General features: G+C 65.0%; 37 protein-coding genes, 1 pseudogene and 1 other annotated feature (1 of these 39 running past the window's edge). Of the genes and pseudogenes, 7 read left to right on the top strand and 31 right to left on the bottom strand.

Features of this window, described 5'->3' with window-relative positions; genetic code table 11:
- Window positions 1-112, top strand: a pseudogene (locus DSD28_RS03480) (electron transfer flavoprotein subunit alpha/FixB family protein); the annotation flags it as partial.
- A 43-nt stretch (window positions 113-155) separates the two neighbouring features.
- Here DSD28_RS03480 and DSD28_RS03475 read toward each other — a convergent pair.
- From DSD28_RS03475 to lsrF, 16 genes are all read right to left on the bottom strand, one after another.
- Window positions 156-1,058: a LysR substrate-binding domain-containing protein gene (locus DSD28_RS03475; protein WP_119254936.1), complete on the bottom strand. Its 903-nt coding sequence runs from the start codon at window positions 1,056-1,058 to the stop codon at window positions 156-158.
- A gap of 65 nt (window positions 1,059-1,123) precedes the next feature.
- Entirely contained in the window at window positions 1,124-2,329 is a 1,206-nt protein-coding gene (locus DSD28_RS03470; RefSeq protein WP_119254935.1) for an NAD(P)/FAD-dependent oxidoreductase, read from the bottom strand.
- Window positions 2,326-3,144, bottom strand: coding sequence for an NAD-dependent epimerase/dehydratase family protein (locus DSD28_RS03465; RefSeq protein WP_119254934.1), 819 nt, complete (start codon window positions 3,142-3,144; stop codon window positions 2,326-2,328). Before DSD28_RS03465 ends, DSD28_RS03470 begins: the two co-directional genes overlap by 4 nt.
- 12 nt (window positions 3,145-3,156) lie before the next feature.
- The gene (locus DSD28_RS03460; protein WP_119254933.1) at window positions 3,157-4,362 is read right to left on the bottom strand and encodes a pyridoxal phosphate-dependent aminotransferase; all 1,206 of its coding nucleotides are present in this window, start codon (window positions 4,360-4,362) and stop codon (window positions 3,157-3,159) included.
- Window positions 4,359-5,978, bottom strand: coding sequence for a hydantoinase B/oxoprolinase family protein (locus DSD28_RS03455; protein WP_119254932.1), 1,620 nt, complete (start codon window positions 5,976-5,978; stop codon window positions 4,359-4,361). The genes DSD28_RS03460 and DSD28_RS03455 overlap by 4 nt, the downstream gene beginning before the upstream one ends.
- Window positions 5,979-5,980: 2 nt before the next feature.
- Window positions 5,981-8,059 carry a hydantoinase/oxoprolinase family protein gene (locus DSD28_RS03450; RefSeq protein ID WP_119254931.1) on the bottom strand — a complete coding sequence of 693 codons (2,079 nt, stop codon included), beginning with the start codon at window positions 8,057-8,059 and terminating at the stop codon, window positions 5,981-5,983.
- The gene (locus tag DSD28_RS03445) at window positions 8,056-9,732 is read right to left on the bottom strand and encodes a thiamine pyrophosphate-dependent enzyme (protein ID WP_119254930.1); all 1,677 of its coding nucleotides are present in this window, start codon (window positions 9,730-9,732) and stop codon (window positions 8,056-8,058) included. Before DSD28_RS03445 ends, DSD28_RS03450 begins: the two co-directional genes overlap by 4 nt.
- A complete protein-coding gene (locus tag DSD28_RS03440) occupies window positions 9,722-10,333 on the bottom strand; it encodes an SDR family oxidoreductase (RefSeq protein WP_119254929.1) in 612 nt (203 codons plus the stop codon). Before DSD28_RS03440 ends, DSD28_RS03445 begins: the two co-directional genes overlap by 11 nt.
- A 170-nt stretch (window positions 10,334-10,503) precedes the next feature.
- Window positions 10,504-10,899, bottom strand: coding sequence for a PAS domain S-box protein (locus DSD28_RS03435; RefSeq protein ID WP_119254928.1), 396 nt, complete (start codon window positions 10,897-10,899; stop codon window positions 10,504-10,506).
- A 31-nt stretch (window positions 10,900-10,930) separates the two neighbouring features.
- Window positions 10,931-12,664, bottom strand: coding sequence for a glycerol-3-phosphate dehydrogenase/oxidase (locus tag DSD28_RS03430; protein WP_119254927.1), 1,734 nt, complete (start codon window positions 12,662-12,664; stop codon window positions 10,931-10,933).
- A complete protein-coding gene (locus DSD28_RS03425) occupies window positions 12,661-14,163 on the bottom strand; it encodes an FGGY-family carbohydrate kinase (protein ID WP_119254926.1) in 1,503 nt (500 codons plus the stop codon). Before DSD28_RS03425 ends, DSD28_RS03430 begins: the two co-directional genes overlap by 4 nt.
- Window position 14,164: 1 nt before the next feature.
- Window positions 14,165-15,130, bottom strand: a complete 966-nt coding sequence (locus tag DSD28_RS03420; protein WP_162911221.1) for an ABC transporter permease — start codon at window positions 15,128-15,130, stop codon at window positions 14,165-14,167.
- A gap of 5 nt (window positions 15,131-15,135) precedes the next feature.
- The gene (locus DSD28_RS03415) at window positions 15,136-16,674 is read right to left on the bottom strand and encodes a sugar ABC transporter ATP-binding protein (protein WP_119254924.1); all 1,539 of its coding nucleotides are present in this window, start codon (window positions 16,672-16,674) and stop codon (window positions 15,136-15,138) included.
- A gap of 58 nt (window positions 16,675-16,732) precedes the next feature.
- Window positions 16,733-17,848 (bottom strand): sugar ABC transporter substrate-binding protein, encoded by a 1,116-nt coding sequence (locus tag DSD28_RS03410; protein ID WP_162911220.1) that lies wholly within the window; start codon window positions 17,846-17,848, stop codon window positions 16,733-16,735.
- A gap of 116 nt (window positions 17,849-17,964) precedes the next feature.
- On the bottom strand, window positions 17,965-19,920 hold the full coding sequence (locus DSD28_RS03405) for an SDR family oxidoreductase (protein ID WP_119254922.1): 1,956 nt from the start codon (window positions 19,918-19,920) through the stop codon (window positions 17,965-17,967).
- A 64-nt stretch (window positions 19,921-19,984) separates the two neighbouring features.
- Window positions 19,985-20,872, bottom strand: coding sequence for a 3-hydroxy-5-phosphonooxypentane-2,4-dione thiolase (gene lsrF, locus DSD28_RS03400; RefSeq protein ID WP_119254921.1), 888 nt, complete (start codon window positions 20,870-20,872; stop codon window positions 19,985-19,987).
- Between the two features lie 369 nt (window positions 20,873-21,241).
- On the opposite strand from lsrF, the gene DSD28_RS25750 reads away from it, so the two are divergent.
- Window positions 21,242-22,039, top strand: coding sequence for a DeoR/GlpR family DNA-binding transcription regulator (locus DSD28_RS25750; protein ID WP_162911219.1), 798 nt, complete (start codon window positions 21,242-21,244; stop codon window positions 22,037-22,039).
- A 99-nt stretch (window positions 22,040-22,138) separates the two neighbouring features.
- Here the strand turns inward: DSD28_RS25750 and DSD28_RS03385 are convergent, their stop codons facing one another.
- The 5 genes from DSD28_RS03385 to DSD28_RS03365 all read right to left on the bottom strand — a co-directional run bounded on the left by DSD28_RS03385 (window position 22,139) and on the right by DSD28_RS03365 (window position 29,047).
- Window positions 22,139-24,568 carry a glucose/quinate/shikimate family membrane-bound PQQ-dependent dehydrogenase gene (locus DSD28_RS03385; RefSeq protein WP_162911218.1) on the bottom strand — a complete coding sequence of 810 codons (2,430 nt, stop codon included), beginning with the start codon at window positions 24,566-24,568 and terminating at the stop codon, window positions 22,139-22,141.
- A gap of 298 nt (window positions 24,569-24,866) precedes the next feature.
- Window positions 24,867-25,937 carry an ABC transporter ATP-binding protein gene (locus tag DSD28_RS03380; protein ID WP_119254919.1) on the bottom strand — a complete coding sequence of 357 codons (1,071 nt, stop codon included), beginning with the start codon at window positions 25,935-25,937 and terminating at the stop codon, window positions 24,867-24,869.
- Between the two features lie 30 nt (window positions 25,938-25,967).
- Window positions 25,968-26,795: a carbohydrate ABC transporter permease gene (locus DSD28_RS03375; RefSeq protein WP_119254918.1), complete on the bottom strand. Its 828-nt coding sequence runs from the start codon at window positions 26,793-26,795 to the stop codon at window positions 25,968-25,970.
- Window positions 26,792-27,655: a carbohydrate ABC transporter permease gene (locus DSD28_RS03370; protein ID WP_119254917.1), complete on the bottom strand. Its 864-nt coding sequence runs from the start codon at window positions 27,653-27,655 to the stop codon at window positions 26,792-26,794. Before DSD28_RS03370 ends, DSD28_RS03375 begins: the two co-directional genes overlap by 4 nt.
- Window positions 27,656-27,715: 60 nt before the next feature.
- Entirely contained in the window at window positions 27,716-29,047 is a 1,332-nt protein-coding gene (locus DSD28_RS03365; RefSeq protein WP_119254916.1) for an ABC transporter substrate-binding protein, read from the bottom strand.
- A gap of 186 nt (window positions 29,048-29,233) precedes the next feature.
- Between DSD28_RS03365 and DSD28_RS03360 the strand changes: the two genes are divergently transcribed.
- The 4 genes from DSD28_RS03360 to DSD28_RS03345 all read left to right on the top strand — a co-directional run bounded on the left by DSD28_RS03360 (window position 29,234) and on the right by DSD28_RS03345 (window position 33,735).
- Window positions 29,234-30,832, top strand: coding sequence for a GMC family oxidoreductase (locus tag DSD28_RS03360; RefSeq protein ID WP_119254915.1), 1,599 nt, complete (start codon window positions 29,234-29,236; stop codon window positions 30,830-30,832).
- 96 nt (window positions 30,833-30,928) lie between these two features.
- Window positions 30,929-31,687 (top strand): GntR family transcriptional regulator, encoded by a 759-nt coding sequence (locus tag DSD28_RS03355; protein WP_119254914.1) that lies wholly within the window; start codon window positions 30,929-30,931, stop codon window positions 31,685-31,687.
- Window positions 31,688-31,697: 10 nt separating this feature from the next.
- On the top strand, window positions 31,698-32,666 hold the full coding sequence (locus tag DSD28_RS03350; RefSeq protein ID WP_119254913.1) for an ROK family protein: 969 nt from the start codon (window positions 31,698-31,700) through the stop codon (window positions 32,664-32,666).
- A 10-nt stretch (window positions 32,667-32,676) separates the two neighbouring features.
- Window positions 32,677-33,735, top strand: coding sequence for an SIS domain-containing protein (locus tag DSD28_RS03345; protein ID WP_162911217.1), 1,059 nt, complete (start codon window positions 32,677-32,679; stop codon window positions 33,733-33,735).
- Window positions 33,736-33,833: 98 nt separating this feature from the next.
- Here the strand turns inward: DSD28_RS03345 and DSD28_RS03340 are convergent, their stop codons facing one another.
- The 8 genes from DSD28_RS03340 to DSD28_RS25745 all read right to left on the bottom strand — a co-directional run bounded on the left by DSD28_RS03340 (window position 33,834) and on the right by DSD28_RS25745 (window position 40,241).
- The gene (locus DSD28_RS03340; protein WP_162911216.1) at window positions 33,834-34,898 is read right to left on the bottom strand and encodes a LacI family DNA-binding transcriptional regulator; all 1,065 of its coding nucleotides are present in this window, start codon (window positions 34,896-34,898) and stop codon (window positions 33,834-33,836) included.
- Between the two features lie 85 nt (window positions 34,899-34,983).
- Window positions 34,984-35,916, bottom strand: a complete 933-nt coding sequence (locus DSD28_RS03335) for a PfkB family carbohydrate kinase (RefSeq protein ID WP_162911215.1) — start codon at window positions 35,914-35,916, stop codon at window positions 34,984-34,986.
- Window positions 35,873-36,379: an SIS domain-containing protein gene (locus DSD28_RS03330; RefSeq protein ID WP_162911214.1), complete on the bottom strand. Its 507-nt coding sequence runs from the start codon at window positions 36,377-36,379 to the stop codon at window positions 35,873-35,875. Before DSD28_RS03330 ends, DSD28_RS03335 begins: the two co-directional genes overlap by 44 nt.
- Window positions 36,364-37,023 (bottom strand): orotidine 5'-phosphate decarboxylase / HUMPS family protein, encoded by a 660-nt coding sequence (locus DSD28_RS03325; protein ID WP_119254908.1) that lies wholly within the window; start codon window positions 37,021-37,023, stop codon window positions 36,364-36,366. The genes DSD28_RS03330 and DSD28_RS03325 overlap by 16 nt, the downstream gene beginning before the upstream one ends.
- A 4-nt stretch (window positions 37,024-37,027) precedes the next feature.
- Window positions 37,028-37,795, bottom strand: coding sequence for an ATP-binding cassette domain-containing protein (locus DSD28_RS03320; RefSeq protein ID WP_119254907.1), 768 nt, complete (start codon window positions 37,793-37,795; stop codon window positions 37,028-37,030).
- The gene (locus DSD28_RS03315) at window positions 37,795-38,778 is read right to left on the bottom strand and encodes an ABC transporter permease (protein ID WP_162911213.1); all 984 of its coding nucleotides are present in this window, start codon (window positions 38,776-38,778) and stop codon (window positions 37,795-37,797) included. The genes DSD28_RS03320 and DSD28_RS03315 overlap by 1 nt, the downstream gene beginning before the upstream one ends.
- 46 nt (window positions 38,779-38,824) lie before the next feature.
- A complete protein-coding gene (locus DSD28_RS03310) occupies window positions 38,825-39,784 on the bottom strand; it encodes an ABC transporter substrate-binding protein (RefSeq protein WP_162911212.1) in 960 nt (319 codons plus the stop codon).
- 154 nt (window positions 39,785-39,938) lie between these two features.
- Window positions 39,939-40,241 carry a hypothetical protein gene (locus tag DSD28_RS25745; protein ID WP_162911211.1) on the bottom strand — a complete coding sequence of 101 codons (303 nt, stop codon included), beginning with the start codon at window positions 40,239-40,241 and terminating at the stop codon, window positions 39,939-39,941.
- Window positions 40,164-40,219 (top strand) — a sequence feature (sul1 is cis-regulatory element that is thought to sense ions involved in sulfur or methionine metabolism; They are found in Alphaproteobacteria). It overlaps the preceding gene by 56 nt.
- A 48-nt stretch (window positions 40,242-40,289) precedes the next feature.
- On the opposite strand from DSD28_RS25745, the gene DSD28_RS03305 reads away from it, so the two are divergent.
- Window positions 40,290-41,777 carry a SulP family inorganic anion transporter gene (locus DSD28_RS03305; RefSeq protein ID WP_119254904.1) on the top strand — a complete coding sequence of 496 codons (1,488 nt, stop codon included), beginning with the start codon at window positions 40,290-40,292 and terminating at the stop codon, window positions 41,775-41,777.
- 129 nt (window positions 41,778-41,906) lie between these two features.
- Here the strand turns inward: DSD28_RS03305 and DSD28_RS03300 are convergent, their stop codons facing one another.
- Both DSD28_RS03300 and DSD28_RS03295 read right to left on the bottom strand, forming a co-directional pair.
- On the bottom strand, window positions 41,907-42,512 hold the full coding sequence (locus DSD28_RS03300) for a histidine phosphatase family protein (protein ID WP_119254903.1): 606 nt from the start codon (window positions 42,510-42,512) through the stop codon (window positions 41,907-41,909).
- On the bottom strand, window positions 42,509-43,174 hold the 3' portion of the coding sequence (locus tag DSD28_RS03295; RefSeq protein WP_119254902.1) for an ABC transporter ATP-binding protein. It continues 435 nt past the right edge of the window; 666 of the gene's 1,101 nt are visible here — the last part of the coding sequence; its start codon lies off the right edge, out of view — the gene reads right to left on this strand; it ends in the stop codon at window positions 42,509-42,511. The genes DSD28_RS03300 and DSD28_RS03295 overlap by 4 nt, the downstream gene beginning before the upstream one ends.

Raw genomic sequence — 43,174 nt, 5'->3', positions numbered from 1 at the left:
GGTCATCGTCGCCATCAACAAGGACGAGGAGGCGCCGATCTTCCAGGTCGCAGACTACGGCCTCGTCGGTGACCTCTTCGAAATCCTCCCGGAGCTTGAGAAGGCCCTCTGAGCCGGTTGCACGAAGGGGTTCTCTCGCGCCCCTTTATGAAGCTTCACCATTGTTCGGCAGAAATCCAGTCGCAAAAGACAGAGATGATCTTTACGCGCTTATGGGCTTTCGGAACGACGAGGTAGAAGCCGGGGACGTCCTTCTTGTCCATCGTCTCGAGGATATCGATGCCGAGCGGCGCGACCAGCGTACCCGCCTCGATATCGGCGAGCGCATCGAGCTTTGAAACGAGGCCGACGCCGATGCCGGAAATGCTGCCCCTGCGCATCGTCGCGGCGTCCTGGAACTCGATCTCGCCGGCCATCTCCATCGACGGCAGGCCGAGATGCGCCAGCACCTTGCGCCAGAGGTCCCGCGCCATGACGGGATGGAGCAGCGTCATGCGGCCGAGATCGGCAGGCGAAGAGATCTGCCTCGCCAGTTCCGGCGAGCAGCAGATGATCTTCGGATCGTGCATCAGCAACCGGACATCATATTCCTTCCAGTTGCCGAAGCCCCACTGGATGGAGACGTCCACCTCGTCCGCCGCGAAGTCGCGGACATTCACCATCGTCGTCAGGCGGATATCGGCGCCGGGCATGAGCTGGCGAAAGCGCTCGAGCCGCTCCATCAGGTAGCGCGTGGCGAAATACGGGCTGACATTGATGTTGATGCGGTTGCGGTAAGTCGAATTGGTGACCCGGCGGATGCCTTCGGTAAATTCGTCGAATCCCGCCTGAATGAAATGCGAGAGGATGATCGCATGCTCGGTCGGCTCGATGACCCGCGCCTTCCGCTCGAACAACGGAACGTGCAGGGTATCCTCAAGCAACTTGATCTGCTGGCTGATGGCCTGCGGCGTGACGAGAAGCTCGTCCGCCGCGCTGCGAAACGTCCCCTGGCGCATGACGGCCCAGAAGGCGCGCAATGCATTGAGAGGGGGAAGCCGCGTATGTTGTCCAGCCAAGTCACCCTCCGGCAGGCGATTTTCAATGACGACCGGCCCCGCCGCGCGGGCGGAGCCGGCGGTCGTTATATCACAGCTTTTTCGAGGAAGGGGCGGTTCTCCACGATCCGCTCATAGCCGACTTCCGTCAGGTTCAATGTGCGATACTCGCCATAGACGATCAGCTCGGAAACGCCCCGCCCCGTTGCCGGTCCCTGCTGCAGGCCGTGGCCGGAAAACCCGTTGGCGAAGACGAAATTGCGCACCGTGGGATGGCGGCCGACGACCAGATTATGGTCCAGCGTGTTGAAGTCGTAATGACCCGCCCACTGGTTCACCACCTTGATCGCCTCGAAGGCGGGCGAGCGTTCGGCGAGCGCCGGCCAGATGATTTCCTCGAACTCTTCGTAGCGCGGCTCGAAGTCGTCCCAGTCGGCCGCCGGGTCCTCGACGGGCGCGCAGCCCGTCAGGAAGAAACGGCCTTCCGGCCGGCAGAAGACGCCGGAGGGATCGATCATCAGCGGCAGCCGCCCCTGGTTGACGCGCGCGGTCCCCTCGGGCGTGCTGGCGCAATCGAAGACGAACAGGGTGCGCTTGCGCGGCTCGACCGGAATATCGAGGCCGGCCATGCGGGCGGTGAGCGCCGCGCGGGGACCGGAGGCGTTGACGACCGTACCGGCCTTGACGACCGCGCCCGATTTCAACGTCACCGACGTCACCCGGTCGCCGTCACGGCCGATGGCCACGGCTTCGTCCGTGACATAATCGACGCCGAGCGAGCGGGCCTTGTTCTTGAAGCCGTACATCAGGCCGGTATTGTTGAACCAGCCCTCGCCGGAGCGGCCATAGGAGGCCAGTTCGATATCCGCGACATTGAGATGCGGGAAGGCGTTCGCGAGCTCGTCGCGATTCCAGAGCACGACATCTGCGCCACAGGAAACCTGCGCCTCGTGGTTCTCCCTGAGAACCTGCGCCTGCTCCGGGGTATTGGCCAGGAAAAGATAGCCGCCCGAATGGAAGCCGAGATCCGGCCTGTCGCCCTCGACCTGCATCATCTCGCCGAAATTGCGGATGACCTGCGAGCCGTACTGGCTGATCTTCACGTTGATCGGGTTGGAGAACTGCGTGCGGATCGAGGAGGACGACAGCGAGGTCGCCGCCTGCAGATAGGTCGGATCGCGCTCGATGACGAGCACCGACCCGTCGAAATCGGGATTGGCCGCAAGATAATAGGCGACGGCGGAGCCGATTACCGCGCCGCCGACGATGACGACGTCATACTGGTCTTTCATTTCGATGCCTCATCATTGGGGTGGCCGATATCGACGAACCAACCACCGAGATAAAGGGTGGACGGCGCCTTGGGATCGACCGGCGGCTTTTCCGCCTCGACACTGGCGCGGAAGCGCTCGGTATTGTCCTGCGGCACGTAGCCGAGATGGCCGGCCCTCGAATTGTCGACCGGCTTTACGGCATTGTCGGAGAGGCCGAAGCTGATCGTGTGGCCGACGCGCGGCGCCGTCAGGCTGGCGGTGACGAGGCGGATGCAATCCTCGAAGGACAGCCAGGACCAGAGCATGCGGCGATCCGCCGGCTCCGGAAAGGAGGAGAAGATGCGCAGGCACACGCTCTCCAGCCCGAACTTGTCCCAGTAGAAGCGGCTGAGCGCCTCGACGAAGCATTTGGAAACGCCGTAGAGGCTATCGGGCCGCACCGGCGCATCCGTATCGATATGGCCTTCAAGCGTGTGATAGCCGATCGCATGGACCGAAGAAGCGTAGACGACGCGCTTGACGCCGTACTTCCGCGCGGCTTCATAAATGTGGTAGCTGCCACGGATATTGGCGTCGAGGATATCTTCCCAAGGGCGTTCCAGCGGCACGCCGCCGAAATGCACGATGGCGTCGACGCCCTCGACCGCCTTCATCACGGCGGCCTCGTCGGCGAGATCGAAGACCATCGCCTCTTCGTTCGGCTGAATATCCTTGATTTCCGCGACATCCGCGAGCCGCAGCCGGTCGGCCAGCGGCGCGAGGCCGCGGCGCAGTTCCGTGCCGAGACGGCCGGCCGCCCCCGTGATCAGGATGGTCTTGTAGGGTTTGGACATTCTTCCTTCCAATCAGAATTCGAGTTTGGAAACGGCTTCACCGATACGCTTCACCGCCTCGGCCAGAACCCCGTCGGAGGTCGCGGTGGAGATGCGGAAGAACGGCGACAGGCCATAGGCCGTGCCGGGAACGGCCGCCACATGGCCCTCGTCGAGAAGATACTTCGCGACCGCGACATCGTCTTCCAGCGTCTTCCCGGCCGGCGTCTTCGCGCCGATCAGCGCGGCGCAGCCGATATAGGCGTAGAAGGCGCCCTCCGGCGGGTCGAGGCTCAGCGCGTTGATCTTCGCGATGCCCTCGACAACGAGGTTGCGGCGGCGCTCGAAGGCGGTGCGAAACTCGGCGACACAGTCCTGCGGCCCCTCCAGCGCCGCCCTCGCCGCGATCTGCGCCGGAGCCGAGACGGAGGTGCAGGACTGGCTCTGGATCGTCGCCATCGCCTTGATCAGGTCCCTCGGACCTGCGGCATAGCCGACGCGCCAGCCGGTCATGGCATAGGCCTTGGACATGCCGTTGACGATCAGCGAACGGTCGCGCAATTCCGGGCAGGCCGCACCGAAGGAGACGAAGCTGCGCCCGTCGAAGAGGATGTGCTCGTAGATCTCGTCCGAGAGGATCATGACCTTGGGGTACTTCGCCAGCACCGCGCCAAGCGCCTTCAACTGCGCCTCGGTATAGACCGCACCGGAGGGATTGCCCGGCATGTTGAGGAACAGCCAGCGGGTCTTGTCCGTGAGCGCCGCCTCCAGCACTTCCGGCGTCAGGCGAAAGCCGTTTTCCGCCGGGCAGGCCGGCGTGACCGGCACGCCGCCGAAAAGCTTCACCATTTCCGGATAGGAGACGAAGTATGGCGCGGGCAGGATCGCCTCGTCGCCCTCCTCCACCGTCGCCATCAGCGCATTGAAGATGATCTGCTTGGCGCCGTTGGCGACCGCGATCTCGTCGATGGCATAGTCGAGGCCGTTCTCGCGTTTGAACTTGGCGACGATCGCCTTGCGAAGCTCCACCGTGCCGAGCGAGGCGGTGTAGAGCATGCGCTCCTTGCGCGCCGCCGCGAAGGCGGCCTCGGTAATGTGGGCGGGGGCCGGAAAATCCGGCTCACCGAGGCCGAGGTCGATCACGTCGACACCGGTGGCCGCCAGATCCTTGGCGGCCTGCGAAACGGCCATGGAGGCGGACGGTTTGACGGCGGAAAGCCGGCTGGCGATATGGCTCATTGCTTCTTCTCCGTCACATAGCCCTTGGAAAGATCTTCGACCGTTGCCTCGGCCGAGCGCTCGGCGGGGTTTCCAAAGCCGCCGCCGCCGGGCAGTTCCAGCACCAGCTTGCGGCCTGCCGGCACGTGCTGCCAGCCCTTCGGCCGCAGCTTCGTGCCGTCATCGAGCCTGGCCGAACCGGGTGCTCCGTCTTCGCCGCCGTCGCGCCCGCGCGGCGGGGTCGCGATGCGGTCGAACATGGCCGAGAAATCGAACTCATGGCCTTCGGCCGGCGCGATCTCGATGATCTGGCCGAGGCCACCGCGATATTTGCCGGCACCGCCGGAATCGGGGCGCAACTCCTTGCGCCAGACGACGATGGGGCCGGTATGCTCGGTCGCCTCGATCGGCATCGTATGGACGCCCGAGGGGAAGGCGGTCGAAGACAGGCCGTCGATGCCCGGGCGCGCGCCCATGCCGCCCGAGTTGAACATCAGCACCTCGGCACGGCGGCCGGCGGAGCCTGCAACCGGCCGGGCCGAAATATGGATGTTCCACAGGGCGGCCGCGCCTTCGGCGAGAATCTGGCCGGGCAGCGCCTTGGCGAGCGCGCCGAGAACGAGATCCGGCACCATATGGCCGATGACGTGGCGCACCGAAACCGGGGCCGGCCGCTCGGCATTCAGGATATTGGTCGGCGACGACACGTTGAAGGCGGCAAGGGACGCCGCATTGTTCGGGATATCGGGCGCGACCACGCATTTCAGTGCGTAGCAGGCATAGGCCTTGGTATAGATCAGCGGCACGTTGATGCCCCAACGACTCATCGCGTCCGTGCCGGAGAAATCGACATTGACGCCCGTGTCGGTGATCGAGACTTCGGCCGCGAGCCTGATCGGCACGTCATAGCCGTCCGTCAGCATGTCATTCGTCCACGCGCCCTTCGGCAGGCCGGCGATACGCTCCATCGTCGCCGCATGCGTACGCGACAGGATGAAGTCGCCGAGCGTGTCGAGATTGTCGTAGCCGACCTCGACCAGCATCTCGATCAGCCGCTTGTGGCCGACGTCGTTGCAGGCGGCGAGCGAATAGAAGTCGCCGATCACCTGGTTCGGCTCGCGCACATTGAGGCGCAGGATCTTCAGGAGATCCTTGTTCACCACGCCGCGCTCGGCGAATTTCATGATCGGAATCTGGATGCCTTCCTCATAGACCGACTTGCCGTCCGCCCCGAAGCCGCGACCGCCGACATCGACCACATGCGCCGTGCAGGCGAAGAAGCCGATCAGCTCCTCGCCCTTGAAGGAGGGCGAGACCATGGTGATGTCGTGCAGGTGGCCGGTGCCCTTCCATGGGTCGTTGGTCACATAGGTATCGCCCGGATACATTTCCTCGCGCGGAATTTCGGCGATGAAATGCAGCACCGCTTCGGCCATGGTGTTGACGTGGCCGGGCGTGCCGGTGACGGCCTGGGCAAGCATCTCGCCCCTGGCGTTGTAGACGCCGGCCGAAAGGTCGCCCGCCTCGCGGACGGAAGTGGAAAACGCGGTGCGCAGCAGCGTCAGCGCCTGCTCCTCGACCACCGAGATCAGGCGGTTCCACATGACCTGCATGCGAATTTCATTGATATCGCTCATGATCAGTGACCCTTGCGCACGAGAAGAATGGTGCCGTCGATCTGGATGACGGCATCGAACGGCGACGTGACGATGGTGGAGGTTTCCCGCTCGACGATGACGGCGGGGCCGGTTACCCGCGCGCCCGGCGACAGCGTATCGCGCGGCACGATCGCCGTCTCCAGCGCCTTGCCCGACGCGGGATCGAAGACCGCTCTCGTCACGGGCACGGATGCGACGACACCGTCCGTTTCAAGGGTGAAGCGCTCGCCTTCGGGGCGAACGTCCTGCGCCTTTACCGACCAGGTGACGAATTCGATTTCCGGGCCTTCGACCGCACGGCCGAAGAACTGGGCATAGCGCTCCTTGAAGGCAGCCTCGATCATTGCGGTATCCGCCGCCGTGAAGGCACGATCGGGCAGCGCCACGGGAATCTCCCAGCCTTGGCCGGCATAACGCATGAAGGCGGTGATCTCGCGCACGATCGCGCCATCCGTTCCGGCGCGCACGAAGCCTTCGGCGGTCGCCTTCAGGTCGTCGAGCATGGTGTTCACCGCGCCGGCATCGAATTTCGACAGGCGCATGATCTTGGAGGCCAGCGCTTCATAGCCGAACGGCGCCTTGAGGAAGCCGATGGCCGAGCCCACGCCCGCGCCCTGCGGGATGAGGCACTGGTCGACGCCGAGCTTCTCGCAGAGCCGGGCGGCATGCAGGGGAGCTGCGCCGCCGAAGGCGATCATGATGTTTTCCGAGATGGTCTTGCCGTTCTCGACGGCATGGACACGCGCCGCATTGGCCATGTTCTCGTCCACCACCTCGACGATGCCGAAGGCGGCGGCTTCGGTCGCCAGCTTCAGCCTGTCGCCGACATCGCGCGCGATTGCCGCGCTGGCATTGTCGACCGAAAGCCTGATCTTGCCGCCGGCGAAATTGTCGGGGTCGAGCTTGCCGAGCACGAGGTCCGCATCGGTGATCGCCGGGCGTTCGCCGCCGCGCTGGTAGCAGGCCGGGCCCGGTTCCGAAGCTGCGGATTCAGGGCCGGCCTGGATGCGGCCCATGGCATCGACCCAGGCGATGGAACCGCCGCCGGCGCCGATCTCGATCATCTCGATCACCGGAATGGAGATCGGCATGCCCGACCCCTTGCAGAAGCGATAGGTGCGCGCAACCTCGAAAGTGCGCGCGGTATGCGGCTGATAGTCCTCGATGAGGCAGATCTTCGCCGTCGTGCCGCCCATGTCGTAGGAGACGACGCGCTCGAGGCTGAAGCGGCGGGCGATATCGGCGGCAAAGATCGCCCCGCCCGCCGGGCCGGATTCGACGAGTCGCACCGGAAACTCCGAGGCCGTTTCCACCGAGATGAGGCCGCCGCCGGAATGAATCATGAAGACCGGGCAATCCGCGCCCATCTCCTTCAGCCTCACCTGCAGGCGCGAGAGATAGTCTGCCATCTGCGGGCGCACATAGGCATTGGCGCAGACCGTGTTGAAGCGCTCGAACTCGCGCATCTGCGGCGAGACTTCCGACGAGATCGAGATCGGGATCGAGAGTTTTCTCGACAGGATTTCGCGGGCGCGCTCCTCGTGCCGCGGATTCATGTAGGAATGGATGAAGCCGATGGCGACGGCCCCGAAGCCGCGTTCCGCGATGACGTCCGCCAGAGCCTCCAGCGCCGCCTCATCGAGCGGCTGAAGCTCCCTGCCCTGTGCATCAATGCGGCCCTTGACCGGGAAGCGATCCTCGCGCGGGATCAGCGGCTTCGGCAGGACGAGGCTGAGATCGTATTGCTCGAAACGGTTTTCCGTGCGCATCTCGATGACGTCGCGGAAGCCTTCCGTCGTCACCAGCGCGGTTTTGGCGCCACGACGTTCGATAAGCGCGTTCGTGGCGAGCGTCGTGCCGTGGATGACGATGTCGATATCCTTCGGCGCGATCCCCGCATCCCGCACCACGATCTCGATGCCGTCGAGGATCGCCTGCTCGGGGGCCGCATAATTGGTCAGCACCTTCGTGGAGAAGAGCTTGCCCCGCACATCGAGCGCGATGTCGGTAAAGGTCCCGCCGATATCGGCACCGAGGCGAATGTCGTGACGCTGTGTCATGCGGTTTCCTTTGCAGAAAGTGCTGCCTTGCGCATTTGGCTCAGCGTCTGGCGAGGGGTCAACGCCTCAGGTGAAATAGCGAGGTCGAGGAGAGCACCGGTCTTCGATGCGCGAGCGCGCTCGAAAGCGGCGGCGAAGTCCGCCGTCGATTCCACCCGCTCGGCATGGAAGCCATAGGCTTTCGCCAGCGCGACGAAATCGGGATTGACCATCGTGGTGCCGGAAACGCGTTCCGGATAATGCCGCTCCTGATGGGCGCGGATCGTGCCGTAGATGCCGTTGTTGAGCAGCAGGATGATCGGCTGCGCCCCATGCTGAAGGGCGGTCGCCAGCTCCTGGCAGTTCATCTGGAAATCACCGTCGCCGGCAAAACAGACGACCGTGCGCTCGGGATGGGCGACCTTTGCGGCCACGGCCGCCGGCACGCCATAGCCCATCGCGCCCGATTGCGGAGCGAGAAGCCGCGCCTTCGGCCCGAACCTGAAGAACTTGTTGGGCCAGACCGTGAAGTTGCCCGCGCCGTTGGTCAGGATCACGTCCTCCGGCAGGACGTCGTTCAGCAGCGCCGTGACCTTGCCCATGTCGACGGGCGACGGCAAGTCGGGGAGGTCGAAGCCCTTCTCATAGGCGGCACGCCCCTTGGCCCGCCATTCCGCCCATCCGCCCTTGACGGGCTCCAGCGCGCCGAGCGCATGCGCGAAGGCGTTCGGGCCGGCGTGAATGCCGAGCGCCGGCCGATAGACCTTGCCGATTTCAAGGTCCGAGCCGTGGACGTGGATGATCTGCTGGCGGGGCTGCGGAACGTCGAACAGCGTGTAGCCGTCCGTGGAATTCTCCCCGAAACGGTTGTTGATGGCGAGGATGACATCGGCCTCGCGCAGCAGTTCCTTGACGGAGGCGACCATCCCGACCCCGGCCTCGCCGCAGAAGGTCGGCGAGGTGTTGTCATACTGATCCTGATAGCGGAAGACGGAAACGACCGGAATGTCGGATGCCTCGGCGAACCGCTGGACGGCGGCCATGGAGCCCTCGGCCCAGTTGCAGCCGCCATAGAGAACGACGGGGCGCTTAGCGCCTTCCAGCATCTCCCGCACGCGTAGCATGCCCGCGGCCGACGGCGCGGGTTCGGCGATCTCCACGGGACCGGACAGCGGCGCGGCCGCGGTGAGCGAAGTCAGCATATCCTCTGGCAGGGCGATGACGATCGGGCCGGGACGACCCGAGACGGCAAGCGTCCAGGCACGAGAAAGGATTTCCGGGATGCGCTCGACCTGGTCGATCTCGACCGCCCATTTCGCCATGGTGCCGAAGACGGCCTTGTAGTCCACTTCCTGGAAGGCTTCCCGGCCCTTCATGTCGGTCCCGACCTGGCCCACGAAAAGGATCATGGGCGCGGAATCCTGCATCGCCGTATGCACGCCGATCGAGGCATTGGTGGCGCCCGGACCACGGGTCACGAAGCAGATACCCGGCTGGCCGGTCAGCTTGCCGTAGGCCGCCGCCATGAATGCCGCCCCGCCCTCATTGCGGCACAGAACGTAGTCGAGGCGTCCGCCCGTGTCGTGCAGCGCATCGAGCACCGCGAGATAGCTTTCCCCCGGCACCCCGAAGCTCTTCGTCGCGCCCAGCGCCAGGAGGCACTCGACGAGCAGCTGCCCTCCATTACGTTCCATGTCCGTATTCCTGTCGTTCGATGAATTGAGATTGAAAGCCGCCCGTTGACAGCAGCGAAAGGACCTGCGGCCCCAAATGCTGGAACGGCGGCTCTCCCAAGGAAAGGCGATGAACGGATACGCCGCTGCCCCGGGTTTCATCGGCAAGCGCGCGCGAAAACCCGTCGATCGCCCCAGCGACGGTCCGTTCGATCGCACCATTCGCGTTACTGCCATCCAGGGAGAGCATCACGAACGCACCGCGGCCGCGCTCGATCATCGAGGGCAGGACGGCGCGCGTGACATGCAGCATGGCGGACAGATTGACTTCAAGAGCCATGTCGATGTCCGCCTCCGCAAGACCGAGAAAACGGTTCTCTTCGGGCCAGCGGAGCGCAGCATGGACGAGGACATCGGTTTCGAGGCCTTCCGCAACGGAGCGGACATATTCGCGATCCGTCAGATCCATGGCCAGCGGCACGATCCCGTGTTCGCCGCGCATCTCATCGAGCGCGACCCGATCACGACCGAGCGCGTGCACTTCCCAGCCTACTTTTGCAAGCGAAGTGGCGATCGCGCGTCCGGGAGCACGCGTCGCCCCCGTGACAAGTGCTTTCGTCATCACACGATTCCCATGAGGCAAGTCAGAAGATGCCTGCACAGGCCATCGGCTTAAACGAAGAAATTGGCACCCTTAGACAAGTTCTTCTTGTGTCCCGACGGCAACATGCGTTCCGGCAACCCACGACATCGTATTCGCATGGAAATCCGGCCTGACAGCGACTGCAGCGGCTATCGGGCCGCTTTTGCCCGCTCTCGCTCAACTCTCTCGGTCGCATCTCGCGCCACGGCAACAGAACCGACGACGCAATCGGAGGACCGGACGAGTGCGAAACTCATCTCGACATAAAGCCTGCGCCCCGTCTTGTGTGTTGCCCTGGTCAGTGTCGGCCGGCCATTCAGCTTCAATTGTCCCGCCTTGACGGCGGAATCGAAGCCGGCCCAGTGCGCGTCCCGCAGATGCGGCGGAATGATAAGATCGAGCGATTCACCGATGGCCTCGTCCTTTTCGAAGCCGAAAAGCGCAGTCGACGCGCCGTTCCACCCGGCTATCTTTCCATCGACCGTCGCAAAGATCAGGGCGTCCGCCATCTGGTCCAGAATGAAAGTGGCGATGGCGTCGTCCATTGGCAGGGCCCTCCGCGCTCCTTCCGTGACCTCAGATAAATCGAGGCCGCGATCCTGTCAGCCCGGACACGTCGATCCGATGCAGCTTGCGGTAACGATATACCAACCGCTCCAATTCCGCCGCCCGCCGCGCGTCATCCCAACGACGAAACAGTCCGATGACACCGACCAGTTCCTCCAGCGCATCGTGGCCCAGCGGCCGCTCCAGAAACACCGAGCTGCGCCCGAAGAGAAAGTCTTCAGCGTGCAGGACCAGTTCCGTATCGCAGATGATCGCGATCTCCTCCCGAGAAAATTCCGGCAAGGAGGCCAAGAAGGTTTCGCCCTTCGCGAGCGCCGGCGCGACCGCTTTTGCGCGCGAGCCGTATCGGGCGACAAGCTGGCGGGCTCTTTGGCGCGAAAGCCCGTGCTCATCCGTGATGGCGGACAACAGGCGCTCCGTCGGAGCGGCGTCCTGGGAAAGGCCCGTTCCGCCGCCGATAGGCAGATCCGCCGTCGAGGATGAGCGGCGCTTGCCCAGATGGGCGAGTATCCTGTCGGTCGCTTCGGCCGAAAAGGCCCGAAAGGTGGTCCATTTGCCGCCGACAAGCGAGACGATCGGGAAACGGCGCTCGCCTTCAGGAGGCAGTTCCGGCATCGAGTGGTCGCGGCTGATGGCGCCGGGGTCGCTTGCATCGTTCGCCGGCAGGGGGCGGACGCCCGCATAGCTGAAGAAGATGCTCGCACGATCGACCGGAACCTGCGGGAAGAGCCGCCGGAACGCGCCAAGGAGATAGTCCACCTCTTCGTCGTCACAGGCCACGCCGTCTGGATCGTCAACCGGGATATCGGTGGAGCCGAGCAGCACATGCCCCATGAAGTTCGACAGGATGCAGATACGCCCGCCCTCGGCCTCGAAATAGATCATACGGCCGTGCAGGGTTTCGGCCAAAGCCGGAAGGTCGAGCAGGAGGTGGCTGCCCTTGGTGCCGCCGATCATCCGGCGCCCGGGGGCCGCGCTGGCATTCACCCGGTCGATCCAGGCGCCCGCGGCGTTGACCAGCACGTCGCATGTCAGCGAAAACGCCTCGCCCGTGTCGACGTCCTGAAGCTCGACGCGGTTGCCGTCGATCCCGCTGAAACGCAGGTGGTTCAGCGCCATGCTGCCGGAATTGGCCGCCATGCCGTCGAGGGCGAGTTCCACGACGAGCCGTTCGGGCGACGTGATCCAGGCGTCGTAGTAGGAGGCAGCGATCTTCAGGTCCGGGTCCAGATCGGGGATTTCGCGCAATATGTCCTGCCGCGCGATCATGCGGTGGCGCGGCATGGTCCGGTTCAGCGCGCCATAGAGATCGTAGAGCCAGAGGCCCAGCTTGATCACCAGCGCGCCGCGCTCCGTGATCTTTGCCGGCATGCGCAGGAACTTCCGCAATGCCGGAACGACGCCGCCGAACCAGGAATGAATCGGGATGATCATTTCGAGCGGCCGGACATAGTGCGCGGCATTGCGCAGCAGCCGATTGCGTTCCTCGGCGGATTCCCTGACCAGCCGGAATTCACCGGTTTCCAGGTATTTGAGCCCACCGTGGATCATGCGTGACGGGGCCCTGCTGGCGCCGGCGCAGAAATCGCCCTGCTCGACGAGGAGGCAGCCGACGCCATGGAGACTGAGGTCGCGGAACGTGCCCATGCCGTTGATCCCGCCGCCGACGATCAGGACGGGGACATGGCCGATGCGGCGCAGGGCCTCCAGCCGGGCTTCGCGCGTGGTGTCGCCTGCGCTCATGGGGCGGTCTTCTCCTTGTGGCGGTGCATGACCGTGTCGATGGCCTCGCGATAGCGGCCATAGCCGGCCTGAAGGCGGGGTACAGCCCGGCCCGGCTGGTAGATGCGCAGGTCCGGCGCGGTCCGCGCGGTCGCCTCCTCCCAGTCGCCGTAGACGTTCACGGCAATCCCCGCCGCGATGGCCGCGCCAAGCGCCCCGGCCTCTGGCATTTCCGGCACTTCGACGCGGCGGTTCAGCACATCGGCGAAGAGCTGGCCGAAGAAGGGATTGCGGCTGCTTCCGCCCGTCAGGCGCACCTTGCCGACGCTTCCGTCCGGGTCGATGAGATCGACATGGTGGCGGTGGTTGAAGACGATGCCCTCCGCGACGGCGCGCAGCATGTGGCCCCGCCCATGCCAGCCGCGCAGCCCTAGAAAGGCCGCCGGCACATCCTCGGCATGGGGGGACCCGTAGAGATAGGGAAGGTAGACGATGTCGGAGGGATCGTCCGCGACGGCGTCCAGCTCGGCCTGAAGCAGGGCGAAGGGATCGCCGCCCGCCAGCGCGTCCCGCGCGGCCGTGCCCAGGAACCAGTCGAGATTGGCGCTGGAGGCGGGAGAAACCGACATGTTCATCCATTGGCCGGGACGCAATCCATTGCGCGCATTCCAGCCCACCGACGTTCCCGGCACGTCGACCAGCATTTCATTGATCGAATAGGTGCCGGCGATGACGGCGATCGTGCCGGCTTTCGTCACCCCGGCCCCGACGGCGCAGGCCGTCACGTCATGCAATCCGGTGGCAACCGGCGTTCCGGCCGCAAGCCCCGTCGCGCGGGCAGCCTCCTCGGTGACATATCCCGCGACCTCGCAGGGCATCAGCACGTCCGGAAGGGCATTCGCAACGGCGCCAAGACCGAAGAGGGCGAGCGCCTCCTCGCTGTAGCGCTGCGTTCCTATGTCGGTGAAGGCGACGCTTGCCTCGGTGAAATCGGTCGCCACCCTGCCCGTCAGGCAGAAGCGGAGCCAGTCCTTGCAGGAGAGGACGGCCGCGATCCGCTGGAAGCGTTCCGGCTCCTGCGCCTTCATATGGGCAAGCAGCGGCGCCGGGGAGGACGCGAAGGGACGCTGCCCCGTCAGTTCCAGCGCCTTTTCCGATATGCCCGTCTCGTCCCAGTGGCGCAGCAGCGGCTGGGCGCGGCTGTCGAGCGAGGTGGCGGCAAGGCCGAGCGGCGCACCAGCGCCGTCGAGCAGATAGAGGCCGTCGCCATGGCCCGCCACGGACACGGCGGCCGGGCGGACCGTCGCGCCGACGCAGGCGCTCGCCTGTTCCAGCGCCTCGCGGATCGCCGCGGCGGAGGCTTGCCAATGCGCCGTCATGTCGCGCTCGACGTGCCGGGGCACGGCCTTGATCTGCGCGATCTCGCGGCGGGCAAGGGCCACGACCTTGCCGTCGTCCCGGAAGACGACGGCCTTGGTGACGGTGAGGCCGCTGTCCAGCCCCAGGAGATAGGCCGGCATTTCAGGACTCCAGCCGCGCGTGGCGCAGCCGCTCCTGCAGGCTGGCGAGATAGATCGCCACCAGAAGCACGCCGCCGAAGACGACCTGCCGGATCGAAGGCGGCACGCCGTGAAGGTTCATGAGGTTCTCGATGATCGAGATCACCAGCACCGCCGCGAAGACACCGCCGACATTACCCTTGCCGCCGGTGAGGGCCGTGCCGCCGAGAATGGTGCCGGCGAAGACCATCATGATATCGCCCTGCCCCATGTCGGCCACGACGGATTCCAGCCGGCCGACCTCGAGAAGCCCGCCGAGCGCCGCCAGGAAGCCGGCGATGACGAAGCAGACGATCTTGGTCCGCTCGATGTTCACGCCCGCCACGAACGCGGCATGCTCGTTGTTGCCGAGCGCGAGGATATCCTTGCCGAGCCGGTGGCGGTCGATCATCAGCCATGCCAGGACGAAGATCGCGATCCAGACCAGGACGGCCACCGGCAGGATGCCGAAGAGCTTGGCCGAACCGAGATAGACATAGCCCTCGGGCAGATAATAGACGCCTTCCGGGATCAGATAGACCACGATGCCGCGCATCAGCAGCATCGTTCCGAGGCTGACGAGGAAGGAGCTGACCCTCAGCTTGACGGAGAACAGGCCGTTCACCAGCCCCGCGATGGCGCCGAACAGCAGCGTGCAGAGCACGGCGACGATCGGATAGCTGTCGAGCCCCATCCCCTGGAAGAAGAACACGACGGCCAGCGCTGGCGCGAGGGCGAAGGTCGATTCCAGCGACAGGTCGACATTGGCGGTCAGCAGCACGAAGAACAGGCCGAGCACCATGCAGCCGAGCGGGGCTGCCGCCCACATCACGTTCAGGATGTTGCGCGCCGAAAGGAAGCCCGGCACCGCCAGGCCCGCAAGGCACAACAGCGCGAGCAGGGTCCAGATCAGGTGCTTTTCCAGAATGAGAAAAACGAATTTGTTCACCGAAGTCATACCCGCACCTCTACGCCCTGTATCGCCTTGTAGATCGTCTCGACATCGAAGCCCGGCATGCCGCGCTTCAATTCCCGGACCGCACGTCCCTGATAGAAGATCAGGATCCTGTCGCAGATCTCGGCCAGCTCTTCCTCGCTCTCCGAGATCATGATGACGCCCGCATCGCGCGACAGATCCTCGCGGATCATCTTCAGAATGTCCGGCTTGGCCGATATGTCGACGCCGCGCGTCGGTTCGTTCAAAAGCACCAGCCGCGGCGCCGTCAGCGAGAGACGGCCAAGCAGGATCTTCTGCTTGTTGCCGCCCGACAGGCCGTCTATCGGCACGTCGAGGCCGGGCGTCTTGACCTTGAGGCGCGTCACGATGGACCGGGCGACGGCCTCGCATTCGCCGCGCCGCACGAAACCGAGCCGGTTCGTCAGCACCGGAAGGCCGGCGATGATCGCGTTTTCCAGCACGGAGCGGTTCTGGATCACCGCCTGCTCCTCGCGATGCTTGGGCAGGAAGGAGACGCCCGCCGTCTGGGCCGCCTTGGGGCTTTTCAGATGCACCTCGACGCCGTCCATCTCGATGGAGCCGCCATAGTTCGGAACGAGCCCGTAAAGCGCCTCGATGGCCGCGTCCTTGCCGGAGCCTTCCAGGCCGGCAAAGCCCAGCACCTCGCCGCGATGAAGCGCAAGGTCGAGATGCGCGAGGGAGCGGCCGGCCTTCAGCCCCCGCACGGTGAGCACGGGAGGGGCGGTGAATTCGGGCTGGTCGGTATAGTTGATCTCGGTTCGCGCGACGTCGCCGACAATCCAGTCGGCCAGTTCCCTGCCCGTGGTTGCCGCCGTCTCCAGCGTCGCAACGCGCTCGCCGTCGCGCATCACGGAAACGCGGTCGGTAAAGCCCATCACCTCGCTGACGTGGTGCGAGATCAGGGTGAAGGACAGGTCCGGCTGTTCGATGATCAACCGGCGCAGGAGGCCGAGCAGGCTCTCCTTGCGCTCGCTCGTCAGCGATGCGGTGATCTCGTCCAGGAGGATCGTGCGCGCCTTCTCGATGAAGACCGCGCGGCCGAATGCGAGAAGCTGCTGGGTCTCCAGCGGCAGGTCCCCCATGCGATCCTCGGGGCGGGCGCGAAGGCCGAGCTCGCCGATGACCTCCGCCGATTGCCGGCGCGTCACGGAGGGGGCAAGAAAATTCAGGCGGCCGCCCGGATGGCGCCCCATGAAGAGGTTGTCCGCCACGGAAAGGTCGGCGGCGAAGGCCGGCTCCTGGGTGACGAGCGCGATACCAAGCTTCTTGGCGCGCGCCGGGCCGGAATGCGTCGGCGTCAGCGCGCCGTGTTCGGTGACGATCTGTCCCTGGCTCGGTGCGAGCAATCCCGCCACCATGGAGACGAGCACCGACTTCCCCGCACCATTCTTGCCGATCAGACCGTGTATCTCGCCCTTGCGGACGCCCAGATCGACGGAATCGACGGCCAGAACGCCGGGAAACCGGCGGGTCACGCCTTGCACGGCGAAGCTCAGCGAAGGGTCCAGTGTCATGTGAACTCCTGTTGCGGGAATGGCTGCGAGCGCCTGCGCGCCCGCAGCCGAGGCCCGGTTACTTGCCGAAGTCGGGCATCTTGCCCGTCTGCTCGACCGTCATTTCGTTCGCCCAGTTGTGCGGGTCGTCGTAGTTCGCATCGCCCGGCACGCTATAGGCCTGCGTCTGGTACCAGGAACCCTCGATCGCGTCGGGCCTCAGCACCTTCACCGGCGCCCAGACGGGATCTTCCCCGTCGAGCAGCACCTTGCCTTCTTCCGGCAAGGCGTTGCCGGACATCAACGTATAGAGCATCCGCATGGAGATGATGCCCTCGCCCGTCGCCGGCTGCACGGAGATATGGTCGATCTCCCCGCGGGCCATGGACTGGAATTCCGGCACCGTGCCGTCGATGGTCGCGACCGGGATGTGCTTGGGATCGTCGATCGGGAAGAGCAGGTCCTGCGCCTTGAAGGCCGGAACCGCGCCGCCGATGCCCATCGTGCCGTCGATGCTGGCGATGCCGAGGATCTTGTCCGCGCCTTCGCGCGAGATCACGTCGTCGACCACCTTGCGCGCCTTGCCGCCGTCGCAGCCCGCTTCCTGCTCGACGATCTTGACGCCGGGATATTTGGCGGCGATCGGATCGAGCGCCGACCGGTAGCCGGTGTGGCGCGCGATATCGAAGGAAGCGGTGATGATGCAGCGCAGTTCGATGAAGACGCCGCCCTTTTCGGCCCAGCCCTCCCCGCGCAGCGTGTCGAGGCGCTTGACCAGCGCCTCGCCGCCGAGGCGGCCGGCCGTCTCGTTGTCGAAGGCGACGAAGGTCTGCTTGACGCCGGGGACCCAGGCATTGGTCGTGACAACCGGAATGTTGGCCTCCTGCAACTGCTTGACGATGCTGCGCATGGCCTCACCGCGCCAGGGCGTCAGGAGCACACCGTCCACGCCGCTGTCGAACTGCGCCTGAAGCGCCTTGAGCTGCTGGCCGGCATCGTTCGCGCCGAAGACGTTGAACGTGATCGTGTCGCCGGTCGCGGTCTGGATGCGCTTTGCCTCCTGCTGCTGGCCGAGCGCGACGCCGTTGAAATAGATGTCGTTCGGTTCCCACCGGATGACGGCAACCTTGTAATCCTTGGCGGACACGGCCCCTGCCATCAGGCACAGTGCCGATACCGCGGTCAGTCCTTTCAAAAAGCCTCGCATCCTATCCTCCTCTTGTGCTGGTGCTTGCTTTACAACCGGTTCTTCCTGCTGTCGCTCTTCGGAAGCTGGGCTTTTACGATCCAGCCGCCTGGTATTCCTCCGGTTCAGATGACCCGGTCATTGCCGCCATCCACCGGAATCTGTGCGCCCGTCGTCCGGGAAAAGGTGCTGTCCGCCAGCGCGACCACCGCGCGTGCCACGTCCTTCGACGTGACCTCGGTCCGCATGAGGTTGCGCGCCTTGTATTGCTCGACCGTCAGGCCGTAGCGCCGCGCCGACGTCGCCAGCGCCTCGGGCGTCCACAGGTCGGTGTCGAAGACGCCGTCGGGATGGATCGCGTTGACCCGGATACCCTCCGGCGCCAGTTCGAGGGCGGCGACGCGCATCAATTGCGTCAGCCCCGCCTTCGAGACGGAATAGGCGGCGGCGCCAGCGCCGGGCGCCAGCACGTTGCGGGAGCCGATGAAGACCACGCTCGGATCGACGCCGTGGCGCAGGAACGGAACGGCCTGCTTCAGAAGCTTGCGATGCGAGGTCAGATTGACCGCGAGCGATGCGTCCCATGCCACATCGTCCAGCACTTCGATATTCGCGCCGGCGCGGAAGATACCGACATTGGAGACCAGGATGTCGAGGCCGCCATAGTCGTTCACGACCTGCCGCAAGGCCGTGCTGACCTTCGCTTCATCGGTCAGTTCTACGACGATGCCTTCATAGCCGGGACGATCCATATGGTCCTTGACGGCGGGGTTGATGTCGAGCCCCACGACCACCGCGCCGCGATCACGCAACGCCTCGGCTGCGGCACGGCCGATGCCGGTGGCGCAGCCGCCGACAACGGCGACCCTGCCGGCCAGCGGCGGCAGCGCGCCCTGCGCCCGCAGCTTGGCCTGCTCCAGTTCCCAATATTCCAGCGCGCGCAGGTCGGCCTCGTCGAGCCCCTGCCAGCCGCCAAGACGAGCCGCCAGCCGAAGGGCGCGCAGATTGGCCGCGGCCACGTCCGCCGAGACGCGCGCGCGCGCCAGCGTCGGCCCGAAGCTGCGCACCGCGCCGTCGGAAAGCAGGGCCCAATGGGGATGGGGCGGCAGCGGTATCAGGTCCTTGTCGCCGCTGCGCTCGACATAGGCGCGGTATTCGGAGGCGAAGTCCTCCAGCGCCTTTTCCGGTGCATCGCCGATGACGGCGGGAAAGGGCTTGTTGTGAATGACATGTTCGGGCGTCAGCGTGCCGTGGCGCGAAAGCCGGGCGATCTCCGCGATCTCCGAAGCCGGCACGCCGGGCACGGGACGCGAGATCATGGCGCGGCCGGCGATGCGGCTGACGGCTCCGCGAAAACGGGCGATATCGACGGGATCGGTCGCGGCATCCGGGGTAGCCGGCAGGGGCGGAATACGGGCGGAAAGCCAATCCTCGGCGCGGGCGCAGATCGCCACCATTCGGTCATAGCTTTCCCGGGCCGTATCGCCCCAGGTGAAGACGCCGTGATGCTCCAGGATGATCGCATCGGCCTCTGCGAATTCCGGCGAAAGGAGCGCCGCGCGCATCTGGCGGGCGAGATCGAAGCCGGGCTTCACATAAGGCAGGATCATGACGCGGGGGCCATAGATTTCGCGCAGCAGCGCTGTCCCGTTCGTGCTGTTGGAGACCGTCAGCACGCCGTCGGCATGGGAATGGTCGACATAGGCGGCGGGAAACAGCGCATGAACGATCGCCTCGATGGAGGCGGCCGCGGCCTGCGGGTCGAGGCGGGCGCGCTTGACCTCGGCCACCATGTCGCCGTCCGTCAGCGTTTCAAGCTCGGCGAGCGCCAGCAATGCGGGAAGATCGAGCGCGGTGAAGCCCTCTATGCCCATCGTGCCCAGGTCGAAACCGCTGGCCTTGACCCAGATCACCTGCCGCTCGTTTCCGAAACGGTCGGTGAGAGCCCCCTTGTAGGACGTGTTGCCGCCGCCATGCAGCACCATGGCCGGGTCACGGCCGATGAGCCGCGACGAGTAGGCGCGCAAGTCGAGGCCCGTGATGGCCTTGTCCGCTTCAGCCTCGTTCCAGAGGTTTTCCATGCGATGATCCTTGTTATGCAGCCGGGCCGCAAGACCCGGCCCCTCCCCTCGGCGATGGCGGCCCTCAGGCCGCCGTCTTGCCGTGCAGGTCCTGGAAGAGCTCGTAGCCCTGCGCGCCGGTCCGGCCCTCGTGCACAACGGCGGCGAGCGCGGCGAGCATCGCCACCGGATCGGTCGACTGGAAGACGTTGCGGCCCATGTCGACGCCGGCCGCGCCCTGGTCGATGGCGCGATAGGCCATTTCCAGCGCTTCCCGCTCCGGCAGCTTCTTGCCGCCGGCAATGACGATCGGAACCGGGCAGCCGAGGGTGATGCGCTCGAAGCCTTCGTCGACATAATAGGACTTGACGAACTGCGCGCCGATTTCCGCCGCGATACGGGTGGCGAGGCCGAAGTAGCGGGCGTCGCGAGCCATCGCCTTGCCGACGCCGGTGACGGCCATGGTGGGGATGCCGTAGCGCGTGCCGGTATCGATCAGCTTCACCACATTGGCGATCGACTTGTGCTCGTATTCCGCGCCGATATAGACCTGTGCCGCCATGGCGGCGGCGCCGAGGCGGATGGCGTCGTCGATCTCCACGCTCACGAGCTCGTTGGAAAGCTCCGTCAGGATCGAGTTGCCGGCCGAGCAGCGCAGCACGACGGGCTTGAGCGATTCCGGCGGGATCGAGCTGCGCAGGCCGCCGCGAGTGCACATCAGCACGTCGGCATGGGCGGCAAGCGGCGCGATGGTCAGGTCGAGCCTTTCGAGGCCCGTGGTCGGCCCCTGGAAGTAACCATGGTCGAAGGCCAGCATCACGGTGCGGCCGGTATCGGGGCGGAAGACCTGCGAAAGCCGCGCCTTCATGCCCCAGTCGTGATGCGCATTGCCCTTGAGGAAGAAGCGCGAGGTGTCCGCCGGACGATCCCGTCCCCAGTCCTTGCCGTCCTTGATGTCGTCCAGATCTGCCATGTCATCCTCTGTTCTGCCGCCCGTCCGGCGACGTTCTTACAGACGCGCGCCATCGCTGGCCCGGAGCCTGAAGCTCCCGCCGGAAACGCCGTCTTGCCTGTCGGTGACCTCCCACCGTCGAATGATCGATTCCTAGCAATCGATTTTATAAATATCAAGGATTATGTTATTTATATCGGAATTTATGTTGCATCGCCAAAAACGCTAAATGCCCGCATCCTCAAAAACTACGCTTCCGATCCGAGGAAATCCGCTAAAAACGCTGATAATTCGTCATTTTTCCAGATTTCGCGCTTGCGCAAGAATTCGATGGACACGCAGCATGAATTCCCCAATAAAGGAAAAATGTTAAATTCAGAGCGGGACGACATGGACGATCATAACAATTCCAATCCCGAGGCCGCCTCTTCCAAGGCCGAGAGAAGGCGCACGAAAATCATCCAGACGCTGATGAGCGGCTCGTCGACCCAGATACGGGACCTTGCCGAGTCCCTCGGCGTCAGCCTGATGACCATCCACCGCGACCTTTCCGTGCTCGAAAAGGAAGGGCTCGTGCGGCGCCTGCGGGGCTCGGTCTCAGCGGAAAAGTCGCTTCTGTTCGAAAGCAGCTACAATTATCGCGGGCGCAAGAACGTGGAGGACAAGAAGCGGCTGGCGCGCGCAGCGGTCGCCCGGCTGGAGCCCGGCAATGCGGTGATGATCGACGACAGCACCACCACCTACTATCTCAGCGAATTCCTGCTGGATGTCGCCCCGCTGACCGTGGTAACCAATGCGGCGCCGATCCTGGAAAAGCTCCGCCACGCCCCCGAAATCGACCTGATCTCGACAGGCGGGCGCTATCATCCGGGCTATCACGGCTATTTCGGAGCCAATTGCGAAAAGGCGATCCGCTCCTACCATGTCGACGTGGCGATCCTGTCGACCACGACGATCCAGGGGCTTTCGCTCTATACGCCCGACGAGATCGTGGTGCGCGCAAAGCAGGCAATGATGCAGGTGGCACGCAAGCGCATCCTCCTCGCCGACGCCACGAAGTTCACCTTCAGCGCACTGAACTATGTGGCTGAGATCACGGATTTCGATCTGGTGATCCTGACCGGCGACATACCGCCCGACAAACTCGATCTCATTCGCGCTTCGAAGGTGAATGTCGAGATTGTCTAGGAGCGCGATCGGTTGCGGCTGATCCTCAACCTTCTGCATCCCCACGGCGAGGAAGCGATACCCCGGCCCTTTTCAAGGCCGGGGCGATCTCCAAGCCGATCAATCCGGCAGCGCGTAAGCGATCACGTAATCGCCGCGATCCGGCGACTGGCGGGCACCGCCGGCGGAGATGACGATATATTGCTTGCCGGTCTTCGGCGACTTGTAGCTCATCGGACCACCCTGGCTGCCGACGGGCAGGCGCGCCTTCCAGACCTCCTTGCCGGTGGCGCTGTCGAAGGCGCGCAGGTAGTAATCCTGCGTGCCCGCGATGAAGACCAGGCCGCCCTGCGTCGCCAGCGTGCCGCCCAGCGTCGGCATGCCGACCGGAATGGGCAGGCCCATCTTGATGCCGAGCGGGCCGGTATCCTCCACCGTGCCGACCGGAACCTGCCACTTGATCTTCTGCGTCTTCATGTCGATCGCCGTCATCGAGCCGAAGGGCGGCTTCTGGCAGGGGATGCCAAGGACAGAAAGGAAGCGGTTCTTGTTGACGGCGTAGGGCGTTCCCTTCATCGGCACGACGCCCATGCCGGTATTGACCGCCTCGCCGCCACTGCTGACGGCTTCGGTGGGTGCGGCCTCGACCATCTGGATCCAGAGACCAAGGCGCATGTCGTTGACGAAGATGGTGTTCGTCACAGGATCGGTGGAAATGCCGCCCCAGTTCATGCCGCCCAGCGAGCCCGGGAAATTCAGCGCCAGATCCGTGCCGGGCACGGTATAGACGCCATCATAGCGCATGCCCTTGAAGCCGATGCGGCATAGAAGCTGGTCGAAGGGCGTCGCACCCCACATGTCTCTTTCTGTCAACGTCTCGGCGCCGATCTGCGGCATGCCGACCGAGAGCTTCTGCGTGGGAGAATAGGGCTCGTTCGGGATCGAGCCGGCCTTCACCGGAACGTCATCCACCTGGGTCAAGGGCATGCCGGTGGCGCGGTCGAGCACGTAGATCTGCCCGGCCTTGGTGCCGAACACCAGCGCCGGGACCGTCGTGCCGTCCGCCTTCGGGAAGTCGATGAAGGAGGGCTGCATCGGCACGTCGAAGTCCCAGAGGTCGTTATGGACCGTCTGGTAGACCCACTTCTCGCGCCCGGTCGTGGCGTCGAGCGCCAGCATGGAAGCACCGTATTTGTGGTCCAGCGCCGTGCGTGTCGCGCCGTAGAGATCGACCGAGGGGCTGCCGACCGGCATGAAGACGGTGTTCGATGCCGGATCGTAGGACATCGAGGCCCAGACATTCGGCGTCGAGCGCGTATAGGTCTGGCCCGCGGGCGGCAGCTTGGTGATTTCGGGATTGCCCGGGTCGAACGCCCAGCGCAACTCGCCGGTCACGACATCGAAGCCGCGCATGACGCCGCCGGGCATGTCGACCTGGACATTGTCGGCGATACGGCCGCCGACCACGACCGTCGTTCCGGCCAGCGTCGGCGCTGAGGTGAGAACGTAGCTCGGATCGGCAACCTCGCCGAGCCCGACCTTCAGATCGACGCGGCCATTATTGCCGAAGTCCGGGCAGAATGCGCCGGTGTCGGCGTCGAGCGCGATCAGTTCGGCCGTGATCGTGTTCATCAGGATGCGGCGCTGGCACGGCGCGCCTTCGGTGACGCTGACCGGCGTCACCGGCGTGGAGCCTGCCGCCGTCGGCTGGACGAGTTGCCTTGTGGCGTCGAAATAGGCAAGGCCGCGGCAACGCATCCAGACGGAGGACTGGGCATTGATCTCGTTCTTCCAGATTTCCTTGCCGGTATCGGCATCGATGGCGATGACGTTGTTATGCGGCGTGCACAGGAAAACGCGATCGCCCACCTGCAGCGGCGTCTGCTGGTCTTCCGCGCCGTTGCCGCCGGGGCTGATCGGCGTATCGCCAGTACGATAGGTCCAGGCGACCTGGAGCTTGCCGATATTGTCGCGCGTGATCTGGTCGAGGGCGACGAAACGGCTGCCGCCGGATGTGTTGCCGTAGGCCTCCCAGTTCTTCTGCTCGTTGGCCGGGTCGACCTTGACGAGCGCGTCGGGCGTGCCGGAGAACGCGACGCTCGGATGCGGCACGAACATGCCTGCAAAACCTGCGGCGGACGCGCAGGCGAGCAGGATGGCGACGACGAAGGAAGGCACGGTGGCCGGGGAACGCCCCGAAGCGCGGCCCAGCAATGGATAGGAGAGCGCCACGACCGTCGTACCGACGCCGAAGGCAAGCAGCCGCGAATTCAGCGGCCAGAATTCGAGACCGACTTCCCACACCGCCCAGACGGCCGTGAGCAGGGTGACAAGGCCGAAAAGCAGCGCGCCCGCAGGCTTTCGCAGAACGACCAGCAGCCCGGAGAGAACGATGGCGATGCCGGCAATCAGGAAGTACCAGCTACCGCCGAGCATGGCGAGCTTCGCGCCGCCGATGGCGAAAAACAGGCCGCAAAGAATGAGAACGGCGCCGAGCACGAACAGCCATATTCTAGAGGCCGGCCCAAGTGCGCCTCGGGATTGCATCATGATTTCCAACTCCTCTGGTCTCAATCGAAAGGACAGTCGGGCTGCGAAACCATGTCATGGGCTACCGGATGAAAACGCAGGGCAACCGCCTTCATTCGCTCGAAACGGGGCCGATGGCCGGCCTGAACGGCAGGCATGCCTCCCCATCGGTTGAAATGGACCACCGCACCCTCCCTGCACAACGGCCACAGAGACATTCTGCCTTTGCAGGTATATTTCCCGCCAGTGCAAGTTGGCAAGGTTTGCCGCGGTCACCGCCGGCATACGATTGACCACCGCAGACGGCGCGCCGCTCGTCCTAGACCTCCACTCTGTCCCCGGTCGTGCGGTCGAAGACGTGCAACCTGTCCGCCACGAGATGCACGGCGACATTCTCCCCGACGCCATGGCCTGCGCTATCCGACGTGCGGGCAACGATACGCCCTTCGGCGGTGGCGATGAACCAGAGCTTTTCATGGCCGAGGTTCTCCACGCCCTCGATGGTGCCGGCGATCGACGGCCCGTCGCCTGCCCCGAGGCGGACATGCTCGGGCCGGATGCCGACGGTGAGCGCGGTCGGAAGATGGCCCGCGCCCGGCAGGTTCAGGGCGCCGATGCGGATGCTGCCGCCTTCTGCCCGAGCCTCGAAGAAATTCATCGGCGGCGAGCCGATGAATTTGGCGACGAAGAGATTGGCGGGACGGTGATAGACTTCTTCCGGCGTGCCGAACTGCATGAGATTGGAGCGGCCGGCCTGCTTCAGGGGTGCCAGCACGGCGATCCGGTCGCCCATCGTCATCGCCTCAACCTGGTCGTGGGTGACGTAGATCATGGTCGAACCAAGCTCGCGGTGGAGCTTGCTCAGTTCATAGCGCATGGCGGCACGGAATTCGGCGTCGAGATTGGAGAGCGGCTCGTCGAACAGGAAGACGGCAGGCTTGCGCACGATGGCGCGGGCAAGCGCCACGCGCTGCCGCTGGCCGCCGGAAAGCGCGCCCGGCCGCTTGTGAAGGTGGTCCTGCAGGCCGACCATGCGCGCGACGTCCGCAACGCTCACGGCGATCTTCCCCTTCGCCTCGCCACGCAGCCGCATGCCGAAGGAGATGTTGTCGGCCACCGACATATGCGGGAAGAGCGCATAGTTCTGGAACACCATGGCGACATCGCGCCTGGCCGGATCGACATCGTTCACGACACGGCCGCCGATGGAGACATGGCCCGCGCGGCCCTCCTCGAGCCCGGCGATCAGGCGCAGCGTCGTCGACTTGCCGCAGCCGGACGGGCCGACGAAGACGACGAACTCGCCGGCCTTGATATCCAGATCGAGATTGCGAACGACATCGACGGAACCGTAGGAGATATCGACGCCCTGAAGGGAAACGGCGGACATGGCTTTTTTCCTTGATTGATCCGATGCGGCTTACTTGACCGCGCCGAGGCTGAGGCCCTGCACGATGCGCCGTTGCGCCAGAATGGCGAACAGGGCCATGGGCAGGATGATGATGATGGAGGCGGCCGACATCGCGCCCCAATCGATGGAGGCGTAGCCGCGGAAGCCGGCGACGGCGAGCGTCACGGTCTGCGCCTTCTCGAAGGTCAATGCGAGAGCGATGGTCAGCTCGTTCCACATCTTGATGGAATTGAGGATGACGGTTGCGGCAATGCCGGGGGCGGCGATCGGCACATAGATCGTCCAGACGATGCGGAAGGTGCTCGCCCCTTCCAGCCGGGCCGCCTCGGCAAGGGCTTCGGGGATATCGGCGAAGAAGGCGCGCAGCAGCCAGATCGTGAAGGGCAGCGTAAAGACCTGGTAGATCAGCGCGAGGCCGATCACCGTGTCGTAGAGCCCGATGGACTGGAAGAGCACGTACATCGGCACGATGAACAGGAACTCCGGCAGCATGTAGGAGATCAGCAGCCAGATCAGGATCGTGCGCCGCCCCGGCACATGTTTCCGGTTGAGGTAGTAGGCGGCGGGAATGCCCGCGGCGAGCGCCAGCACATTGCCGATGGCGCAGACGATGAGGCTGTTGAAGAAGGCGCCGGAAAAGCCCGTCGAGGACCAGGCCTTGCCGAAATTCTCCCAGACCGGCGAGAAGAACCAGACCGGCGGCATGGCGAAGGCGTCGACCTGGGTCTTCAGCGCGATGGTCAGTATCCAGAAGATCGGGAACAGCGAGACGACGACGGCGAGGACGGCGACCGCATAGGGCCAGAACGCGCGGCGGGCGGAAGCGGAGGCGGTCATGCCTTTTCTCCATCGTCGGTGTCGATCACCAGGTAGATGATGCAAAGCGTCAGGATGATGAGCGAGAAGACGACGGCGATGGCCGCGGACTCGCCGAACTTGTAGGACTTGAACGCCGTCTGGTAGGCGAGGGTCTGCACGCTTTCCGTGGCCCTCAGCGGCCCGCCCCCGGTGGTACCGAAAATGATGTCGAAGACTTTCAGCGTATCGATGGTGCGGAAGATGATGACGGTGATCAACACCGGCTTCAGCATCGGCAGCGTGACGTAGCGGAAGGTCTGGAAAGGCGTCGCGCCTTCCAGCCTCGCCGCCTCGAAAGGCTCGGCCGGCAGGCTCTTCAGCGCGGATGAGAGGATGATGAAGGTGAAGGCCGTCTGCCACCAGGTATCGATCATGATGATGGACGGCATGGCGGTCGGCACGGTTCCGAGCCAGGCAGGGCCGGATATGCCGACAAGCGACAGGAGATAGTTGACGATGCCGAGCGTCGGGTCGAGCATGACCTTCCAGATCAGTGACACGGCGATGCCCGAAACCATCAGCGGCAGGATCATCAGCGTGCGGATCAGGCCCGCGCCGATGCGGATGCGATTGATCGCAAGCGCCAGGCCGAGGCCGAGACATGTCTCGATGACGACGGCGAAGACCGCGAAATAGAAGGTGTTGAACAACGCCTTCGGAAAGCCGGTCCCCGACAGGATCCGCACGAAGTTGCGCATTCCGACGAACTTCGCCTCCGACCCCCAGTTCCACTGAAGGAGCGAGAGGTAGCCGGCATAGATGACGGGGTAGAGCGTTCCCGCGGCCAGCAGCACGAGGGCCGGCGCGATCAGCCAACGGATATGTTTGTCTCGGCGCATGGTCGATACGATCCTGCTTTGAAAAGCGTGGGGCCGGTTCGCCGGCCCCACGGGTCCGGTCTATTCGAGCGTGTCCTGAACGTTCGTCTGAAGTTCCGCCACGGCATCTTCCGGGGCCGTGCCCTGGTAGATCTGGTGGATCGCATCGACGATCAGCAGGACGACATCGTTCCAGCCCTGGCGGAAGACCGAGGTGGGCCGGGTATGCTGCATCTGCTCCTTGACGGCGGCGACATAGCCGGCGTCGAGCGCCTTGACGTAGTCGGCATCGGCCCAGGACGAGTCGCGCGGCGCACCGCCCGTTGCAACGCCGAGCGCCGCCGTCATCTTCCTGTTCGTCGCCCATTGAACGAAGAGCCAGGCGGCATCCTTCTTCGGCGAGTTCTTCGCGATCGAAACGCCCCAGGACCAGTGGCCGCTATAGCCGATATCGCCCGTGGAGGCCGGCAGCGGCGCATAGCCGACCTTGCCCGCGATCGCCGAGGTCTTGGCATCCTCGAAGCCCGGACCGAAGACCGAGGCGTCGACGAAGAAGGCGGCATTGCCCTGGGAGAAGAAGCGGCTCGCATCTTCCCAGCCATAGGAAAGCGCGCTCGGGGGACCGGCCTTCAGCAGCCCGGCATAATAGGAGAGGCCCTTGGCGATGCGCGGATCGTCGAAGCGCGGCTTCGACCAGTCACCGTCGAACCAGATGTTGTAGGGAAGATCGGCCGGCTGGCTGCCCCAGGCGTCGAGCACGATGCCCGTCATCGTGTCGACGAGCTCGGCCGAACGCTTGCCGCGCATGGATGCGCCGAAGACCTTGCCCTCACCCTTGGCGCTGATCTCGCTTGCCGCGGCGATCAGATCGTCCATCGTGGCCGGCACCTTGCCGCCGAGATACTTTTCGACCAGGTCCTTGTTATAGAAGAGCGTATAGGCCTCGAAGGAGATCGGGATCGCATAGAGCTGCGGATCCGGCTTGCCAACCGGGAAGGACGCACCCGCGCGGAAGCCTTCCGGATAGTCGGCGAGATCGTAATCCGCCTCGGTCTTGGCGGGATCGTCGAGATAGGGCGTCAACGGTTCGACGACCCCGGCTTCCCATTGGGTATAAAGCGCCGAGTCCATCTGGATCATGTAGACGTCGGCGACGGAATCGGCCGAACGCACCGCAAGGTTCATACGGTCGGAATAAAGGTCTTCGGCAAAGGCGTCGATCTTCACCTTGATGCCGGTCTCGGCCTCGAACTCCCCGATATGCTTGCGCAGTTCGGCCGTCCAGGGATGCTCGCTGAGCAGTACCGTGATCTGCTGGCCGGACTGCTGCTTCCAGTCGATGGCGAAGGCGCTGGAGGACAGTGCGGAGGCGGCGAGCGCCGCCGCCAACGTGATGAATCCCCTTCGTTTCATAGTCTCGCTCCCGTTGTTTTGACGACATGTAGATAAGTTGACCGCTTGACAACTTGTTACTACATGTTAGACAGTTTGCTAACACAGAGACGAACCACTGTCCATCCCCCTCGCAAAACCTCTCACGAGGCAGGCCGAACAGGCGAGGATGCACAGGGCCGCAGACCGGTTGCATCGGAGACAGACATGCGCAGCACAATCCAGGAATTCGACTATGTCATCGTCGGCGCCGGCTCCGCCGGCTGCGTGCTGGCGAACCGGCTGAGCGCGGATCCTGCCGTCTCGGTCTGCCTCATCGAGGCCGGCCCGAGCGATCGCAGCATCTTCATCCAGATGCCGGCGGCGCTCACCTTTCCGATCGAAAGTGACCGTTACAACTGGAAATTCGAGAGCGAACCGGAGACGGAACTGCACGGCCGCAGCATCGGTCAGGCACGCGGCCGCGGCCTCGGCGGCAGCTCCTCGATCAACGGCATGGTTTTCGTGCGCGGGGCGAAGCAGGATTACGACGGCTGGAGCGATCTCGGCGTCGAAGGCTGGGATTTCGAGGATTGCCTGCCCTTCTTCAGGAAGCTGGAAAGTTTCGAGGGGGGACGCGACCCGATGCGTGGCGGCTCCGGTCCCATCAGTGTCGTGCGCAGCAAGGCCGACCATCCGCTCTACCGGACCTTCCTGAAGGCCGGCCAGGAATTCGGCCTGCGGGATGCGGGGGACTACAACAGCGGCGCGCAGGACGGCGTCCATATCACACAGGCGACGATCCGCGACGGGGTGCGCTGCAGCACCAGCCTCGCCTATCTGAAGCCTGCCGGAAACCGTCCCAACCTCACCGTCATGACCGGCTGCCTTGTCGAAAAAATTCTCCTCGACGGCCGGACGGCAACCGGGGTGACAATCGTCCGGCAGGGCGAACGCAGGACGATCCGCGCTGCGCGCGAGACCATCCTTTCGGCCGGCACGGTCGGCTCGCCGCATCTGCTGATGCTCTCTGGCATCGGCGACCGTGCGGCGCTGGCGGAGCACGGCATCGCCAGCGCTGCCAACCTGCCGGGCGTCGGCGCGGATTTGCAGGACCACGTCGTCGCCCCGCTGCGCTTCACCGCACCGGGCGGTGTCTCCATCCGCCGGCAACTGAGCATGGTCGGACGCCTGAAACTCGGCATCGAATGGCTGCTCTTCAAGCGCGGCCTCGGCGCGACGAACTTCTTCGAGGTCGGCGCCTTCTTCAAGAGCGACGAGGCCCTTCCCTATTTCAACATGCAGCATGAATTCCTGCCGTTCCTCGCCGACTTCCAGTCCGGCAAGGTGACGATCTCCGACGGCTTCCAGTATTTCGTCAGCCAGATGCGCCCCTACAGCCGCGGCCGCATCGCGCTCAAATCCGCCGATCCCACGGTAAAACCCTCCATCCGCTTCAACTATCTCACCGACCGGCGCGACACGCTGGAAATGGTGGACGGCATTCGCAAGACATTGGAAATGGCCCGCCAGCCGGCCTGGGGCCGCTATCGCGGCCAGCCGGTCGACACACCCGACATCAAGGCCACGGATGCCGAGATCGAAGCGTGGCTGCGCACCGTCGCCAATACCGAGCACCACCCGACGAGCACCTGCCGGATGGGTACGGACGATCTCGCCGTCACCGATTCGGCCGGCCGCGTGCATGGGCTCGAGAAGCTGCGCATCGTCGACGGCTCCATTCTTCCGCGCGTGCCCTCGGCCAATATCAACGCGCCGATCATCATGGCGGCGGAAAAGATCGCCGCAACCATGACGCGGCGCTGACGGCTTGAAGGGGATGCTCAGCGGGGCGCGCTTGCCGACTTGTCTCGACATGTTAGAGACTGACGGTTTGATCGCCCTTACGAGAAAGGAAGACCGATGACCGAGACATGGCTGAAGAAGAAGCCGATCCGCAAGAGCGGCGCCGTTCCCATGTATGTGCAGGTGGCCGAAATCCTGGACAGCGAGGTGAAGGCACGCAACGGCGCGCATTTCGCCCTTCCGTCCGAAGGCGAGCTATCGCGCGAATTCGGCGTCTCGCGCGTCACGATCCGTCAGGCCCTCAAGCAGCTCGAAGCCCGCGGCGTCATCTACAGCGAGCACGGCCGCGGCTATTTCAGCACCGCCTCGCGCATGAAGGGCGTCTCCGGCTTCCACAGCTTCACGACGGAAGTGCGCAAACTCGGTGCCGAGCCCGGCTCGACCGTCGTCGCCTACGAGGAACGCCGGCAACTTTCGCCCGCTTTCCGCAAGCACCTCCAGAGCGAGGGCGAAAGCGGCACCGACTTCATCTTCCTGCGCCGCGTTCGCAGTATCGACGGCGACCCCGTGGCGCTGGAGGACGCCTATCTGCCCACGGCACTCTACCCCTCCGCGACACGGGACATGTTCGAGAGCGGCTCGCTCTATGCGGAAATGACCGCGACCTGGGGCATCGTGCCCACCTGGACGGATGCGCTGTTCGAGCCCACGGCAGCGACCGCCGAGGAGGCCGGCTACCTGAAGATCGAGCCCGGCGCGCCGGTGCTCAGCGTCTGGCGCGTCACCGTGACCGACACCGATCAGGCCGTGGAATATGTGAAGTCCGTCTACAAGGGCGGCGGCTTCATGCTCAACGTCAACCGCTACCGCCTCTAGGAGCCCGCCCGTGTCGCAACAGGATTTCGCAATCGGCATCGACATCGGCGGCGGCAGCACGAAGATCGGCCTCGTCTCGACCAGAGGCGAAATCGCCGAGCGGCGTCGCATCGTCGTCAGCGAGGCCGATGGCGCAGATGCCATCGTCCGGCAATATGCGGATGCGATCGGCGATATCCTGTCGGCCCATCCGCAGGCGAAGCCACTGGGCATCGGCATCGGCTTTCCGGGGCGCATCCATCCGGACAATCTTTCCGGTGATCTCGGCAACATCCCTGCCCTCGACGATTTCCCCCTGGCCGAGCGCATCGGCAGCCTGTTCGGCCTTCCGGCCCGGATGGAAAACGACGGGACCGCGGCCGGCCTGGCGGAAGCCATGTTCGGCAGGGACAGGGACGCCCGACGCTCGCTGCTGATCGCGGCGGGAACCGGCATCGGCGTTGCGCTCACCGTCGACGGAAAGCCCTTCATCACCTCGGGCGGCGGCCTCGGGAACGCCGGGCAGCTCATCATTCACGGAAGCGACGGTCGGCCCTGCCGGCAGGGATGCGTCGGCTGCCTGGAATCGCTCGCCTCCGCAGACGCCCTGAACGGAATCGCACAACGCTATTGCGCCGAAATGCCGGAGAGTCCGCTCGCGGCAAGGGCGCGCGGCCTCGGGCGGGAGCCCGACGCGTCGGATGTCGTGGTGATGGGCCTTGAAGGCGACCCCGTTGCAGTGGCGATGCTCGCCGATGTCGGGCGCTGGCTCGGGCGTGGGGCTGCGACCTGGGCGCAGATCTTCGCTCCCGACGTCATCCTGCTCGGCGGCGGGCTGAGCGCCGCCGGCAACCTGCTGCTGGGCCCGCTCGAGCGCGAGGCCCGGCTCTCGGGCCTCGACCTCTATCTCGCACCCGTCCGCTTCTCGCTCGCCTCGCTCGGCAACGATGCCGGCATCATCGGCGCCGCCGCGCAAATCTTTCCCACCCCCAAGCCTTGATGGAGTTTCCGTGTCCCAGTCCTATCTCGACGAAATCGCCGAACAGCCGGCAGCAATCCGCAAGCTGGGCCGGCTCGTCACGCCCGGCCTCGCCGCCGACATCCGGGCGATCCGCGCCGCGATCGACAAGGGCGACGTCCGGCACATCATTCTCACCGGCATGGGCGGATCCCTCTTCAGTGCCTACGGCACCTGGCTGCGGCTGAGCCAGTCGCTTCCCGTCCCGGTCTCGCTCTGGGATACGTCCGAACTCATCCAGCAGGCACCGATGCTGCTGCGTCCCGGCGCCATGGTCGTCGCCATCTCGCAGTCAGGCGAGAGCGTCGAACTGTGCCGCCTGACGGAACTGGATGCCGGCGTCAGCATCCGCGTAGCGATCACCAACCCCCGCGACAACACTCTGGCACGCTGGGCGTCGCTGGCGCTGGCGACTGAGGTCGGTCCGGAACAGACCGTTTCGACCAAGACCTATACCGCCGGCCTTGCTGCCCTCTATATCTTCGAACGCATGCTGATCGACGGGGGCGACACGGTCGCCGCGGATATCGCAACGCTCGCCGACGCCACGGACGAGGTTCTGGCCAGGGTGCCCGCGAGGCTGGACGAGATGCTGGCCTTCCTCGGCCATGACTTGCCTCTGACCTTTATCGGCCGCGGCGCAAGCTACGCCAGCGCCATGATGGGCGCGCTGGTCACGGCCGAGGCTGCAAAGGCACCGACACAGGCCCTGTCCGGCGGCCAGTTCCGCCACGGTCCGCTGGAACTGGTGCGCGACGGTTTCCGCAGCATGCTGTTCCTCGGCGGCCCCGGCGCCACGCTCGACCTCAATCTGAAGACCGTCGCCGACATTGCCCGCTTCGGTGGCCGCAGCCTCGTCGTCGCGCCCGAAAGCACGGCGACCGCGCTTTCAGGGAGCGAAGCGGTCCTGTCTCTGCCCACCGTGGCGGAAGGGCTTCTGCCTGTCCTGGAGATTCTGCCCATCCAGCTGCTGATGGTGCCGATGGCCATTGCCCGCGGTTTCGAGCCGGCGAAGTTCCTCAACGGCTCGAAGATCACCGTCATCGAATAAGATTATGCTCCTGCGTCGACCCATTCGGTTGGGTCGACGGCTTTCTTGCCGTGTAGGCGTTGGAACAGGTGTGGCTCGACCATCAAGCTCGGAAGCGGCTATAGCGCGGGCGCTTCTACCGATCGCCGTGCGATCAGCTCCGCCTGGAGCACTTGGGAGCTGCGATACGAGCTATCCTCGATCTTCTTGAGCAGGAGTTCCGCTGCTGCCGCACCGAGTTTGGCGACAGGACGCCTTATCACGGACAGCGGCGGCCGGAACACTCCGGTCCATGGCGCTTCGTCAAAAGCGATGATCGAGAGAGCCTCGCCAATTCCGACCGCGAATTCCTGGGCTGCGGCCAACGCGCCCAGCGCCATTTCCTCGTTCGTGGCGAGGATAGCGGTCGGCGGTTCGGGGCTTGCAAGAATCTCCGCCATCGCCGCACGGGCCGTCTCCACGCTGCTGTGGCAGTAGCGCGTCCATTCCGGATTGACCGCAAGCCCCAACTCGGCCAGCGCCGCAGTTGCCCCGTCGACACGATCCCGAACCGTGCTCACCACCTGCTCGGGCATGGCCAGGCAATGTCCTTCGACGCTGGCAGTCGCCACCAGCAAGCCGATCCGCACATGGCCCGCGGCGGCAAAATGGCGGATCGCCGCCCCGGCTGCGACGCGATCGTCCGTCGTGACAAAATCGATTTCGTCAGAATCGACGCGCCGGTCCAACAGCACGACCGGTACTTCCGGCTCGCTCTGGACGAGCAAATGCTCGATTTCATGCTGCGAAGCAGGCACGACGATAAGGCCGTCGACCCGCTTCTCGATGAGAACCCTGACGGCGTTACGCTCCTTCTCGATATCGTCGTCCGTATTGAGAACGAGGATCTGGTAACCGGCCATCGAGGCGGTTTCGATAATGGCGCGGATGGCGCTGTTGAAGAACGAGTTGGAGATGTCGGCGACCACGACGCCGATCGTCAGCGACCGGCCGGAGCGCATCGACCGGGCCAGTTCGTTCACCCGGTAGTTCAGCTCCGCCGCCGCCGCCAGGACGCGTTCGCGCGTTGCCTCCGTGACGAGGCCGTAACCACCGAGCGCGCGCGCGGCGGTGGCGCGCGACACCTCGGCGCGCCGCGCCACGTCGATCAATCTCGCTGCCTTGTCATTCGGTGCCTGCGTCATGTTCCGTTCCGATTTTCCGACCGCATGTCGATATCCCATATTGGGTTCCTCCCGGGATGGAAACCGGGTAGCCCGAGGCGCGGCCCTACGGCAGGACGAGCTCGGCGCCTGCCCGGCGGCAGGTCGCGGCGGCGACCGCCATCGCTTCCATCAAATACTGTCGCCAGATATCCGCAGTGCCGGGCCGCCCGCCGCGCAGCAAGGAGGCGACAAGGCTTGCCAGCGTCGCGTCGCCGGCCCCCATCGTATCGACGATCGGCTCCGGTCTGCCCGCAATCGGAACCGCGACCTGAAGGCCGGACCGATCGACCAGGGTCGCTCCGCCTGCACCATGGGAAAACAGGACGCTTTCGACCCCCATGCCGAACAGATGTTCCGCCACCGACCGCCAGTCCGTTCCATAGAGGAGCTGAACATCCTCGTCGCTGAGCTTCACGAGGCTCGCGACGGGAAGGACCTTCTCGAATCCCTGCCGGTAGGCCGGGAGGGAGGAGATCAGGCGCGGACGGGGATTGGGATCGACGATCCGCAAGCCGGGCGCGGCGGAAAAAGCCTGCACCAGATCGTCGGCATGCGAAGGATTGTCCAGCGGATACGAGTTGACGACCGCGGCGGCGGCATTCGACAGCACATGCAGTGCCTCCGCTCCGAACGCGATCCGGCGGCGGTACATGGCCGGCGCAAAGGCATAGCTCGGCTCGCCGTTCAGTCGCGTCGAGCTGACGACGCCGGTCGGGTCCACCGTCGGCGTGTTGACGATCCGGATGCCGCGTTCGCGCGCATAGCGCAGGAGGTAGTATCCGTCCCGGTCCTGGCCGACGCGCGTGACGAGTGTCGAAGGCAGGCCGAGCCGGGCGATGCCGGCGGCAAGGTTGAGCCCTGCCCCGCCGGCGAACCGCTCGGGGTCTTTCCCCTCGGCCCTGATTTCGTCGACGATGCAATCGCCGATGGTTACGACACCATGCATCGTCGGCTCACTGCAGGTTGGTGTGCCGATAGGCCATTGTGCCATGGGCATCGGCGATGCCGGAGGCAAGCTGCAGCACGACCGCATCGAGGAGAAGCAGGCACGTCTGCTCGAAGAGGCTGCCGCCGAACTGCTTCGTCTCGACCACCGGAACCGGCAGAACGATGTCGGCGATGCCGGCAAGCGTGCCCTTCGGCTTGTGCGTCAGCGTGATCACCGTCGCGCCCTCGGCCCTGGCGATCTTCGCGTAGCTGAGGCTGACGGGCGTCTCGCCGGAACCGGAGATGATCAAAAGGCCATCACCCTTGCGGACGGACGGCGCCGTCACCTCGCCGACGAAATGCACGGACCTGCCGAGATGCATGAAGCGCATCGCCGACATCTGGGCCGCAAGCCCCGAGCGTCCCTGCCCGGAGAAGAACCACCGGCGGTCGCCATCGCGGAAAGCCTCCACGACGGCGGCGAAGGCCTGCGGATCGATGCGCTCCAGCAGCTCGCCTATTTCTTGTCCCACGGCCAGCCAAGGCCTTGTTCCGGGAGCCGTTCCTTGATCCATGATGCTACCTTTCCTGGGGTTTCCGATTCTGTGATGGCGCTGCCGACGACGAGAATCTCGGGTTTGACGGCGATGACCGAATCCAGCGTCGCCGGGCCGATGCCGCCGGCGAGCGACACGCGGAAGCCGCGCGCATGCATGGCGGCGACGGCGTCGATGTGGCCGGTCGAATTGTCGCCGGCGAGGCGCGCATCCGTCGGCGAATGCACCGCGACATAGGCAAAGCCCTCCGGCAGGGCGAAGTCCTGCGGGAGCAGGATCGGCTTGCCGGATTCCGTGATCGTGTCGACGATGACGGAAGCGCCGAAGGCGACGGCGCATTTGCCGACCGTCTCGTGCGTCGCCCTGGGGGCGCAGGACAGCACGGTCATGAAGGAGGCGCCCGCGCCGAACACCATGTTGGCTTCGAGCGCGCCGCCATCGACCGTCTTCGTATCGGCGAGGACGGGCACGTCGGGGCAGATCTCGCGCACCGTCGTGATGGCGGCGACGCCGAACCGCTTGAGAAGCGGGGTTCCCACTTCGATGATATCGGCAAGGCCCGTAAGAGCGGGCAGGATTCCGAGATGCTCGGGCTTGTCGAGCGCGACTTGCAGCAGCATGGGGCTATTTTCCTTCAGGTTGACCGAGGCCGGTGATCGCCTTCAAGAGGCTGTCGGGTGTGAATGCCGAGGACGGCGCGTCCACGACCACCCGGCCGAGGCGCAGGACGACGATGCGGTCCGTCACCTCCAGCACGTGCGGCAGCGTGTGGGAGATGAAGATGACGCCGAAGCCCTTGGCGCGGGCATTGCGGATGATCTCCAGCACCTCCCCCGCCTGGCGCGCGCCGAGATGGTTGGTGGGCTCGTCCAGAAGGATGACCTTGTTCGCCCAGGCGACAGCCCGGCCGATGGCGACGGCCTGGCGCTGGCCGCCCGAAAGGCGCGCCACCGGGCGATCGCTGGCCGGCACGGCGATGCCGACCTGCTCGAGCCCGGCATGGGCCTGGCGCCGCATGGCCTTCTCGTCGAGGAAGCCGAGCTTGCCGAGAAGGCCCTTGCGCACGATCTCGCGGCCGAGGAAAACATTGGCCGCCACCGTAAGGTCCGGCGCGACGCCCGAATCCTGATAGAGTGTCTCGACGCCCGCCTCCAGCGCGTCATGCGGCGATTTCCATACCCGGCGCACGCCGTCGAGATAGATCTCGCCGCTGTCCGGCTCGTGCGCGCCGGACAGCACCTTGACCAGCGTCGACTTGCCCGCGCCGTTGTCGCCGACGAGGCCGACCACCTCTCCGGCGCGCAGGGCGAAGTCGACATTGTCGAGCGCCACGACACCGCCATAGCGCTTGCCCACGCCACGGACCTCGTAAAGAACGGAAGCGTTTTCCATCAGCGGCCTCCCTTTGCGCCAAGTCCCTGGATACCAACGGCCAGCGCGATGAGCGCCGCCACGACGATCTGCTGCCAGTTGGGCTGGACGCCGATCAGGATGAGGCCGCTCAGCACCGCGGTCGTGATGAGCGCACCGACCACGACGCCCGACAGCTTGCCCGTGCCGCCGAGCAGGCTGACGCCGCCGATGACCGTCGCGGCGATGGCGTTCAGTTCGCCGCCGCGCCCGGAGAGCGGCGAGCCGGAGCCGAGCCGGAAATAGACGAACGCGCCGGCAAGGGCTGCCAGCACGCCGGACAGCAGGTAGAGCTTGATGAGATGCCGCTCGACATCGATGCCCGCGCCCCGCGCCGCGAAGGGATTGGAGCCGATCGCATAGGTCCAGCGGCCGAACCGGGCCCGGGACATGAAGGCCCAGGAGACGGCGATGATGACGAACACGGCGATGACGGGCACGGTCAGCGCGCCGAAATAGGTGGCGTTGCCGAGCAGGATGACCTCCTTCGGCGCGCCGGCAATCTGCGTGCCGCCGGTCAGCACGAGGCTCATGCCGGCGGCCGCGCCCATCGTCGCCAGCGTCGCGACGAAGGGCACCAGCCGGCAATAGGTGATCAGAAACCCGTTGATCAGGCCGACCACGACGCCGACGCCGACCGCTGCCAGAAGGCCGAGCGCAATCGCCAGCCACGGATCGATGCTCGCCTCGTTCGCAGCGCGGATGACGAGCGCCATGGAGACGCCCGCCAGCCCGAGAACGGAGCCCACGGAGAGATCGATGCCCCTGGAGGCGATGACGAAGGTCTGGCCGATCGCCATCAGGACGACGGGCGAGAAGTCCTGAAGGATGTTCGCCATGGCCCGAACCGAGAAGAACCGGGGATTGGCGAGCGAGAACGCCAGCACCATCACGCAGAACAGCAGCAACAGGACGACATCCTGCCTGAGGCCGGACGCCTTCAGGCGGGCCAACTTGCCTTGCATTTCCATTGTCGTAGATCTCCGCGCGGGAAACAGGAGAGCCGCCGGCTCACTCCGAATACATGGAGGAGCCCGTCTCCGCGAAATTCTCCCTGGTCATGACCACGTTCGGAATGACCACGGATTTCTCGATCTTGTCGGCGCCCTCGCCCGTGACCTTCGCCTTGGCGTATTCGAGGGCCAGTTCCGCCTCCTTGGCCGGCTGCTGGGCGACCAGCGCGGTGAAGACGCCTTCCTGCAACGCATCGACCTGCGCCTTGTAGGCGTCGTAACCGACGAGCTTGACCTTGCCGACCGCATTGCTGTTGCGCAAAGCGGCGATCGTGCCCGTGCCGCTCGTGCCGTCGATCGCGAAGATGCCGGCAAGATCGGGATGGTTCAGAAGCACCGTGTTGACCGCAGATGTCGCGGTGGCCGGCTGGCTGTTGGCATATTCGCGGCCGACGATCTCGATCTTCGGGAAGTTCGCCGCCAGTTCCTCGCGGAAGCCCTGTTCGCGCAAGGTGTTGGTCGTCGCGCCCGGCGAGCCGGACATGATGAAGACCTTGCCCTCGCCGCCGATCTGCCCGGCCAGCGTCCTGGCCGCCTGCCGTCCTCCGTCGACATTGTCGCCGGTGATGTGAGAGGTCAGGTAGGCCTGGTCGGTGACGGTCGTGTCGACGGTGATGACCGGAATGCCCGCGGCCTCCGCCCGCACGACGGCCGGCTGGAGCGAGTCCGGATCGGTCGGCACGAGAATGAGCGCATCGATATCGTCGGCAAGCGCCGCATCGACGAACGGCATCTGCGATTGCGGCGAATATTCCGAGGCGCTGCCCTGCCAGACGAGCTCGACGCCGAGCTTCTCGGCCGCCGCCCGCGCGCCCTTCTCCATCGCCAGGAAGAACGGGTCGGAAGCGATACCGGGAATGAAGGCGACCTTCAGCTTGTCCTCGGCATTTGCGGCATGCGCGCCGATGGCGAGCATGGAAACGGTTGCAGCAATCATCATGCGGCGGATGCGGCTCATTTTTCTCTCCTCCGTGAAAATGAGATCGATCTCATTAACGGATAGCATGCCCTTTTCCTCTGTCAACCGAAAAGAGATCGATCTCATCGACAGTAAGATGCTTTCCTGCTTCAGGCAGCCGTAACCGGCCACCACTGACAGGCCACGGCCGACATCATGGGCGGTTCAAGGGATGTTCGACGGTAGAGGAGAATGCCGGCAGAACGGATGCAACGGCCGCGGGGACCCGACTTGCCGGATTGCGCTGCGCGATGCCCGAAAATGCGCCGCAGGAGAGGCTGCCTTTCGTTTCATCGTCTTTCCTCCGGCCATCCCGCCACATCTTGTCCGAAATCGCCGTTGACCCGCGCGCAACATTTTCTATAACGGCTTCATTCACCCCGGACCCGGTGAAATTCCGGGTGGCTCTTCTGGCCGCCGATCCGCCAGACAACGCAAAAGCATCAAACCAGTTCACGTGCCGGACATCGTCCGGTCTGGATGCACTACTCTTGCGGACTTTCCCATGTTCAATCTGACAGCCTACAAGCGCGAGTGGTTCTCGAACGTTCGCGCCGACATTCTCTCCGGCATCGTCGTCGCGCTTGCCCTCATTCCGGAGGCCATCGGCTTCTCGGTCATTGCCGGCGTCGATCCAAAGGTCGGGCTTTTCGCCTCCTTCGCCATCGCCTGCGTCTCCGCCTTCACCGGCGGCCGGCCGGGCATGATCTCGGCCGCAACGGCGGCAACCGCCGTTCTGATGGTCACGCTCGTCAAGGAGCACGGCCTGGAATACCTCTTCGCCGCCACGCTGCTGATGGGCCTCATCCAGATCGGCGCCGGCCTCCTGAAGCTCGGCCGCGTGATGCGCTTCGTCTCGCGCTCGGTCATCACCGGCTTCGTCAACGCGCTGGCGATCCTGATCTTCATGGCGCAGTTGCCGGAACTCATCGGCGTGCCGGGGCTGACCTATGCCATGATCGCCGCAGGCCTCGCGATTATCTACCTCTTTCCCTATGTCACCAAGGCCATCCCCTCGCCGCTGGTCGCCATTCTCGTCCTGACCGGCATCGCCTGGTGGGGCGGCCTGGATCTGCGCACCGTCGGCGATCTCGGCGAACTGCCGTCCGCTCTGCCGATCGTCGCGCTGCCAAAGGTCCCGCTGACCTTCGAGACGCTGCAGATCATCTTCCCGTACTCGGTGGCGCTCGCCGCGGTCGGCCTGCTGGAATCGCTGCTGACAGCCCAGATCGTCGACGACATGACGGACACGCCAAGCTCGAAGAGCCAGGAGTGCATCGGGCAGGGCGCAAGCAACATCGCCTCCAGCCTCATCGGCGGCATGGGCGGCTGCGCCATGATCGGCCAGTCGATGATCAACGTCACCTCCGGCGGTCGCGGACGGCTCTCCACCTTCGTGGCCGGTTCGTTTCTCCTGTTCCTCATCCTCGTGCTGGACGATCTCGTACGCATCATCCCGATGGCGGCACTGGTCGCCGTCATGATCATGGTATCGATCGGCACGTTTTCCTGGCGGTCGATCCTGGACCTTCGCCGAAATCCGCCGTCGTCTTCCATCGTGATGCTGGCGACGGTGGCGACCGTGGTCGGCACGCACGATCTCGCAAAGGGCGTCCTCGTCGGCGTGTTGCTCTCGGGCGTGTTCTTCGCCGGCAAGGTTGCGAGGCTCTTCCACGTTCGCTCCACCCTGAACGAGGAGAAGAGCGAGCGCACCTATCATGTCGACGGTCAGATCTTCTTCGCTTCCGCGGAAGGGTTCATCGCCGCCTTCGATTTCACCGAGCCGGTAAGCAAGGTCACGATCGACGTGTCGCAAGCGCATCTGTGGGACATTACCGCCGTCGGCGCCCTCGACAAGATCGTCCTCAGGTACCGCCGGCAGGGCATCGATGTCTCCGTGTCCGGCGTCAACGAGGCGAGCGCGCACATGCTCGACCGCTTCGCCCTGCACGACAAGGAGCATGCCGCGTTCTCAGCATCGACCGGACATTGAGATGAAAACGGGAAGTCCGGCCTGCCGATCCGGACTTCCCCGGCAGTTTCGAATGGCAGGACCGCAAAGTCCCGCAGGCGCGGAAAGGTGGAGGCGGACGAAGCCGAAGGCAACGATCCGCCTCGGGGATCAATCGGCGACCGAAACATCGGGAGCAACAGACCCGATATTGTAGCCTTCGAGCTGCGCAGCCGATCTGTCCCGCCCCGGGAAGTTGAGGATGGTCGCCGTTCCAGGCGTTACCGGCACGACACGGGACGGCGGCAGGTCGAGGAATTCATGGCAGGCCGCACGGATCACGCCGCCATGCGCAACGACGAGAAGATCGCCCTCCGTGCGGGCCATCCAGTCGCGCACCCCTTCGGCAACGCGGCTGCGAAACACGCCCCAGGTCTCGCCCCTATCCGGCGTGAAGCGCCCGGCCCGCCAGGCCGCGTAGTCGTCGGGCCGTTCGGCGATGAGGTCGGGCTTGCAGCGGCCGGTCCATTCGCCCATGTCCAACTCGCGGAACCGCTCGTCCGAGGGGGCGTCGGGATGGCCGATCAGCGCGACCGTCTGCCGGGTGCGGCCGAGATCGGAGGCGATGATACGCGCCGGCTGCAGAGCCTTCGCATAGGCGCGGAAGCGCTTGACCTGGGCGACGCCGCGCTCGGAGAGAAGCGAATTGTCCTGTCCCTGCAGCCTCTGTTCGGCGTTCCACTCCGTTTCGCCGTGGCGCATGAGGATCAGCCTCATTGATGTATCCTTTCTCCAGTGGTCGCGAAGACCGCATCGGGTGTGCGAATGAAAGAAAGCGCAACGGGCTCGCCCGGGCTCGCGCTGAAATAGCCGTCGGCCATGCCGGTGATGCGCAGATCCCCCACCATCGCCGTGACCATGGTCCGCCCGGCGATCGGCGCGGCCTCGGCAAACCGCGCGGTAAGCGTCGGTGCGCCGGCCACGGCGCCGACGCCGACCTCCTCGGCGCGGTAGAGAAGCTGCACCTCGTCCCGGCCGCCGGCCAGCGCGGCCGGAGCCAGCGCCGTCTCGCCGAAGACGAGGCTTTCGCCCGACCTGCGCACCGGCAGGAGGTTTGCCGGCGGCGTGCCGAGGAAGGTCGCGACGAAGGTCGTCTGCGGATTGCGCAGGAGATCGATCGGTTTGCCGAACTGCTCGACGCGGCCGTTGTTGAGCACCGCGACATGGGTCGCCATTGTCATGGCCTCGACCTGGTCGTGGGTAACGTAGACCGACGTCGCGCCGGTCGCCCGGTGGATGCGCATCAGCTCGCTGCGCATTTCGATGCGCAGTTTCGCATCGAGATTGGAAAGCGGCTCGTCGAAGAGCAGGATGCTCGGTTCCGGCGCGATGGTGCGGGCGATCGCCACGCGCTGCTGCTGGCCGCCGGAGATTTCCGC

The organism is Shinella zoogloeoides (assembly GCF_003574625.1).
GTDB classification, from domain to species: Bacteria; Pseudomonadota; Alphaproteobacteria; order Rhizobiales; family Rhizobiaceae; genus Shinella; species Shinella zoogloeoides_A.
The sequence above is the reverse complement of the archived record's forward strand: the minus strand, read 5'-3'. Positions and strand labels throughout refer to the sequence as shown.

Bases quoted from the DNA above. Each gene is read 5' to 3' on its own strand.
- DSD28_RS03470 (WP_119254935.1), bottom strand. From the start codon at position 2,329: ATGAAAGACCAGTATGACGTCGTCATCGTCGGCGGCGCGGTAATCGGC.
- DSD28_RS03465 (WP_119254934.1), bottom strand. From the start codon at position 3,144: ATGTCCAAACCCTACAAGACCATCCTGATCACGGGGGCGGCCGGCCGT.
- DSD28_RS03460 (WP_119254933.1), bottom strand. From the start codon at position 4,362: ATGAGCCATATCGCCAGCCGGCTTTCCGCCGTCAAACCGTCCGCCTCC.
- DSD28_RS03455 (WP_119254932.1), bottom strand. From the start codon at position 5,978: ATGAGCGATATCAATGAAATTCGCATGCAGGTCATGTGGAACCGCCTG.
- DSD28_RS03450 (WP_119254931.1), bottom strand. From the start codon at position 8,059: ATGACACAGCGTCACGACATTCGCCTCGGTGCCGATATCGGCGGGACC.
- DSD28_RS03445 (WP_119254930.1), bottom strand. From the start codon at position 9,732: ATGGAACGTAATGGAGGGCAGCTGCTCGTCGAGTGCCTCCTGGCGCTG.
- DSD28_RS03440 (WP_119254929.1), bottom strand. From the start codon at position 10,333: ATGACGAAAGCACTTGTCACGGGGGCGACGCGTGCTCCCGGACGCGCG.
- DSD28_RS03435 (WP_119254928.1), bottom strand. From the start codon at position 10,899: ATGGACGACGCCATCGCCACTTTCATTCTGGACCAGATGGCGGACGCC.
- DSD28_RS03430 (WP_119254927.1), bottom strand. From the start codon at position 12,664: ATGAGCGCAGGCGACACCACGCGCGAAGCCCGGCTGGAGGCCCTGCGC.
- DSD28_RS03425 (WP_119254926.1), bottom strand. From the start codon at position 14,163: ATGCCGGCCTATCTCCTGGGGCTGGACAGCGGCCTCACCGTCACCAAG.
- DSD28_RS03415 (WP_119254924.1), bottom strand. From the start codon at position 16,674: ATGACACTGGACCCTTCGCTGAGCTTCGCCGTGCAAGGCGTGACCCGC.
- DSD28_RS03405 (WP_119254922.1), bottom strand. From the start codon at position 19,920: ATGGAAAACCTCTGGAACGAGGCTGAAGCGGACAAGGCCATCACGGGC.
- lsrF (WP_119254921.1), bottom strand. From the start codon at position 20,872: ATGGCAGATCTGGACGACATCAAGGACGGCAAGGACTGGGGACGGGAT.
- DSD28_RS25750 (WP_162911219.1), top strand. From the start codon at position 21,242: ATGGACGATCATAACAATTCCAATCCCGAGGCCGCCTCTTCCAAGGCC.
- DSD28_RS03385 (WP_162911218.1), bottom strand. From the start codon at position 24,568: ATGATGCAATCCCGAGGCGCACTTGGGCCGGCCTCTAGAATATGGCTG.
- DSD28_RS03380 (WP_119254919.1), bottom strand. From the start codon at position 25,937: ATGTCCGCCGTTTCCCTTCAGGGCGTCGATATCTCCTACGGTTCCGTC.
- DSD28_RS03375 (WP_119254918.1), bottom strand. From the start codon at position 26,795: ATGACCGCCTCCGCTTCCGCCCGCCGCGCGTTCTGGCCCTATGCGGTC.
- DSD28_RS03370 (WP_119254917.1), bottom strand. From the start codon at position 27,655: ATGCGCCGAGACAAACATATCCGTTGGCTGATCGCGCCGGCCCTCGTG.
- DSD28_RS03365 (WP_119254916.1), bottom strand. From the start codon at position 29,047: ATGAAACGAAGGGGATTCATCACGTTGGCGGCGGCGCTCGCCGCCTCC.
- DSD28_RS03360 (WP_119254915.1), top strand. From the start codon at position 29,234: ATGCGCAGCACAATCCAGGAATTCGACTATGTCATCGTCGGCGCCGGC.
- DSD28_RS03355 (WP_119254914.1), top strand. From the start codon at position 30,929: ATGACCGAGACATGGCTGAAGAAGAAGCCGATCCGCAAGAGCGGCGCC.
- DSD28_RS03340 (WP_162911216.1), bottom strand. From the start codon at position 34,898: ATGACGCAGGCACCGAATGACAAGGCAGCGAGATTGATCGACGTGGCG.
- DSD28_RS03335 (WP_162911215.1), bottom strand. From the start codon at position 35,916: ATGCCCATGGCACAATGGCCTATCGGCACACCAACCTGCAGTGAGCCG.
- DSD28_RS03325 (WP_119254908.1), bottom strand. From the start codon at position 37,023: ATGCTGCTGCAAGTCGCGCTCGACAAGCCCGAGCATCTCGGAATCCTG.
- DSD28_RS03320 (WP_119254907.1), bottom strand. From the start codon at position 37,795: ATGGAAAACGCTTCCGTTCTTTACGAGGTCCGTGGCGTGGGCAAGCGC.
- DSD28_RS03315 (WP_162911213.1), bottom strand. From the start codon at position 38,778: ATGCAAGGCAAGTTGGCCCGCCTGAAGGCGTCCGGCCTCAGGCAGGAT.
- DSD28_RS03310 (WP_162911212.1), bottom strand. From the start codon at position 39,784: ATGAGCCGCATCCGCCGCATGATGATTGCTGCAACCGTTTCCATGCTC.
- DSD28_RS03305 (WP_119254904.1), top strand. From the start codon at position 40,290: ATGTTCAATCTGACAGCCTACAAGCGCGAGTGGTTCTCGAACGTTCGC.
- DSD28_RS03300 (WP_119254903.1), bottom strand. From the start codon at position 42,512: ATGAGGCTGATCCTCATGCGCCACGGCGAAACGGAGTGGAACGCCGAA.